The organism is Methylococcus sp. S1M, assembly GCF_051295855.1.
GTDB classification, from domain to species: domain Bacteria; phylum Pseudomonadota; class Gammaproteobacteria; order Methylococcales; family Methylococcaceae; genus Methylococcus; species Methylococcus capsulatus.
Genome location: NZ_JBPDXO010000006.1, coordinates 113456 through 170433, shown reverse-complemented (window position 1 = coordinate 170433; position 56978 = coordinate 113456). Strand labels below are relative to the sequence as shown.

At 63.5% G+C, this 56978-nt stretch carries 48 protein-coding genes, 2 tRNA genes and 1 CRISPR repeat array (2 of these 51 running past the window's edge); of the genes, 30 read left to right on the top strand and 20 right to left on the bottom strand.

Annotated features, from left to right (window positions below; all coding sequences use genetic code 11):
• Both ACSHWJ_RS12015 and ACSHWJ_RS12010 read left to right on the top strand, forming a co-directional pair.
• Positions 1-611 carry the 3' portion of a potassium channel family protein gene (locus ACSHWJ_RS12015; RefSeq protein ID WP_282213557.1) on the top strand. It extends 136 nt beyond the left edge of the window, so the window shows 611 of its 747 coding nt (coding positions 137-747); the start codon falls outside the window, past its left edge; its stop codon occupies positions 609-611.
• Positions 612-1218: 607 nt separating this feature from the next.
• A complete protein-coding gene (locus ACSHWJ_RS12010; protein WP_425607733.1) occupies positions 1219-1488 on the top strand; it encodes a hypothetical protein in 270 nt (89 codons plus the stop codon).
• A 73-nt stretch (positions 1489-1561) separates the two neighbouring features.
• On the opposite strand, the gene ACSHWJ_RS12005 is transcribed toward ACSHWJ_RS12010, so the two are convergent.
• The 11 genes from ACSHWJ_RS12005 to ACSHWJ_RS11955 form a co-directional block, all read right to left on the bottom strand.
• Positions 1562-2203 (bottom strand): hypothetical protein, encoded by a 642-nt coding sequence (locus tag ACSHWJ_RS12005; protein ID WP_041360760.1) that lies wholly within the window; start codon positions 2201-2203, stop codon positions 1562-1564.
• A 104-nt stretch (positions 2204-2307) separates the two neighbouring features.
• Positions 2308-5005: a CRISPR direct-repeat array (repeat unit 37 nt; unit sequence GTTTCAATCCACTCCCGGCTATTTAGCCGGGAGATAC).
• Positions 5006-5185: 180 nt separating this feature from the next.
• Positions 5186-5476, bottom strand: coding sequence for a CRISPR-associated endonuclease Cas2 (gene cas2, locus ACSHWJ_RS12000; protein WP_010959992.1), 291 nt, complete (start codon positions 5474-5476; stop codon positions 5186-5188).
• Between the two features lie 94 nt (positions 5477-5570).
• A complete protein-coding gene (cas1c, locus tag ACSHWJ_RS11995; RefSeq protein WP_282213556.1) occupies positions 5571-6605 on the bottom strand; it encodes a type I-C CRISPR-associated endonuclease Cas1c in 1035 nt (344 codons plus the stop codon).
• Positions 6602-7234: a CRISPR-associated protein Cas4 gene (gene cas4 / locus ACSHWJ_RS11990; protein WP_282213555.1), complete on the bottom strand. Its 633-nt coding sequence runs from the start codon at positions 7232-7234 to the stop codon at positions 6602-6604. Before cas4 ends, cas1c begins: the two co-directional genes overlap by 4 nt.
• 19 nt (positions 7235-7253) lie before the next feature.
• The gene (gene cas7c, locus ACSHWJ_RS11985) at positions 7254-8243 is read right to left on the bottom strand and encodes a type I-C CRISPR-associated protein Cas7/Csd2 (protein WP_282213554.1); all 990 of its coding nucleotides are present in this window, start codon (positions 8241-8243) and stop codon (positions 7254-7256) included.
• Positions 8244-8269: 26 nt separating this feature from the next.
• Positions 8270-10012, bottom strand: a complete 1743-nt coding sequence (gene cas8c / locus ACSHWJ_RS11980; RefSeq protein ID WP_282213553.1) for a type I-C CRISPR-associated protein Cas8c/Csd1 — start codon at positions 10010-10012, stop codon at positions 8270-8272.
• A complete protein-coding gene (cas5c, locus tag ACSHWJ_RS11975) occupies positions 10005-10745 on the bottom strand; it encodes a type I-C CRISPR-associated protein Cas5c (RefSeq protein ID WP_282213552.1) in 741 nt (246 codons plus the stop codon). The genes cas8c and cas5c overlap by 8 nt, the downstream gene beginning before the upstream one ends.
• A 13-nt stretch (positions 10746-10758) precedes the next feature.
• Positions 10759-13065 carry a CRISPR-associated helicase Cas3' gene (gene cas3, locus ACSHWJ_RS11970; RefSeq protein WP_282213551.1) on the bottom strand — a complete coding sequence of 769 codons (2307 nt, stop codon included), beginning with the start codon at positions 13063-13065 and terminating at the stop codon, positions 10759-10761.
• Between the two features lie 292 nt (positions 13066-13357).
• Entirely contained in the window at positions 13358-13633 is a 276-nt protein-coding gene (locus ACSHWJ_RS11965) for a cupin domain-containing protein (RefSeq protein WP_010960001.1), read from the bottom strand.
• Positions 13634-13705: 72 nt separating this feature from the next.
• Positions 13706-14350, bottom strand: a complete 645-nt coding sequence (locus ACSHWJ_RS11960) for an MBL fold metallo-hydrolase (protein ID WP_026045788.1) — start codon at positions 14348-14350, stop codon at positions 13706-13708.
• Positions 14351-14508: 158 nt separating this feature from the next.
• A complete protein-coding gene (locus ACSHWJ_RS11955) occupies positions 14509-15411 on the bottom strand; it encodes an ROK family protein (protein ID WP_017364198.1) in 903 nt (300 codons plus the stop codon).
• A gap of 160 nt (positions 15412-15571) precedes the next feature.
• On the opposite strand from ACSHWJ_RS11955, the gene ACSHWJ_RS11950 reads away from it, so the two are divergent.
• Entirely contained in the window at positions 15572-16660 is a 1089-nt protein-coding gene (locus ACSHWJ_RS11950) for an AI-2E family transporter (RefSeq protein ID WP_010960004.1), read from the top strand.
• Positions 16661-16669: 9 nt separating this feature from the next.
• Here ACSHWJ_RS11950 and ACSHWJ_RS11945 read toward each other — a convergent pair whose 3' ends face one another.
• The 5 genes from ACSHWJ_RS11945 to ACSHWJ_RS11925 all read right to left on the bottom strand — a co-directional run bounded on the left by ACSHWJ_RS11945 (position 16670) and on the right by ACSHWJ_RS11925 (position 20734).
• Positions 16670-18079: a PhoH family protein gene (locus tag ACSHWJ_RS11945; RefSeq protein WP_017364199.1), complete on the bottom strand. Its 1410-nt coding sequence runs from the start codon at positions 18077-18079 to the stop codon at positions 16670-16672.
• Between the two features lie 26 nt (positions 18080-18105).
• On the bottom strand, positions 18106-18591 hold the full coding sequence (locus tag ACSHWJ_RS11940; protein WP_432539825.1) for a peroxiredoxin: 486 nt from the start codon (positions 18589-18591) through the stop codon (positions 18106-18108).
• Positions 18592-18616: 25 nt separating this feature from the next.
• The gene (locus ACSHWJ_RS11935; protein WP_010960007.1) at positions 18617-19144 is read right to left on the bottom strand and encodes a glycine cleavage system protein R; all 528 of its coding nucleotides are present in this window, start codon (positions 19142-19144) and stop codon (positions 18617-18619) included.
• Between the two features lie 64 nt (positions 19145-19208).
• Positions 19209-20030 carry an undecaprenyl-diphosphate phosphatase gene (locus ACSHWJ_RS11930; RefSeq protein WP_010960008.1) on the bottom strand — a complete coding sequence of 274 codons (822 nt, stop codon included), beginning with the start codon at positions 20028-20030 and terminating at the stop codon, positions 19209-19211.
• A gap of 20 nt (positions 20031-20050) precedes the next feature.
• Positions 20051-20734 carry a VTT domain-containing protein gene (locus ACSHWJ_RS11925; protein WP_218797364.1) on the bottom strand — a complete coding sequence of 228 codons (684 nt, stop codon included), beginning with the start codon at positions 20732-20734 and terminating at the stop codon, positions 20051-20053.
• A 191-nt stretch (positions 20735-20925) separates the two neighbouring features.
• On the opposite strand from ACSHWJ_RS11925, the gene ACSHWJ_RS11920 reads away from it, so the two are divergent.
• The 13 genes from ACSHWJ_RS11920 (at position 20926) to secF (ending at position 34029) form a co-directional block, all read left to right on the top strand.
• Positions 20926-21585, top strand: coding sequence for an energy transducer TonB (locus ACSHWJ_RS11920; RefSeq protein WP_432539826.1), 660 nt, complete (start codon positions 20926-20928; stop codon positions 21583-21585).
• 17 nt (positions 21586-21602) lie between these two features.
• On the top strand, positions 21603-22259 hold the full coding sequence (locus ACSHWJ_RS11915; RefSeq protein ID WP_026597639.1) for a MotA/TolQ/ExbB proton channel family protein: 657 nt from the start codon (positions 21603-21605) through the stop codon (positions 22257-22259).
• A 12-nt stretch (positions 22260-22271) separates the two neighbouring features.
• Complete coding sequence (locus ACSHWJ_RS11910; RefSeq protein ID WP_010959802.1) at positions 22272-22682, top strand: ExbD/TolR family protein; 411 nt, start codon at positions 22272-22274, stop codon at positions 22680-22682.
• A gap of 110 nt (positions 22683-22792) precedes the next feature.
• Positions 22793-23668: a 4-hydroxy-tetrahydrodipicolinate synthase gene (gene dapA / locus ACSHWJ_RS11905; RefSeq protein WP_010960012.1), complete on the top strand. Its 876-nt coding sequence runs from the start codon at positions 22793-22795 to the stop codon at positions 23666-23668.
• 10 nt (positions 23669-23678) lie between these two features.
• Complete coding sequence (bamC, locus tag ACSHWJ_RS11900) at positions 23679-24386, top strand: outer membrane protein assembly factor BamC (protein ID WP_017364903.1); 708 nt, start codon at positions 23679-23681, stop codon at positions 24384-24386.
• Positions 24387-24426: 40 nt separating this feature from the next.
• Entirely contained in the window at positions 24427-28293 is a 3867-nt protein-coding gene (purL, locus tag ACSHWJ_RS11895; protein WP_010960014.1) for a phosphoribosylformylglycinamidine synthase, read from the top strand.
• Between the two features lie 78 nt (positions 28294-28371).
• The gene (tpiA, locus tag ACSHWJ_RS11890; protein WP_010960015.1) at positions 28372-29124 is read left to right on the top strand and encodes a triose-phosphate isomerase; all 753 of its coding nucleotides are present in this window, start codon (positions 28372-28374) and stop codon (positions 29122-29124) included.
• Positions 29125-29133: 9 nt separating this feature from the next.
• Entirely contained in the window at positions 29134-29487 is a 354-nt protein-coding gene (gene secG, locus ACSHWJ_RS11885) for a preprotein translocase subunit SecG (RefSeq protein ID WP_432539827.1), read from the top strand.
• A gap of 19 nt (positions 29488-29506) precedes the next feature.
• A tRNA-Leu gene (locus ACSHWJ_RS11880) sits at positions 29507-29591 on the top strand.
• A gap of 74 nt (positions 29592-29665) precedes the next feature.
• On the top strand, positions 29666-30778 hold the full coding sequence (gene tgt, locus ACSHWJ_RS11875) for a tRNA guanosine(34) transglycosylase Tgt (protein ID WP_432539828.1): 1113 nt from the start codon (positions 29666-29668) through the stop codon (positions 30776-30778).
• A 45-nt stretch (positions 30779-30823) separates the two neighbouring features.
• Positions 30824-31174 (top strand): preprotein translocase subunit YajC, encoded by a 351-nt coding sequence (gene yajC / locus ACSHWJ_RS11870; protein ID WP_432539829.1) that lies wholly within the window; start codon positions 30824-30826, stop codon positions 31172-31174.
• Between the two features lie 63 nt (positions 31175-31237).
• Positions 31238-33088 carry a protein translocase subunit SecD gene (gene secD / locus ACSHWJ_RS11865; RefSeq protein ID WP_017364900.1) on the top strand — a complete coding sequence of 617 codons (1851 nt, stop codon included), beginning with the start codon at positions 31238-31240 and terminating at the stop codon, positions 33086-33088.
• Between the two features lie 11 nt (positions 33089-33099).
• A complete protein-coding gene (gene secF, locus ACSHWJ_RS11860) occupies positions 33100-34029 on the top strand; it encodes a protein translocase subunit SecF (RefSeq protein WP_218797377.1) in 930 nt (309 codons plus the stop codon).
• Between the two features lie 50 nt (positions 34030-34079).
• Here secF and ACSHWJ_RS11855 read toward each other — a convergent pair whose 3' ends face one another.
• The 4 genes from ACSHWJ_RS11855 to queA all read right to left on the bottom strand — a co-directional run bounded on the left by ACSHWJ_RS11855 (position 34080) and on the right by queA (position 36787).
• Positions 34080-34961, bottom strand: a complete 882-nt coding sequence (locus tag ACSHWJ_RS11855) for a L,D-transpeptidase (protein WP_432539830.1) — start codon at positions 34959-34961, stop codon at positions 34080-34082.
• 61 nt (positions 34962-35022) lie between these two features.
• Positions 35023-35406, bottom strand: a complete 384-nt coding sequence (locus ACSHWJ_RS11850; RefSeq protein WP_432539831.1) for a YkgJ family cysteine cluster protein — start codon at positions 35404-35406, stop codon at positions 35023-35025.
• Positions 35304-35747: an HIT domain-containing protein gene (locus ACSHWJ_RS11845; protein ID WP_432539832.1), complete on the bottom strand. Its 444-nt coding sequence runs from the start codon at positions 35745-35747 to the stop codon at positions 35304-35306. The genes ACSHWJ_RS11850 and ACSHWJ_RS11845 overlap by 103 nt, the downstream gene beginning before the upstream one ends.
• Positions 35744-36787: a tRNA preQ1(34) S-adenosylmethionine ribosyltransferase-isomerase QueA gene (gene queA, locus ACSHWJ_RS11840; protein ID WP_432539833.1), complete on the bottom strand. Its 1044-nt coding sequence runs from the start codon at positions 36785-36787 to the stop codon at positions 35744-35746. Before queA ends, ACSHWJ_RS11845 begins: the two co-directional genes overlap by 4 nt.
• A gap of 609 nt (positions 36788-37396) precedes the next feature.
• Between queA and recC the strand changes: the two genes are divergently transcribed.
• The 14 genes from recC to aroC all read left to right on the top strand — a co-directional run.
• Entirely contained in the window at positions 37397-40813 is a 3417-nt protein-coding gene (gene recC / locus ACSHWJ_RS11835; RefSeq protein ID WP_432539834.1) for an exodeoxyribonuclease V subunit gamma, read from the top strand.
• Positions 40810-44412 carry an exodeoxyribonuclease V subunit beta gene (gene recB / locus ACSHWJ_RS11830; RefSeq protein WP_432539835.1) on the top strand — a complete coding sequence of 1201 codons (3603 nt, stop codon included), beginning with the start codon at positions 40810-40812 and terminating at the stop codon, positions 44410-44412. Before recC ends, recB begins: the two co-directional genes overlap by 4 nt.
• Entirely contained in the window at positions 44409-46220 is a 1812-nt protein-coding gene (gene recD / locus ACSHWJ_RS11825; RefSeq protein ID WP_432539836.1) for an exodeoxyribonuclease V subunit alpha, read from the top strand. Before recB ends, recD begins: the two co-directional genes overlap by 4 nt.
• A gap of 374 nt (positions 46221-46594) precedes the next feature.
• Positions 46595-46671, top strand: a tRNA-Val gene (locus ACSHWJ_RS11820).
• A 73-nt stretch (positions 46672-46744) separates the two neighbouring features.
• The gene (gene thrS / locus ACSHWJ_RS11815) at positions 46745-48661 is read left to right on the top strand and encodes a threonine--tRNA ligase (protein WP_218797385.1); all 1917 of its coding nucleotides are present in this window, start codon (positions 46745-46747) and stop codon (positions 48659-48661) included.
• A 20-nt stretch (positions 48662-48681) separates the two neighbouring features.
• Positions 48682-49212, top strand: a complete 531-nt coding sequence (gene infC, locus ACSHWJ_RS11810; RefSeq protein WP_081423394.1) for a translation initiation factor IF-3 — start codon at positions 48682-48684, stop codon at positions 49210-49212.
• Positions 49213-49233: 21 nt separating this feature from the next.
• Complete coding sequence (gene rpmI, locus ACSHWJ_RS11805; protein WP_010960033.1) at positions 49234-49431, top strand: 50S ribosomal protein L35; 198 nt, start codon at positions 49234-49236, stop codon at positions 49429-49431.
• A 38-nt stretch (positions 49432-49469) separates the two neighbouring features.
• Entirely contained in the window at positions 49470-49817 is a 348-nt protein-coding gene (rplT, locus tag ACSHWJ_RS11800) for a 50S ribosomal protein L20 (protein WP_010960034.1), read from the top strand.
• A gap of 77 nt (positions 49818-49894) precedes the next feature.
• On the top strand, positions 49895-50920 hold the full coding sequence (pheS, locus tag ACSHWJ_RS11795; RefSeq protein ID WP_010960035.1) for a phenylalanine--tRNA ligase subunit alpha: 1026 nt from the start codon (positions 49895-49897) through the stop codon (positions 50918-50920).
• 27 nt (positions 50921-50947) lie between these two features.
• The gene (gene pheT, locus ACSHWJ_RS11790) at positions 50948-53323 is read left to right on the top strand and encodes a phenylalanine--tRNA ligase subunit beta (protein WP_432539837.1); all 2376 of its coding nucleotides are present in this window, start codon (positions 50948-50950) and stop codon (positions 53321-53323) included.
• A 4-nt stretch (positions 53324-53327) separates the two neighbouring features.
• A complete protein-coding gene (locus tag ACSHWJ_RS11785) occupies positions 53328-53660 on the top strand; it encodes an integration host factor subunit alpha (protein WP_218797387.1) in 333 nt (110 codons plus the stop codon).
• 203 nt (positions 53661-53863) lie between these two features.
• A complete protein-coding gene (argC, locus tag ACSHWJ_RS11780; protein ID WP_432539838.1) occupies positions 53864-54910 on the top strand; it encodes an N-acetyl-gamma-glutamyl-phosphate reductase in 1047 nt (348 codons plus the stop codon).
• On the top strand, positions 54907-55872 hold the full coding sequence (prmB, locus tag ACSHWJ_RS11775; RefSeq protein ID WP_017364889.1) for a 50S ribosomal protein L3 N(5)-glutamine methyltransferase: 966 nt from the start codon (positions 54907-54909) through the stop codon (positions 55870-55872). The genes argC and prmB overlap by 4 nt, the downstream gene beginning before the upstream one ends.
• Before the next feature lie 15 nt (positions 55873-55887).
• Positions 55888-56978, top strand: the 5' portion of a protein-coding gene (aroC, locus tag ACSHWJ_RS11770) for a chorismate synthase (protein ID WP_010960040.1). Its footprint extends 10 nt past the window's final position; only the first 1091 of its 1101 coding nucleotides appear in the window; it begins with the start codon at positions 55888-55890; its stop codon lies beyond the right edge, outside the window.

Below are 56978 nucleotides of genomic sequence, written 5' to 3'. Positions count from 1 at the left end.
GGCCTTTGTTGCGGGAATTTTCGGTCCTGGCAAAGGACCAGGAATTTCTGGTCTGGCTGATGGAGTCGGTGTTCAGCCTGATGGTTCTGATCGGCGTCTGGAGTCTTCAGGAAAACAGGCGGGTCTTTCGCTTGGGGCTGCTGCTCGGCATGCTCAGTCTGTTGTTTCCGGTGCTCGCCTGGGATTCCCGTTCCGTCCTGCTGGGCGTCCTGGAGGTGTTGGTCTTCTTGCTGTTCTGTGTGCTGAGCTGCTATCTGGCGGCCCAACACGTGTTTCGCGGGAAAGAGGCCGACATCAACCGGTTGTCCGGTTCCGTATGTGTTTTCCTGCTGATCGGGTTCATCTGGGGTTTCCTTTACATCCTCTTGACCATGCTGCGGCCCGGAGCTTTCCAGGGGCTCGACGCCGGCGAGTCCATGCACGTGCGGGCTGACGAGTTGCTGTATTTCAGCTTTGCCACTCTGACCACGCTGGGTTATGGCGACATCACACCAGTAACCCCGCTGGCCCGGACTCTGAGCATCCTCGAAGTCGTCTGCGGGCAGTTTTACCTGACGATTCTGGTGGCCAGTCTCGTCGGGAATTTTCTTGCCGGAAGGATGCAGCGTTAGCCGGGCTCGGGTCCGGTGTCGGGCCAGACTTTCAGCTGGGTATGGCTCACGGCCAGGAGAGTCGAACCGGCGAAGATGCCGATGAAGCCCCAGGCCAGCATCATGCCCATTCGCATAGACGGCGAATACCCGCGGCGGCGCCCGATGACGCCGGCAGGGGAACAAAATCCGGTCCAGGTCGAGCAATCGCTCGACGACGCCTAGCCGTCGATCGGGGGCCGCGCCAAGGCAGCGGGTGCCGTCATGCACCGGGGTGACGGAACGGCGGTTCTGGCGCGTGGCCTGTCGATGGTTTCGGCGATCAGCAACCAAGGACTGTGCGCTTCGAGTGCGCCGAATCCTCGACAGCCTGAAGGTGCACCATCCCAAACGCGTGACCGCTGGGTTGGCCGAGCATAGGGAGCAGATCGAAGTCTTCCATCTCCCGCGTAACTGCCCCGGATCGATCCCGACGAACGTCCGAACCGGGACTTCCAAACCGAACCGCGATCATCTGACCCCGCCACCGGCGTTGGTGCGTAAATCCGCGGATGGAGCCATTCCGTGCGGTCCCTCCAGCAGGAAGAGAGAGTAGCGCCTGTCGAAGCCGGGTTGCCGGCGAGGCGATGTGACGGTGTGGTTCGCGGAAGACTTCTTGCGTCATCACTGGCACGGGAAAGCCACTGGCGACCGAGGGGAGCCGTTGGAATATCCGGATGCGGCGGTTCAAACCCTGCTGATGCGCCTGACGGGCATGGCTTTGCCGGTTCAGGATCATTCCAAATGTCGCGGCGCGCGAAGCGCCTGGAGGTGGTCGTTCCGCGGCGGGAACGGCCGGTGCCTTGGGTGGTGTCTTCCTGGGGAAAGCAGGGATAGGGAAGGTATTGCCATTGATTGATTCATGCACCAATGCCCGGGAGACACTCTCCTATTTTGGGAGATCCTGGATGCCGCGATCAAGGATGCCAGCCTCATTTCAACGCCTTTGCCACGTCTCCGCTCACCAATACCCCGATCTTGCTTTTGAACGCATCCTCGACGGCATAGTAGGCGTGTCCGCGTGGGTTGATGAAGCTGAAGCCGAGATCGTCTTCACCCTTGATCTTGTTGGAGGCCGTGATCTTTCCGTCTGCGTCGAACACGTCCACCGCCACGTCGTAGACGAGATTCGTGCTCATGTAGGTGTCCGTCTGCCAGTCGCGCAGGGTGAATACCATGCACGTTCCTGCGCCTCTAACCTTGGCATCGCGGACGATTTCCGCCATCGACGCAGTCGGCGCAATGGATAGAGCAATCGCCTTGCCTCCGTCCCGCTCGATCGCTCCCGCCACGGCGGTCGCCATGTCGTCCGCCATCGGTCTCTCCGACTCCGTGGTGACACTGTAGGGGATGCCGAGCGAGGACCGAAGAACCCCCACGTAATCGGGAGGCTTCTTTTGGCTCACGATCGCAGGGCGTCGATCTTGGAAGCCGACCGCCACCACGATCTTGGGGTTCGTCCGAATGGTAGGCTCGGCTTCGGCGTAGTTGAATTGGTACCCGATCGCGCAGCCGTGCAGGGCGACTGCCGAGATCAGAATCACAGGAATGACCCTGGCCGCATTCCGCATCATTCATTTCCTCCTGTTTCGCAAGCGTATCCGTGTTTCAACCCAGAGTCCCGGCTATTTAGCCGGGAGATACCCGTCCCCGACCTCGAGGCGATGAGGGAGCACGAGTTTCAATCCACTCCCGGCTATTTAGCCGGGAGATACCTCGATCAGGTGAGCGCATCCACGAAATCCCTAGAGTTTCAATCCACTCCCGGCTATTTAGCCGGGAGATACGTGAGATCACGGCAGCGGCGCTCGATCAGGTGAGGTTTCAATCCACTCCCGGCTATTTAGCCGGGAGATACCGACGAGCTGCGACTGCCCAGCGGCGACAACCGAGAGTTTCAATCCACTCCCGGCTATTTAGCCGGGAGATACGCGATCGGCTTCATTTTGAGTGCGAACGCGACCTGTTTCAATCCACTCCCGGCTATTTAGCCGGGAGATACGCGGATCTACGACCGGATCAACGCCGTCAGCGGTGTTTCAATCCACTCCCGGCTATTTAGCCGGGAGATACTTATAAACAAGGAGACAACGCGGGCCAGGAATATGGTTTCAATCCACTCCCGGCTATTTAGCCGGGAGATACCAACGACCGCGCCGATGATCGTGCCGATGACCGGGTTTCAATCCACTCCCGGCTATTTAGCCGGGAGATACGAATGGCGTCCTTATTCGCTTGGTGGATTTTTCAGTTTCAATCCACTCCCGGCTATTTAGCCGGGAGATACGCGAGGCGACGCTGGAGTTCAGCGAAGGCGAGGAGTTTCAATCCACTCCCGGCTATTTAGCCGGGAGATACATTTGGCAGCATCCGATTCAAGTTTTGCAAAAAGGTTTCAATCCACTCCCGGCTATTTAGCCGGGAGATACGCCACCGACATATCATTACCCGGCGAGCCGCCGAGGTTTCAATCCACTCCCGGCTATTTAGCCGGGAGATACCTGCTTTCCCGGTCCGCGGATTTCGTGCTCCAGGAAAAGTTTCAATCCACTCCCGGCTATTTAGCCGGGAGATACGCAACTGATCGAGGAAGCGCTGTGCCGGCGGCACAAAGTTTCAATCCACTCCCGGCTATTTAGCCGGGAGATACGCATGCGGGAATGGATCGGCCAGCGCGTCATCCACGTTTCAATCCACTCCCGGCTATTTAGCCGGGAGATACACCTCGGCGGTGAAATTCGTCAACCAGTCCAACGAGTTTCAATCCACTCCCGGCTATTTAGCCGGGAGATACCAGATCACGCCCCAAACCCTTAAAGCCCTGCAGGTTTCAATCCACTCCCGGCTATTTAGCCGGGAGATACGAACCCACCGATTATCCCTTCGACCGGTTCGACGAAGTTTCAATCCACTCCCGGCTATTTAGCCGGGAGATACGTTGCGGTACGTCCGGGCGCTGCGTAGCCGGCATCGTTTCAATCCACTCCCGGCTATTTAGCCGGGAGATACGTCCCCCAGGCCGAAGCGCCGGACCGGGTGTTCAGCGTTTCAATCCACTCCCGGCTATTTAGCCGGGAGATACCGTTCCGGTCGTCATCGTGACCGTCGGAGTTTGTCCAGTTTCAATCCACTCCCGGCTATTTAGCCGGGAGATACAAATTCACTCCGGAATTATCGCCAAGTTTATCTATGTTTCAATCCACTCCCGGCTATTTAGCCGGGAGATACGCATATCCTGCGTCATTCGGATGCACACCGCTAGAGTTTCAATCCACTCCCGGCTATTTAGCCGGGAGATACGCCCTGAGTTCAGCCGTGACCGCTGCCGGTATCGGGTTTCAATCCACTCCCGGCTATTTAGCCGGGAGATACGACGTGCGCCATTGAATCTTGTGACACCAGAATTGTTTCAATCCACTCCCGGCTATTTAGCCGGGAGATACCCGACGCCGCTGGCGTGTATCGCATCCGCATGACGTTTCAATCCACTCCCGGCTATTTAGCCGGGAGATACATACCGCGAATGGTCCGGCTGGAACACCAAAAGGGTTTCAATCCACTCCCGGCTATTTAGCCGGGAGATACGATAGAGGCTGCAGTGCGCCACAATTACCACCACTGTTTCAATCCACTCCCGGCTATTTAGCCGGGAGATACCCCCCTGCGTATGTGTCTGAGCTGTGATCTCCATGTTTCAATCCACTCCCGGCTATTTAGCCGGGAGATACAAACACAGGTTCGCACTCGCCATCGGTTCGATATAGTTTCAATCCACTCCCGGCTATTTAGCCGGGAGATACCAGCTGCCACGGTGAACGAAGACGACAAAACCGAGTTTCAATCCACTCCCGGCTATTTAGCCGGGAGATACGCACCAGTTGTCGCCCCCTGCCCCCACGTTATGCTATGTTTCAATCCACTCCCGGCTATTTAGCCGGGAGATACGGAATACTGGATTAAGCGGTTTGGTGAGCAGTTGGTTTCAATCCACTCCCGGCTATTTAGCCGGGAGATACGAGGTTGGATGACGAGTAATTCGGAGTCGATTGTGTTTCAATCCACTCCCGGCTATTTAGCCGGGAGATACGCCCGGACGGCACGGTGTTGCCGATCCATCCAACTGTTTCAATCCACTCCCGGCTATTTAGCCGGGAGATACAGCAGCCCGGCGGCGTCTGGGTGGCGACTTTGACCGTTTCAATCCACTCCCGGCTATTTAGCCGGGAGATACTGTGCGGGTGACGTACAGCGCCTGCCGGGTGTCGCGGGTTTCAATCCACTCCCGGCTATTTAGCCGGGAGATACGCACGTCACCGACATCTATCAGGCCGTGGCGGACGTTTCAATCCACTCCCGGCTATTTAGCCGGGAGATACTGCGTTGCCGCAGCTTGATGATAAGCTAGGATTTTTTTCGAGGGAAGAGCGGACGGGTGGTCGAGCCAGTCCGCCGGCGTGATGCGGATCGGGGATGACTCCGCTATCGACTGGTTTTTCAACCAGTTGGAAGTTGCGCGAACCCCCGGCCAAATTCGCATCGCTTGAGGTTCGCGCATTTCAAACGATGAGCGTGTCTTCAAAGTCAACCGCCTTGAACTTGCCGAACTCCATGAGGTTTTTCTCCAACGGTTCGGTGATGCGGTAAATGCGCAGGCTGTCCTCTTTCTCGTCGATCTCATCCAGCAATTCTGCCTTGAGTGTTTCCATCTGGGCGAGGTTGACCTTGCATTCGAACACGGACTTTTGCACGCGCTGGCCGTAATTCAGACATACCTTGGCCACATGGCGCAGACGTCTGCGGCCGGCGGCGGTTTCGGTGGAGACATCGTAGGAAACCAAAATCAACATGACGAAAAGCCCATGGGTTCAATTTCATGCAAAAACAATAGGTTGCCGAGGCGGCTCTGGGTGGAAAATGGGCTGTGCATCGTTTTCTGACGGGTCAGCGGTGGAGATAAGGCACGTAATGCGCGAGGTCCTGGCGCAGATAGCGGGCCAGCAAGCGCGCTTGCCAATGAGGCAGCAGGCCGATCGGCAGGGTTTGTTTGAGCAGCGGATGCGTGATTGCTTCCTGCTTGCGGGTTTGATAGGCGGCGATGACGGTCTTGCGGCCCTTGTCGTTGAGCAGCACGGCACCGCCTTCCCGTTCGTCGAAGTCGCTGGCCTGCAATTGTCCGCGGTTGACGAGGGTCAAGGCCAGCCGGTCCGCCAGCGGGGCGCGGAATTCTTCCAACAGATCCAGCGCCAAGGCCGGACGACCGGGACGTACGGCATGGAGAAAGCCCAATTGCGGATCGAGCCCGACGGTTTCCAGGGCAGCCCGGCAGTCGCTCAACACCAGGGCATACAGGAAAGAGAGCAATGCGTTGAAACGGTCGCGCGGCGGGCGCCGGTTGCGGCAGTCGAAAGGGAACTCGGCCCGCGCCTTCGCCCTCATGACTTTGGGCAGAGCCTCGAAATAAAGCCTGGCCACATCGCCTTCCAAGCCCCGTAGGGTGTCGAGATCTTGCGCCAAAGGGAGCTTGCGCACTTGATTGGCGATGAGCTTGGCGGCGCGCACCAAAGCTTCTCTTTCGTCCGCGTCGTCCGTTTCCCGCGCGCCCCGCATCAACAACTGCCGGCTGTTACGCAGCTTGCCGGCCAATACCGCGCGAGCCAGGCACAGGGTTTGCGCACCGTCTTCCGCCGCGCGGAATTGCGCCTGGCGCAGGAAGATGTTGCCGTTCACCGGCCCTTCCAGCCGCGCCCTGAACCGGCCCGCCCGATCGAGCCATACGACCGATCGGCCATCCTCGGCGCAGCGCCCAAGCAACGCAGGGCTGAGCATGACGTGATCGAACAGCACGAAGGCGGATAGATGATGCAGCGGGACCTGCAGGCGTTTTTGCTCCTCGATCATCACGCACACGGTCTCGCCCTCCAGGCGTAGATAAGCCTCGGGCGTGGTGACGTAGAGGGTGTTTTGCAGCACGGTCATGGAAGGTCCTCTTCCGGTTCGAACAGGGTTTTGGCGATGTCGCTCAAGACTGGCGCCGCTCCGACCATTTCCGGCTCGCAGATCGTTCGCAGCGAGCATTCACCACAACGCCCGGAGTGGGGTGTCTGAAGTGGCGGCGGACATTTGGCCCCGTTCAGGGTGATGCGAATGCTCTTGGCCGCTTCCCGCACCGCCTGTTTCAGGGTTTCGGTAATGACGACTTCACGGCGTCGTTTCGATTGCTGATGAAATATCGCACCCCGTGCAACCGGCTTGCCGGTCATTTCCTCCAGGCACAATGCCTGCGCGGCAAGCTGCAGGTCGTCATTGATCCACCGTTTGCGCTTGCCGTGCTTGTATTCGACCGGGTAAATCGCGCCATCCGGATGAAACTCCACGACATCGCAACGACCACTCAAGCCCAGAGTGTCCGACCAAACGGGCAAAGCGTATTCGATACGAATATTGCCCTGCCCTCGGCTGTGGCTTCGATCCACCCGTTCATGCTCCAACGTTCCCCTGATAGTGTGGACGTTGTCCTTGAACTCGCCTTCGGCATGGATCAGGTAACAACGACGGGGACAGTAGGCGTATTGGTTGAGAGCAGAGAGCGGTAGGGTTTCTTCCATGACCGTCACTTCATAGGCATCACGATTGAATACGGGACAGCCCATTATCGCCCCAGGCCCAAAGCTCCACACCGGACGGCAAACGCTCGGGAAAAGTTTTGACCTTGTAGTCGTGAAAACTGCGCGGCGGGGTTTCGAGTGGGTGAATTTCGATGATGGCTTGCGCCCGATCATCTACGCCACGCGTGAAGTCGAGCAAGCGGTGAGCCGGTGCGCAGCCGAGTTTGGCTTGGCGCTCGCGTTGCGAAGGATCGGTGTCGGTTCCGACATGCTTGAACACATATAGCCCCCTGCAAGACATCATGCCCTTGCTGGCTGAACGGTCATGGTCGTACATATTGGCCAGAGCTTCCCAAAACAGAGAAAGATCGTCTTCGCCGAAGCCGGTTTCCAAGGCGAGGTTGGCGCTGATGAAGCCCTTGGCGGCGTAGAGTCCGTAGGGAATCAGATTTTTGCGGCCCATGGTGCGGAGTTTGTCCTCGGGCTGCTCGTCTTCCCATTTTTGGAAATCCACCGAGCTTTTCGCACCTTTCACGTCCTCTGCCACCGCCATGCGGGTTATGGAAATATCCAGCGGTAAGACAGGATCAAGTGAACGCGCGAAAGCGAATTGCACCGGACCGCGCACCTGGCCGGCATTCGCACCGGTCGCCATCACGGCACCGAAGCAGCGAACATCGTAGAAGTTTTGGCACATCCAATCCTTCGCGGCCCTAACCTTGGATTTGGATGCGCCTTTTTCCGGCACTCCGCCGGTCTCCTCGTGAGCACGAATGATTGGTCGATTCAGGTTGCTGGCGTGTTCGACGAAAATGGCGTGGGGCATCTGGTTACCCTTGGCAATCTGCACATAGTTGCGGACCCGCCGCTTCAAGGCTACGTCGGAGACGAGTCCGTGCATGTCTTCAGGGTCGATGCGCGGGGCGTTGCCCGCATCCGGGTCGCCGTTGGGGTTGCCGTTTTCACAGTCGAACAGGAACAGGAATTCGTAGCGGTTATCGATAGCCATGACAAGACCTCCTTGATGGGTTGGCGTTAGGAATTTGCGGCAAACAAATCGGGTTGCGAATCGACTTTTTTCTCGGGCGCGGCATTCTTGTCCTTGGTGCCTGGGTTAAGGGCGGCGAGCTGCTGGTAATAGCCGAGAGCGAACAGGCTTTGCTGCTCCAGCGTGATGACTCGTGGTATGTCAGCCAAGCAGGCCATGACGTCGGCGATCTGGTTTTCGTACCAATAGGCCAAGCCGCCGTCGAGTTTGTTCAGGTGGTTCTTGGCGTTGGCGGCAAGACGACCGACGACTAAACCAGGGGTTTGGCTGGCGGCGATGTAATAGCGCTGTACCACACCAGCGCCGACGTCGCCCATGGCTGCTCGCTGCAACCGGGCTAGCACGGCGAGCAGTCTGCCGCAGTGGTAGGCGGGGCTGGGGTGTTCAGGATTTACATGGGGCTGCATGTGGGAGTCTCCTTTTCTCTGGTGGTAGGCTTTGATCAGTCCCATGCGGGCATGGGAGGCGGGGGTGTCGTTAATCACGTCGATGCGGGCGCGCAGTGTGGCTTGCGCGAGGGCAGCATAAGGGATGTCGCCGCCAGTGATGGCGGCCCGCCACAGGTGTTGCACCATCGGAGGGGGCAAGTCTTTCAGATCACGCACCAGACTGCCCGCCACGGCGAGGAATTTGGGCGGCGGTACCAATGCCTTGCCGTCCCTGCCGATGATAGCCAGATCTATAAACCATTGTTCGATATTGGCGACCAGCGTTTCGAACGCGCCTTGCATGACTTCGCGTACCATCACCCGGCCCGATGCACCGGATAGCAGCAGGGCGTAATAGACGTTGTTACTCAAGTCCGGACGCTGACCGGTCTGGATGGCCTGTAGGAGTTTTCGGGCTTTCAATTCGGCCCCAGCGGCGGTTTGCTCTTCCGGCTCCTTCAACCAGGGCAGCGGGTCGTCTTCGAGCGGGATACTCTGCTCGAACCAGTACACCGAAAGGACATTGCCGAGTTTGATACTTTTCTCCGCAATCAGGCAATTGAGTGTTTCCGCGTAGGCGACGGCGGTTTCCTCGGACATCGCCGCGTTGGCTGCTTGTTCCAGGCCGTAGGATTGGAACGCCTGTTTATCGAAACCCGCCAGCACATCGCCGGTACCCAATCCTCCCACTCCCGCCAATCCTTTGATTTTCGGATGGGTCGCCACGGGTTCTACGGCATCGCCGGTCAGCAGGCAGCGCATTTTTCCGGCGGCTTTGGCTTTCGGCACTTTCAGCGTGGCGCGGAAGCCGCGCCACCAATCGTGCCAGTCGGTTCTTTCCAACGGGTTTATGCCGTCAATGCGGAAGCAGGCGGATTCTGTAGGCTTGGCTTTTAGCCGGATCAATTCGTCCCGCACCGCCCGCATCGCGGCCTCGTCTTTCAGCAGCGCGGCGGCGCCGCTCAAATATGGAGCGGCTTCCGCCGCCTGTTCGAGCAAGCCACAAAAAAAGGCATGTTTGGCGCGGAATTTTTCCTGCTCCTTCTCGTCGAGGTCGTCTTTCCAAAACAAGGCGACGGTAGGCAATCCGTCCGATAGGAAATGGGCGCGCGCGCCTTCGCCACCGACCAATTCCGGTTGGCTAAGAGTGGGGCAGCACGCGAAGATTTGGCCCTTGTCCTCGCCCAAGGGTACGACGCCGGTATAGCGTCCGTCCGCAGTGCAGGTAATGGCCCATTTGACGGTCTTGCGGGTGAAGCCGGGTTCGGACGAGCCGGCCTGTTTAAGGATGGCATCAAGCATGGCCGTTTTCCTCCACTGCCTTCCTGACGGCGGGATCGTCATAACCGGGTATCTCCATCACCCCCTTGGTCAATTGGGCATGAAACACGCTGATACTGGGCGGCGCATGGCTGTCGTTGTCCCGGCTCAGGTCGAACACGTCGTAGAGCATGAACCCTAAGTCGAGACTAAGGCGAACGGGTTCTGGACCTGATTTTTCAGCATCTGCCAAGGTGAAAAAGGCGGGGAATTCACGGCAACCGAAAAACGGTTGGTAGTAACATTGCCCACCACGGGCGCGACGCTCGAATTGAGCATCGAAAGCTCGGGTATCCTGTCCCTCGCTACGAAAGCGCAGGTGGGCGTGGAGGCGGTAATGCACATTTTTCAACGCCGTGGTCTGGCGCTGGGTGCGGCCTTTCTGGTCGGTTCCCAGCTGCTCGCGGTCGCCGTCGGCCCACAAAGGCTCTGGCTCTGCCCTGCCGTCTCTCCAGCGGAGAATGACATTATCGCCCGGTGCTTTGTCCTTAACCTCGTTGCGGCGCAGCGCGATGTAACTGGGCGGTTTGAGCATTTCGATTTTTTCCACCTGCCAATAAAAGCCGTAAGACTTCTTCCAATAGATGGCATCGAAGATGCCCCGTGCGGCGGAAGGCGTGATGATGGGATAGCTGTAACGCTCGACCTTTAGCTCCGGGCGGGTGAAGCAGGCGAAATCGCCCCAGACTTCCAGGCAATGCGTTTTGCCTCGCATAACAATTTCTCCTTTAAGCAATCCAAATATTGAGTTCGCCCGGCGGGTTCAGTCCGAGCATGCCGTGGTAATGCTCTTTCACCGCATAGATAAACCAGTCTTCTTGCATATCCCGCCGTCCGCGTCGGAATTGCTGGACCGCAAGCAGGCTGTCCCAGATCGGATCCTCCGGTTTGGGGCGAAACCGGCTTACCGTCAGCGGGCGTGCCTGCCGGATCCAATCGCGGGTCAGGCCAGATTTATCCGCCAGCTCGCAGAGCCTTTGGTATTCATCGAGATATGGTTCATAGGGGACCAAGATATTGACGGTGTCCCGTTCGATCAGGCGATATTCCCTGGCGATTTCGGGAAAGGCCCCGGCTTTCACGTGCTCCAACAACGCCTTGGTTTTCGGGTGCTCGTCGATCCCGGCGATGCTGTAGAGCTCACGGTAATAGGCAATGATGAATTCGGGGTCATCCAGCGCCATGTGTGCCTTGCCAAGGCGTTTGAGCAGCATTTGGGTGACTTGCGCCGCCTGTTCATAGCCGCCGCCGGGCGGATAGCGCTCGTCTTCGGGCATAAAGACATGAGTCCGCCCCAGTTCTTTGCGCTTGCCTTCCCGGTTGCAGCGCCCCGCCGCCTGGATGATGGCGTCGAGCGGCGCATAAGCGCGGTAGACCACGGGGAAATCCACATCCACGCCGGCTTCGATGCATTGGGTGGCGACGAGGCGGACGGGTTTCCCCTGATCGAGCCGCTGGCGGACGGTCGCAAGCACGTCTTGGCGATGGGCCGGGCAGAGGTGGGTGGAAAGGTGCAGGGCGTCTCTTTCTTGCAGCAGTGTCCACAGATCCGTCGCATGCCGTTTGAGATTTACGATGCACAAAGTTTGCGGATGCTGCTCCAGTCGCTCGGCGAGGGTTGGCCAGCTCAGGGGGTGGTCGGGGTCGCCCCAATCCACCGTGACCCGTTTCAACGGTGTGAACAATGCGCCCGGCTGCGGAACGATCTCGCGTGGCTGCCAGCCGGCCGGGCAGTGTCGTCTAACCGCCTCATGCAAATGGGAGAAGGCCGGTTGGGTGGCGGTGGCGAATACGATGCTGGAGGCATGGGCTTTGGCCAGATGGGAAAGCGCGGCCAGGGTCGGCACGGCGAGTGCGGCGGGCAGGGTCTGCACTTCGTCGAACAGGATGACCGAACGCGCCAGCCGGTGCAGTTTGCGACAGGTCGAAGGCCGGTTGGAAAATAGCGATTCCAGCATTTGCACGCTGGTGGTCACGATGAGCGGCGCATCCCAGTTTTCCGCCAGCAGGCGCCGCCGGCGTTCGGGGTCTTCTGCCTGATTGCCTTCGTTGTCGGCTCGATTTCGTTCCGCGCCCGTCCCGGCCAGTGAGTGATGTTCCAGCACGTACTCCTCGCCGAAGTGGGGAACGAAAATCTCGCGGTAAATTTGGGCCGTCTGCTCGATGATGGAAAGATGAGGGATCACCATGATCACCCGCCGGAGGCCATGCTTTCGGGCATGGGCCAGGGCAAAGGCGAGCATGGCGAGCGTTTTGCCGCTGCCGGTGGGGGCGGTGAGGGTGAAAAGGCCGGTCGATGACTCCGCCGCATCGAGACAGGCTTTACGCAAGGCGACACGCACCTCGGCCACCCGTGAGTTCGCCTGGGTTTCGGTTTGCAACCGCTCGATATGGGACAAGAGGAGCGCTGCTGCGCGTTCGGGCTGCAGATCAGGCCCCGGTTTCCGGTAGCGCTTACCGGTATCCTCACCCTCGAAATGTGCCTCGGTGTCGAGGAAATCGGCATCCACCAGAGCCGAGAACAACAGGCGGATGTCCAGCATCCGGTCGATGCGGCTGGACAGTTCCATTCCGCAGACGGTGCCTGGTGGTTGAGTCGCCGTCAGGCCGTCGGCGGCGAGCCGGGTTTTCAATTCGTCCAGACAGTGGCTGCTGAGCGAGAGCTGCAATGGATGGTTCAGGGTGAGTGTTTTCAGGTTGAGTCCCGAGCACCCGTCTTTGCTGAGATATTGCAGACCGATGTGATGGCCCTGGATCGCCAGGGCTGCTGCGATGGCTTTGTGCTCCATCAACGCGAGCCAAGCGCCCTGCGACCAGTGGTCCAAGCCTTGGTCCTCGCCGCGCAGCCGTGCCTGAAACCGATCCCCATATTTGCCCAAATCGTGCAACAGGCCGGCCAGGCGAGCCTCGTCCGCCCAGGGCTCGTTTCCAGCGAACTCCCCGGCAAGCCGACTGACGCTCGATAAATGGTCGCGCAGCCGGTGCTGAATCCCTGCCCGGTTGGCGCTGTGCGCGTAACGACCGTCGTTCCGCACGGTGTTTCTACCTCCCGAAGTCCATGTGCGAACCGTCTTGCCGATCCCACGGCCTCAAAACCTGAGCCACCCCATCAAAAAAACGCAAGCGATACCGCATCGATGCTGCCGCAGCCGTTCCCCGACGGCCCAGCGAAGCCCCTGATGCCCCACCATTTTAGCCTCCAGCCCGTGTTTGGGGATGTCCATGAACGGTTCAGCGGGGGCGTTGCGCCAGTCGCGCTGCATCCTTTCGATCCGGTAGAAGCATCCAGTGCGGTCCATGCGCCGGAACCCGGGTCCGCCGGGCCGGTCAGCCGAAGGTGTAGTGCTTCTTCACCGGCACATGCACGTCCCAGGTGCAGGACATGCCGGGGGGAAAGGTGACAAGGTCGCCCTTGCCGATACGGACCGGCTCACCTCCCTGGGGCGTGACGGTGACCTCACCTTCGAGGATGTAGCAGGTTTCGCTTTCGTCGTAGGTCCAGGGGAAGGACGAGACACCGCAGCTCCAGGTCGGCCAGCGCCGAACGCCCAGTTCGCCGAGGCGGGTTTCCGGGGGATTGTTTTCGATCTTGATCGAGGGCATGGCATCGGCTCCTGTCATCGAGTGGGAAAGGGAGCGGAAAATCTAGCCCAGTGCCGCGGGCGCGTCGAGATTTCAGGCCGTAGGGCCGTTTCGCAAGAAAGGGTTGCTGCGTCGCTCGTCACCGAAGGTCGAAGTCGGACCGTGGCCGGGGATGAAGGTCACGTCGTCGCCCAGTGGAAACAGCCGTTCGCGGATCGAGCGGATGAGAATGTCGTAATCGCCGCGGGGGAAATCGGTGCGGCCGATCGAGCCTTTGAACAGCACGTCGCCGACCAGCGCCAGTCGCTGGCCGCGATGGAAGAACACCACATGGCCGGGCGTGTGGCCGGGGCAGTGCAGCACTTCCAGGGTCTCCGCGCCGAAGCTCACGGTGTCGCCGTGTTCCAGCCAGCGGTCGGGGGTGAAGACGGTGGTCCCCGGCAGGCCGAACATCCGGCATTGCTGCGGAAGGGTTTCGATCCAGAATGCATCGTCCCGCTGCGGGCCTTCGATGGGGATGCCGAGCTGTGCTGCCAGGCCGGCGGCGCCGGCCGCATGGTCGGCATGGGCGTGAGTCAGCAGAATCTTGCTCAGGGTGAAGCCGGCGTCCCCGGCCGCGGCCATGATTCGGTCCAACTCACCGCCGGGATCGACGACGGCGCCCAGGCCGGTGGTTTCGCAGCCGAGGATCGTGCAGTTCTGCTGGAAGGCGGTGACGGGGATGATGATGGATTTCACGGAGGCTGGATCGATCTGACTTACCTGAAGGACCATGGTACTTGAAAACGCCGTCGACATGGTTTTTCAGTCCTTCGGCGCACGCGTGATCCGCCGTTTCCCGGTCCTTGGGAGGCTGCGCATGATCCTGAAGCACGTGCCGCTTACCGTCGGCTGGCTCAGCGCTTCCATAGCCAGGCCGCGCCGCGCACCCCGCTGGAATCTCCGTAGCGCGGCGGCACCAGGCGGGTGTCGACCCGGTCGGAGAACACGTATCGTCCCCACAGCCGCGGTACATTGGCATACAGCCGCGCGCAGTTGGAAAGCCCGCCGCCCAGCACGATGACGTGCGGGTCCACGATGTTGATGACGTGGGCCAGCGCGCGGGCCAGCCGGTCCTCGTAGAGCGCCATGCTGCCGCGGCAGCTCGCATGGCCCAGTTCCGCGCGCTCGGCGATGCTCTTGGCGTCCAGGGATTCGCCGGTGCGGCGTTCGTGGTCGCGGGCAAGTCCCGGCCCGGACAGGAAGGTCTCGATGCAGCCACTCTTTCCGCAGTAGCAGGGCGGGCCGGGGCGCTCGATGCCTTGCGGCCAGGGCAGCGGATTGTGGCCCCATTCCCCGGCGATGGCGTTGGCGCCGTTGAGGAGCCTGCCCCGTATCACGATTCCGCCGCCGACGCCTGTGCCCAGGATCACCCCGAACACGCTTTCCGCCCGCGCCGCGGCGCCATCCACGGCTTCCGACAGAGCGAAGCAGTCGGCGTCGTTCGCCAGCCGCACCGGCCGGCCCAGCGCCCGCGCCAGGTCTTCCCGCAGGGGCATGCCGTTCAGACACACCGAATTGGAGTTCTTCAGCCGCCCCGTCGCCGCCGACACCGCGCCCGGCGTGCCGATCCCCACCGTGCCCCGCTCGGCCAGCTCGTATTCGGCCTCCTCGACCAGTCTTACGATGGTCCGGATCGTTTCCGGGTAATTGCCCTGAGGCGTATCGGTGCGGCGGCGGAGCAGTTCCCGGCCGTGGGAGGTCATGGCGATCAGTTCGACCTTCGTTCCCCCCAGGTCGATGCCCAGCAGCAGGCTCATGAAGTCAATGTGTCTGTCGAAAACCGTGAGGGTAGCGATTCCCCGCGTTGGTGTGCAAGCGATGGAGAGGAAAGACTCGGCGGGCGTGTAGTACCATGCAGGGAAAAAAGCCCGTCTGGGCGTTCAAGTTCGATAATTAGAAAAATGTGAGGGAGGGGATATGCAGCATTTGCGCGAATGGCTCAGCGACTGGTTCAGGCGGATTCTTCCCAACGCACAGGCCGTCTCGTTCGCGATCCTGCTGGTAGTCGGTTTCATCGTCGTGGTCAGCCTGGCCAAGATGCTGATGCCGGTATTCGCCGCCGGCATCATCGCCTATCTGCTGGACGGCCTGGTGGAGATCGGCGAGCGCAGAAAGCTGCCGCGGCTGGTTTCCGTGATCGTCGTCTACCTCCTGTTCCTCGCGCTGCTGCTGGTCGTGTTCATCGGCCTGCTGCCGCTCCTCTATCAGCAGACCCTGCAGCTGATCGAGCAGGCGCCGAGCTGGGTGAATCGCGGGCAGGTGCTGATCATGGAATTGCCGGAGCGCTATCCGGACTACATCACCCAGGAACAGGTGAACGATCTGATCGGCGCGATCCGGGCGGAGCTGATCTCCTACGGTCAGTCCATGCTGACCTATTCCTACGCCTCCTTGGTCAGCCTCATCACCGTGGTGGTCTATTTCATCCTGGTGCCGCTCCTGGTGTTCTTCTTCCTGAAGGACAGGGACCGCATCCTGGGCTGGTTCACCCAATACCTGCCGCGCGACCGCAACCTGTCCAACCGCGTATGGAAAGAGGTGGACATGCAGATCGGCAACTACGTGCGGGGCAAGTTCGTCGAGATCGTCATCCTATTCGCGGCCAGTTTCGTGACCTTTTCCCTGATGGGCCTGAACTACGCCTTGCTGCTGGCGGTGCTGATGGGGATTTCGGTCATCATCCCCTACGTCGGCGCGACCTTGGTCACCTTTCCGGTCATGATCGTCGCGTTCTTTCAATGGGGCGTGTCGGATGATTTCTGGTACCTGATGCTGGCCTACGCCATCATCCAGGCGCTGGATGGGGTGATGCTGGTGCCCTTGCTGTTTTCCGAGGTGGTCAATCTCCACCCCGTGGCCATCATCGTGGCGATCCTCTTCTTCGGCGGCTGGTGGGGATTCTGGGGCGTGTTCTTCGCCATCCCGCTGGCGACGCTGGTGAAAGCCGTACTCAGCGCCTGGCCGCGGTTGGGGGAAGGCGAAATGCCCGCGGCCGGCGGCCCATAGCCGCGCGGCTCAGAGTGCGTCCGAAGCGAAATCCGCCAGCCGCGAGCGCTCGCCCCGGCGCAGGGTGATGTGGGCCGCGTGCGGCCATTGCTTGAAGCGATCGACGACGTAGGTGAGGCCGGAGGTGGTGCCGGTGAGGTAGGGCGTGTCGATCTGGCCGATGTTGCCGAGGCAGACGATCTTGGTGCCGGGGCCGGCGCGGGTGATCAGGGTCTTCATCTGCTTCGAGGTCAGGTTCTGCGCCTCGTCGAGGATGATGTACCGGTTGAGGAAGGTGCGGCCGCGCATGAAGTTGAGCGATCTGACCTTGACCCGGTTGAGCAGCAGGGTGTTGGTCGCCGCCCGTTCCCAGGCGCCGGCGTTCTCATGGCTGCTGAGCAGTTCCAGGTTGTCGAGCAGCGCGCCCATCCAGGGCGTCATCTTCTCTTCCTCCGTGCCGGGCAGGAAGCCGATGTCCTCGCCCAGCGGGATCGTTTCCCGGCTCATGATGATCTCGCGGTACAGCTTCTGGTCCAGCGTCATGACCAGGCCGGCGGCCAGGGCCAGCAGGGTCTTGCCGGTGCCGGCGCTGCCGAGCAGGGTGACGAAGTCGATGTCCGGGTCGAGCAGGACGTTGAGCGCGAAATTCTGTTCGCGGTTCCTGGCCTGGATGCCCCAGACGGCATGTTGCGGGGTGCGGAAGTCGCGGGCGAGTTCGATCACGGCGCTGCCGTTCTCACGCCGGCGGACGATGGCTTCGAACTGGGATTCGTCGGCCAGATAGAGGTACTGGTTGGGGAAGAAGTCCTTCACCAGCGGACCCTGAACCCGGTAGAAGGTACGGCCGCGCTCCTGCCAGGATTCCATCTTGCCGCCGTGGGTATCCCAGAAGTCGGGCGGAAGCTCGATGGCGCCGCTGTAGAGCAGGTTGACGTCGTCCAGCACCTGGTCGTTGTGGTAGTCCTCGGCCCGAAGCCCCAGCACCGTGGCCTTGATGCGCATGTTGATGTCTTTCGACACCAGCACCACCTGCCGGTTGGGGCATTCCTCGGACAGCGCCAGGAGGGTCGCCAGGATCGAATTGTCCGGAATGTCCCCGGGTAGGCTCACGGGGAGGGAGGCGGCGAGCCGGCGGGTCTGGAAGAACAGCCGGCCTTGACAGCGTTCGTCGATGCGGCCGGCGTAATCCGTCCGCGTCAGCGGGATGCCCTGGTCGATGTCGTCCAGGGCGGTCAGGTGGACCAGTTCGTCGAGGAAGCGGCTGGCCTGGCGGGCGTTCCGCGCGACGTCGGACAGGCCTTTCTTGCCGTGATCGAGCTCCTCCAGAACGATCATCGGGATGAAGATGTCGTGTTCCTGGAAGCGGAACAGGGAGGCCGGATCGTGCATCAGCACATTGGTATCGAGCACGAACAGCTTGCGGTCGGCGGCGGACGTCATGGGGCGGATTTCCGTTTGAAAAGCGATCAAGCGGAGGTCTTCGCGGCGAGCCCTGCGACGGCCCGGAGCACCTCCTCGGCATGTCCTTTGACGCCGACTTTGCGCCATTCGGCGGCGAGCCGTCCTTCGGCGTCGATCAGGAAAGTGCTGCGCTCTATGCCTCGCACCTGTTTACCGTACATGTTTTTCAGGCGGATGACGTCGAACAGCCGGCACAGTGCCTCGTCGCCGTCGGAGAGCAGCTCGAACGGAAATCCGTACTTGCAGCGGAAGCGTTCGTGCGACTTCAGGCTGTCGCGCGAAACTCCCACGATGTCCGCCCCGAGCTTCTGGAATTCGGGGTAAAGGTCGCGGAAGTCCTGGCCCTCCTGGGTGCATCCCGGGGTGCTGTCCTTGGGATAGAAATAGAGGACCAGCGGGCGCCCATGCCGCTGGGACAGCCGGAACGTCCCGCCGCTGGTCGATTCGGCCTGGAAGTCCGGCACGGCTTGTCCGAGGGTCGGTGTGTTCATCGGAAGGCTCCTGTGAAAGAACGGCTCAGCGCTTGACCGGCTCCAGGATGGCATCGAGGTTCTGGCGGTCGCAGAATTCGACGAATTCGTCCCGCAACGGGATGATCTTCATGGCCGGCGGAATCATCACCGTCAGGTGCGCGATGAACATCGGCGTGCCGGTATAGGGCGCGGGTGGACGGCTGGTGCTGACGTCCAGGATCTTGATGTGGCGGGCGGCGAAGAAATCGGCCAGCTCGTAGAGATGGCTGCCGCTCTCCCCGGCCACCACATCCACGGCATAAGGGATCGCATCCTCCTCGCGCGGTTTGTCCTCGGGCAGCCGTCGCATGTGGATCTTGAGCGCGTAGCGGGCGGCCAGGTTTTCCAGCGCGCTTTCGAACCGGGCGATGTGGTTCCAGTTGCCTTCCACCATGAGATGGCCGGCGAATTCGGTGCCGAGTTCGGTCAAGCGGCTTTCGAGCAGGGTGCACCGGCACTCGCTCACCACCTGGCCGATGTCGGCGATCAGGTTCAGGCGGTCGGCGCCCAATATGGTTGCGACGATTTGCATTCGGTGAGGATTTGGATGGTTGTGCGGGAGTCTTGCGGGAAGTTTACCACGTGATGCCGGCCGTTCAGCCGGTCCAGGCGACCAGGCCGTAATGGGCGGTGCTCAGCACGACCAGGCCGAAGGCGATCCGGTACCAGGCGAAGGCGGTGAAATCGTGTCCGCCGATGTAGCGCAGCAGCCCGCGCACGGCGAGGAAGGCGCTGACGAAGGCCGCGGCGAAGCCGATCCCGAAGGCGGAGAGATCTTCCGCGTGAAGGATGCCCCCCGTTTTGTAGAGATCGTAGGCGGTGGCGATGAAAAGGGTCGGGATGGCCAGGAAGAACGAGAATTCGGTGGCGGCCCGGCGCGAGAGCCCCAGCAGCAGGCCGCCGATGATGGTGGCGCCGGAGCGCGACGTGCCGGGGATCATCGCCAGGGTCTGGAACAGACCCAGCTTGAGCGCGAGGCGCCAGTCGACGTCGTCGATGGATTCCACCCGTGGAGGGCGTTGGCGCCGCTCTACCCAAAGGATGATCAGACCGCCCAGGATGAACGTGGTCGTCACCGTGGTGGAATTGAAAAGATGGGCCTTGATGGCCTTGCCGGCCAGGAATCCCACGATGCCGGCGGGCAGGAAAGCGATGATGAGGTTCAGGACGAAGCGGCGGGCCTGTCGGCTGTGGCCGAGGCCGAACAGCAGCTCGACGAGCTTGCGTCGGTATTCCCAGCACACGGCGAGGATCGCCCCGGACTGGATGACGACCTCGAACAACTTGCCGCGGTCGTCGTTGAACTTCAGCAACTCACCCACGAGGATGAGATGGCCGGTGCTGGACACCGGCAGGAATTCGGTCAGTCCTTCGACGAGGCCGAGGATCAGGGCGTTGAGCCAATCGGGAAGCAGCATGGCGGAAGCGGATGGGTAGGTCAGGGATCTGGAATGGGCCGGGATCGGTTCTTCGGGGTGGCCGAGGTCTGGGCCGAGCGTTCCCGCAGGTAGCCGATCACGAGGGGCAGCACAGAGACGGCGATGATCGACAGGACCACGGTGCTGAAATGGTCCTTGACCCAGGGAATGTTGCCAAAGCCGTAACCCGCTCCGACCAGGAGAGCCACCCAGAGCAGGCCGCCGATGACGTTGAAGGTGGCGAATTCTACGTACCGCATGCTGCCCACGCCGGCCAGGAAAGGAGCGAAAGTCCGCACGATGGGCACGAAGCGGGCGATGATGATGGTCATCTTGCCGTAGTGCTCGAAATAGCTGTGCGTGCGCTCGATGTGCTTCCGGTCGATGATGCGCAGGAAGTCGCGGTCGTGGAGCTTGTATCCGAAGAAATAGCCCACGAGGTAGTTGACGGCATCGCCCACGATCGCCGCCGTCGCGAGGACGAGGCCCACGGTCGAAACATCCATGGCACCGGTGGCCGCCACCGCGCCGGCGGCGAACAGCAGCGAATCGCCGGGCAGGAAGGGGAGGATGATGAGGCCGGTTTCGCAGAACACGACCAGGAACAGGCTCAGGTATATCTGGCTGCCGTGAGCCGCAGCCAGCTCCGGCAGATGCCGGTTGAGATGGAGGACATAGTCCAGATAACTGGTCAATTCAGGCATGATGGTCCGGATATGGGCAGGGTCTCGGAAATACGCTTGAAACGGTGGAATTGGGGTGGAGTCGCGACTAGGAATCGGTATCGGAGACCCTGTATGATAATCCATCTCGTGTGGTTCCGATCCTTCCCTTGTCCGCCCTTAGCCCCTTGCCGCCGCCGACCGAATCCTTTTATCGACCGGGCGCAGCAATCTTGCTGCTGGTTTCCGCGGCACACCTCGGCCTGTGGCTGGGCTGGCGCGAAATGAAGCGGCTGGAGCCGGTGCGCGTGCCGCAGCAGGCCATCGAGGTATCGCTGGAAATGATCGCCCCGGCGCCGAAGCCGGCGGAGCCCGCCGCCCAGCCCGCCCCGGCGCCGCCCAAGCCGGTCACCCCGCCCAAACCCAAGCCCGTCGCCAAGCCCAAGCCGTTGACGAAGACCCTGCCCAGGCCGCTCCCGGTCCAGCCCGAGCGGACGCTAGGGGACGCCGCGCCACGGAGCGAGCCGGCCGCGCCCCCTCCCGAAGCGTCGTCCGCCGCGGGCGGAGAAGGCGTGCCAGGCGGGAGGAGCGGTAGTTCAGTCCCCGCATCGACTCCCGCGAGTTTCAACGCCAATTATCTGCACAATCCCGTGCCGGAATACCCCGCGTTTGCCAAGAAGCAGCGCTGGCAGGGCAAGGTCATGCTCAAGGTCCACGTGCTGCCGACGGGTCTGCCGGCCGAAGTCGAGCTGCAAGCCAGCAGCGGCCACGACATCCTCGACGAGTCCGCGCTGGAAACCGTCCGCCGCTGGCGCTTCGTCCCGGCCACCAAGGGCGGCAAGGCCGTGGCGAGCTGGGTCGTGGTGCCGCTCGAATTCTCTCTGACTCATTGACAGCACTGGCAGGAATCATGGTCACCGATACTTCCACCCTCATCATCAATGCCACCCTCTGGGTCCTCATCGCCTTTTCGGTGCTCACCTGGACGCTCATCGTGCTCAAGGTCTGGCAGTATTGGCGGCAGAGCCTCGCCAACCGGAGCTTCGAAGAACGGTTCTGGGGTGCCTCCAGCCTCGACGAGGCCCGAGGGGAGATCGCGTCCGGCAAGACCGCTCCCGTCGTCCGGCTCGCCGGCGCAGGCTTCGAGGTGCTCGACAACGCCCGTCAGAGTCACCCGCCTGCCCTCAAATACCGGGGTGACCTGCTCGCCACCCTGGAGCGCAAACTCAAGCGCCAGCTGGAGCGCGAATCCCGGCTGTCGGATATCGGGCTCACGGTCCTGGCCAGTATCGGTTCCACCGCGCCTTTCGTCGGTCTGTTCGGGACCGTCTGGGGCATCATGCACGCCCTGCAGGACATCAGCCGAAGCGGCAAGGCCAGCCTGGAAGTGGTGGCCGGCCCGATCGGCGAGGCGCTGATCGCCACCGCCATCGGCATCGCCGTCGCGGTGCCGGCCGTGCTGGCCTACAACTTCCTGATGCGGCAATCGCGCCGCAAGCAGCAGGCGCTGGAAATCTTCGCCGAAGACTTCCTGCACCTGGTCGCCGCCGAGACCGCCCACCGCTGAAGGAGAGACGCCATGGCCATGAAAACCGGGGGCGACAGCGACGAAGTGATGAGCGAGATCAACGTCACCCCGCTGGTGGACGTCATGCTGGTGCTGGTGATCGTGTTCCTGGTGACGGCGCCGCTGCTGACCCAGAGCATGAACGTCAACCTGCCCAAGACCGGCGCGGTGGCCGCCTCGGACGACAGCCAATCGACCCCGATCGGCATCGACGCCCAGGGGCGCATCGTGCTGGACAAGACCGAGATCGCCGGTCTGGCGGAGCTGGAGGCGAAGCTCCGGGAACGGGTGCAGCAGAATCCGGAAGGCCTGTACATCGTCCACGCCGACCAGGCGGTGTCCTATGCCGTCGTCGCCAAGGTGCTGGCCGCCGCCCACAAGGCCGGAGTCAACCGGCTGTCCCTGGCGACGGTGCAGGAGTAGTCTCCGGTGGGGCAGCGTCCTGGCCCCGGCGATTCCCCGGGCATCTTTCCCCGTGTTGTCAGTGGCAGGGGCGACACGCTACCATCGGCACTTTTTAGCGGATGCATCGAATGATTCAAGGCAGTATCGTTGCCCTGGCAACGCCCATGGAACCCGATGGGAGGCTGGATGTTCCCGGTCTCAGGCGACTGGTCGAGTTCCACATCGAACAGGGGACGGATGCCATCGTGGCGGTGGGGACGACCGGCGAATCGGCGACGCTGGACGAGGAAGAACACACGGAAGTCATCCGTCTGGTGGTGGAGCAGGCCGCCGGCAGAATCCCGGTCATCGCCGGTACCGGTGCGAACGCGACCACCGAAGCCATCCGTTTGACCGCCAGGGCCAAGGCCGTCGGCGCCGACGCGTGTCTTCTCGTCACGCCGTATTACAACAAGCCGACCCAGGAGGGCCTCTACCGCCATTACCTGGCGGTCGCCGAGGCAGTGGACATTCCGCAGATCCTTTACAACGTGCCCGGCCGTACCGGCTGCGACATGCTGCCGGCCACCGTCGGGCGGCTGGCGCAGGTTCCCGGCATCGTCGGAATCAAGGAAGCGACCGGCAAGCTCGAGCGGCTGGCCGAGATCCGGGCGCTGTGTCCCGAGGGGTTCGCCCTGTATTCCGGCGACGACGCAACGGCGTGCGAATTCTGCCTGTCGGGCGGCAACGGCGTGATCTCGGTCACGGCCAACGTGGCGCCGCGTCTCATGCAGGAGATGTGCCGAGCGGCCATCGCCGGTGACCGGGCGACGGCCGAGGCGATCAACCGCCGGCTCGAGGCCCTGCACCATGATCTGTTCATCGAGTCCAATCCCATACCCGTGAAATGGGCACTGCACGAAATGGGACTGATCCAGGAGGGAATCCGTCTGCCGCTGACCTGGCTGGCCGCGTCCTGCCGGGAGGCGGTGCGCCAGGCCATGCGTCAGGCCGGCGTGCTCTGAGGACCATTCCATGGGCAATGGATTCAGATGGGCGGCTCTCGGCAGTGCGCTCTGGCTGCTGGGCGGCTGTACCTATATCGCCAGCCTGTTTCCGGACAAGCAGAAGCAGTACCGCTATCATTCGGAAATACCCCCGCTGGAAATACCGCCGGATTTGAGTTCGTCGACCATCGAGGGCGCGGTGACTTCGGCGGCCCAGGCGGAAGCCCTCCGGCCGAAGGAGGAGCCGACGCCCCGAGCTACGGCCGAAACCGAGCCCGTGGAGCCGGATCCGAAGACCACGCTGGCGCAGGACATGAGCGACGTTCCCCTCATCGAGGTCGAGGCGCCGTTCGAGGATGCCTGGCGCTCGGTCAACCGCGCCCTTGGCCGGGCCAAGCTCGAAGTGGTCGGGGAAGACCAGGCGAAAGGCATATTCGAGGTCTATTACAACGGTACCGGGCAGCGCGCGCCGGAAGACGTGGGACTGTTCTCCGGCCTGTTCGGCGGTGGCGGCGACAGCACGGCCTCGGCCTTCCGTGTCCATGTCGAGCAGAAGGGCAAGGTCACCCAGGTTTTCGTCACCGATGGACGGGACGACCCGCAACAATCGGGATTGGGGCTCGAACTGCTGAAGACCATACACGCACAGTTCCAGAAATCCGCGAGCGCTTCGCCGGCAGCCGGCGGCGAGGACGATGCCGGCACGGCGGAAGAGTCTCCCAAACCCGCCGAATAAGGCGGCCTTCGATTTTTTCTACACTCTGCGAGCCATAGCCATGGTTGTCTGCATTCCGGGCCCATCGGCCTTGTCCATGTTCCGCGCCAGCCGCCTGCTGGCATCCCTGCGGGGAGTCGCGCCGGCCGTTCGCAAGGTCGATGCCCGATTCGTCCATTTCGCGGCGCTGGCGCGCGGTCTGGACGATGTGGAGCACCGGCTGCTGCGGCAGGTCCTGAACCATGGTCCGGTCGAGAGCGAGACGGAAGCCAGCGAAACTTTGCTGGTGACGCCGCGGCTCGGGACGATTTCGCCCTGGTCCAGCAAGGCCACCGAGATCGTCCGCCGCTGTGGCCTGGATGCGGTCTGCCGGGTCGAGCGCGGCATTGCCTACGCGCTGCAGCTCGACGGCGAGCTGTCCGCGGCGCAGCGTGAAGCTGTCAGGGCGCTGCTGCACGATCGCATGACGCAGACCGTCCTCAGCCGCGGGCAGGAAGAGATGCTGTTCCGCCAACGCGAGCCGGAGCCGCTGCAATACGTCCCGCTCATGCAGGAAGGCCGTTGGGCGCTGGTCAAGGCCAACGCCGCTCTGGGGCTGGCGCTGTCGGAAGACGAGCTGGATTACCTGGAGCAAAGCTATCGGGCGATGTCGCGCAACCCCAGTGACATCGAGCTGATGATGTTCGCCCAGGCGAATTCGGAGCATTGCCGCCACAAGATATTCAACGCCCAATGGCGGATCGACGGCGAGGCGCAGGATCAGACCCTGTTCGGCATGATCCGCCACACCAGCCAGGCGAGTCCCGAGGGCATCATCTCCGCCTACAGCGACAACGCCGCCGTGATCCGGGGCGCGCGGGCCGAAGTGCTGCTGCGGGATCCCGGCGGTTTCGCCTACGGCTACCGGGAAGAACCGGCCCATCTGGTGATGAAGGTGGAGACCCACAATCACCCGACTGCGATCTCTCCCTTCCCCGGCGCCGCCACCGGTGTCGGCGGCGAAATCCGCGATGAGGGCGCCACCGGGCGCGGTTCGCACAGCAAGGCGGGCCTGTGCGGCTTCGCCGTCTCGCACCTGCGCATTCCCGACTTCATACAGCCTTGGGAGACCGGCAGCGGCAGGCCGGGGCGCATCGCCTCACCGCTCCAGATCATGCTGGAGGGGCCGATCGGCGGCGCGGCGTTCAACAACGAATTCGGCCGTCCCAACCTGTGCGGCTACTTCCGGACCTTCCAGCAGTTGGCACCGGATGGCGCGAGCCTGTACGGCTACCACAAGCCGATCATGCTCGCTGGCGGCATGGGCAACATCCGCGAAGTCAATCTGGGCAAGTCGGAAATCCCGCCAGGCGCTCCCATCGTGGTACTGGGCGGGCCGGCCATGCTGATCGGGCTGGGCGGCGGCGCCGCCTCCTCGGTGGCCTCCGGCGAAAGCGCCGAAGACCTCGATTTCGCCTCGGTGCAGCGCGACAATCCGGAGATGGAGCGGCGCTGCCAGGAAGTCATCGATCATTGCGTCGCCCTTGGCGAGGACAACCCGATTCTGTCGATCCACGACGTCGGTGCCGGGGGACTGTCCAATGCCGTGCCGGAACTCATCCACGACAGCGGGCGGGGCGGGCGTTTCGAGCTGCGCGACATTCCGAGCGCGGAGCCGGGCCTCTCGCCGATGCAGCTCTGGTGCAACGAGTCCCAGGAGCGCTACGTGCTCGCGCTGCGACCGGAGCGGCTGGAACGCTTCCAGGCGCTGTGCGAACGCGAGCGCTGTCCGTTCGCGGTGATCGGCCACGCGACGGCGGACGAAGACCTGGTGGTCAACGACCTCCGGTTCGCCAACCATCCGGTGGCGATCCCGATGTCCCTGCTGTTCGGCAAACCTCCCCGGATGCTGCGCGACGTCGCCCGGCTTCCGGCTGCGACCAAGCCGCTGGATTTCGCCGGCTTCGACTGGCGCGACGCCGTCAAGCGGGTACTGAGTCTGCCGGCGGTGGCCGACAAGAGTTTCCTGATCCACATCGGCGACCGCTCCGTGGGCGGATTGGTGGCGCGGGATCAGCTGGTCGGCCCGTGGCAGGTGCCGGTGGCGGACGTGGCAGTGACGGTATCGGGTTTCCGCGCCGTCACCGGTGAGGCCATGGCCCTGGGCGAACGCTCACCCATCGCCGTGATCGACGCGCCGGCATCCGGGCGCATGGCGGTGGGAGAGGCGTTGACCAACATTCTGGCGGCCCCGATTGCCTCGCTGGGCGACGTCAAGCTGTCGGCGAACTGGATGGCTGCGGCCGGCGCACCCGGCGAAGACGCCCGCCTGTTCGATACCGTGCGCGCGGTAAGTCTGGAGCTGTGTCCGGCGCTGGGTGTCGCCATACCGGTCGGAAAGGATTCGCTGTCGATGCGTACCGTGTGGCGCGAGAGCGGCAAGGAGATGGCCATGATTTCGCCGCTGTCACTGATCGTTTCGGCATTCGCGCCGGTGACCGACGTGCGGCGGACATTGACGCCGGAACTGCGGCTCGATGGCGGCGCTTCGGTGCTGGTCCTGATCGATCTCGGCCAGGGCCGCAACCGTCTCGGCGGCTCGGCCCTGGCCCAAGTGTACGGCCAGATGGGGGAGACCTGCCCGGACCTCGACGATCCGGCCTTGTTCCGGGCGTTCTTCGGGGCAGTGCAGTCGCTCAGCAGCGATGGCTTGATCCTCGCTTATCACGACCGCTCCGACGGCGGTCTGTTCGTCACGGCGGTGGAAATGGCCTTCGCCGCGAGGACTGGCATCGATCTGCACCTCGATCACCTGGGTGATCCGGTGGCGGCGGCATTCGCCGAAGAGCTGGGCGCGGTCATCCAGGTGGCCAGCGACGACCTGCCCGCGGTGATGGTGAGGCTCGAGGATGCCGGCCTGGGTGCCTGCAGCCGGGTGGTCGGAGCACCGCGTTCCGACAGCAGGATCGTGGTGCACCATGGGGGCATGCCGATATTCGGCGCCAGCCGTGCCGAACTGCAAGGGATATGGTCCGAGACCAGCTACCGTATGCAGGCATTGCGGGACAATCCGGATTGCGCCCGGCAGCAGTTCGAATCCCTGTTCGACGACGGCGACCCGGGTTTGCATGCCAAACTGAGTTTCGATCCGAACACCGATGTTGCGGCTCCCTATCTCAATCTGTCGCGGCCCCGGATGGCCATACTGCGCGAACAGGGTGTCAACGGTCACATGGAGATGGCGGCGGCGTTCGACGCGGCGGGTTTCGCTTGCGTCGACGTGCACATGAGCGATCTGGCGGAAGGCCGCATCGGTCTAGCAGACTTCCGGGGACTGGCGGCCTGCGGCGGATTTTCTTACGGTGACGTACTCGGCGCGGGCGGCGGTTGGGCCAAGTCGATCCTTTACAACGCCCGGTTGCGCGATGAATTCGTGGCCTTTTTCCGGCGGGAGGACACCTTCGGACTCGGGGTGTGTAACGGCTGTCAGATGCTTTCGCAATTGCACGAACTGATCCCGGGGGCCGAGAATTGGCCGCGCTTCGTGCGCAACCGTTCCGAACAGTACGAGGCGCGGGTCGCCATGGTGGAAATCCAGCCGTCCCGGTCGATCTTCTTCGATGGCATGACGGGATCGCGGCTGCCGGTCGTGGTCTCGCACGGCGAGGGTCGGGTCGAATACCGCCCCGGAACCGGTAATGGGGGACAGCTCGTGGCGGTCGCCTTCGTCGACAACTATGACCGGATTACCGAAGCCTATCCCTTCAATCCCAACGGTTCGCCTCGTGGCATCACCGGTCTGACCACGCCGGACGGGCGTTTCACCATCATGATGCCGCACCCGGAGCGCTGTTTCCGTACCGTGCAGAATTCCTGGCGGCCCAGGGATTGGGGCGAATATGGTCCGTGGATGCGAATGTTCCGCAACGCCAGGCGGTGGGTCGGATAATTGACTTGGGTTGGACCGGCATTGAAAAGGTCTTGAGCGAAGGTATAATCGATCGATTTTTCCGAGGAGTCCGGATCGATGCGTCGTCCTCTGGTGGTTGGAAACTGGAAGATGAACGGCAGGAGCGCGAGCGTGGCTCGCCTGCTGAACGACATCCTGGCCGGCATCGGAGACTGTAAGGCAGAAGTCGGGGTGTGCGTGCCGTTCGTTTACATCCCCCAGGCATCCGAGATACTGAAGGGCACCAAGGTGATGCTGGGTGCGCAGAACGTCGCGGACCACAACTCCGGCGCGTTCACCGGCGAGATTTCAGCCGGCATGCTGCGCGAGTTCGGCTGTGAGCTGGCCATCGTCGGGCACTCGGAACGGCGTCTGCTCTATGGCGAGTCGAACGAACTCGTGGCGTCCCGCTACGAACAGGCGATCCAGGGACATCTCAAACCGATCCTCTGCGTCGGCGAAACGCTGGAGCAGAGGGAGCAGGGCAGGACCCTTGCGGTGATCGGGGCGCAGATCGACACCGTGTTCGAATTCGCCGGCGTCCAGTCCCTGGAGCATGCGGTGATCGCTTACGAGCCGGTTTGGGCCGTCGGGACCGGGCGCAGCGCGACCACCGGCCAGGCCCAGGAGGTGCACTATCACATCCGGAGTTTGATCGCCCGGTGGAATCCGGAAGTGGCTCAGGCGGTGCAGATTATCTATGGCGGAAGCGTGAAGCCGGAGAATTCCGCTGAATTGTTTGCGATGCCCGACATCGATGGCGGCCTGATCGGCGGTGCCTCGCTCGATGCGCGGGCGTTTCTGTCGATCTGTCATTCAGTTTCAGTTTAGGGGCTTTTTATGATTCAAGCGTTGACTGTCTTTCATGTTTTGCTCGCCTTGAGCATCGTCGGACTGGTGCTGCTGCAGCAGGGGCGCGGAGCGGATGCCGGCGCGGGCTTCGGCGGCGGTTCGTCCGGCAGCCTGTTCGGCGCGCGGGGCGCGGCGTCCTTTCTGTCGCGGACCACGGCCATTCTGGCCACCCTGTTCTTCGGCACGAGCCTGACTCTTGCTTATCTGTCCGGTCATGTGGATAATAGGCGGCTCGATATCATGGACGTTCCTGCTGTCCAGCAGTCACAACCGGACATGCCTGCGGTGGCCCCGGAGCCCGCCAAGAGTGGATCCGATGTGCCGGCGCAGCCTGCGCAATGACGTCCTTCCTGAACAGCCAGCCGATGTGGTGGAATTGGTAGACACGCCATCTTGAGGGGGTGGTGACGCAAGTCGTGTCGGTTCAAGTCCGACCATCGGCACCAATTCGAAGATCCCTAAAGCCGGTCTTGACGCGTTGGCGTTCAGACCGGCTTTTTTCATTTTGGCGATAGAGTCCATGGAATTCGCTGTCAAATGCTGCGATGGTCCGGCCCGCCGGGGCGAGCTCTCGTTTCCTCGCGGTCGTGTGCAGACGCCGGCTTTCATGCCGGTGGGTACCTATGGCACTGTCAAGGCCATGACGCCTGAGGAATTGCGCGACAGTGGCGCGGAGATCATTCTCGGCAATACCTTCCATCTGATGCTGCGTCCGGGCGTGGATATCATCCGGGCCCACGGTGACCTGCACGGGTTCATGCACTGGGACGGGCCGATCCTTACCGACTCGGGTGGCTTCCAGGTGTTCAGCCTGGGCGCGATGCGCAAGATCGGCGAGCAGGGGGTGCTGTTTCGCTCGCCCATCGACGGGAGTCCCGTCTTCATGGGGCCGGAAGAGTCCATGGCCGTCCAGCGCGCGCTGGGCTCGGACATCGTGATGGTGTTCGATGAATGTACGCCATACCCGGCGGAATACGGCGAGGCGCGCGCCTCGATGGAACTCTCCCTGCGCTGGGCGGAGCGCAGCAAGGCGGCGCACGCCGATAACCCTTCCGCGCTGTTCGGCATCGTCCAGGGCGGTATGTACGAAGACCTGCGGGCCCGTTCGATCGCGGGTTTGCAGGAGATCGGCTTCGACGGCTACGCGATCGGCGGCCTCTCGGTTGGAGAGCCCAAGGAGGACCGCCACCGGGTACTGGAAGCGCTGATGCCGCAGATGCCCGCCGAACGTCCCCGCTATCTGATGGGAGTGGGCACGCCGGAAGACATCGTCGATGCGGTGACGCGCGGCATCGACATGTTCGACTGCGTGCTGCCGACCCGCAATGCACGCAACGGCCATCTTTTCACCCGCTTCGGGGCGGTCCGTATCCGCAACGCCCGGTACCGGGACGATCTGCGGCCGATCGACGAGGAGTGCGGCTGCTACACCTGCCGTCACTATTCCCGTGCCTATCTGCGCCATCTCGACCGTTGCGGCGAGATCCTCGGGGCGCGTCTGAACACCATCCACAACCTGTTCTATTACCAGGAACTGATGGCAGGTCTGCGGGCTGCCATCGAGGAAGGAACCCTCGAGCGGTTCGTCGAGCGATTCCATGCCCTCCGCTCCACCGGTAACGCATTTATGTGATAATGCGCGACTTTGAATTCGTCGAATAAGAACTAGAGGTTGACCATGAGTTTCTTTATTGCCGACGCCTTGGCGGAGGCCGCCCCCGCTGCGCAGGAACCCGGGGCCGCGGGTTTGATTCTGCCCATGGCCGTTCTTGCCGTGTTCTTCCTGCTGTTCGTGCTGCCGCAGAACCGCCGCCAGAGGGAGCACAAGAAGCTGCTGCAGTCGCTCGTCAAGGGGGTTGAAGTGGTCACGACGGGGGGGATTCTGGGCCGGGTGGTGGAGGTCGACGACAATTTCGTCACGCTGGAAGTGGCCGAAAACGTCCAGATCTGCGTACAGCGCAGCGCCGTGGCCTCGCTCATGCCCAAGGGCACTTACAAAGCGGCCAAGCGCAAACCCGAATCCAAGTAAACCCGCCTCTCCGGCGGCTTTGCCGAGCCGCCGGATACTCCCGTTTCCAAATAGGTTCCGAGCATGCGAAACCGTTTTCCCTTATGGAAAAACCTGATGGTCGCAGCCGTGCTGATCCTCGGGATCATTTACGCGCTGCCCAATTTCTTCGGTGAAGACCCATCCGTTCAATTGTCGGCGGTTCGTGCGGCGAAGGTCGATGACAGCCTCAAGGTCCAGGTGCAGGGGCTGCTGGATGCGGCCGGTCTCAAGGCGAAGGCCGTGGAGATGGCTGACAAGCGCATGCTGATCCGGTTCAGTGATACCGATTCGCAGCTCAAGGCGTCCGACGTTCTGAACGAGAAGCTGGGGGATGCCTACACGGTGGCCTTGAATCTGGCGCCGTCGACGCCTTCCTGGCTGCGCGCGTTTGGTGCCAAGCCCATGTATCTGGGACTGGACTTGCGGGGCGGTGTGCATTTCCTGCTTCAGGTCGACATGGATGCTGCCATCAAGCAGGCGGAAGACCGTTACGCGGAAGACGCCCGCAGCCTGCTGCGCGAAAACAAGATTCGTTACCAGTCGGTGGAAAAACAGAACGGCGTGATCCAGGTCCGGCTGCCGGATCCCAACGCCCTGTCGCAGGCGCAGGTGCTGCTGAAGCGCGAGCTGCGCGGGCTACAGATCGACGTCAAGGAAGGCGAAAACCTGCTCGAAGGACGCTTGTCCGAAGTCGAGCGGCGTGAGATCAAGCGCTTCGCCGTAGCCCAGAACACGACGACGCTGCGCAACCGCGTCAACGAGCTCGGTGTGGCCGAACCCGTGATCCAGCAGCAGGGCGAGGATCGCATCGTCGTCCAGTTGCCCGGCGTTCAGGATACCGCGCGGGCCAAGGAAATCCTCGGCGCCACCGCGACTCTGGAGTTCCGGCTCGTCGACAACGAACACCCGGTGCCGGCCGAGGGGGAGAAAGCGCCGTTGGGCTCGCATCTCTACCGCGACCGCCAGAACCGTCCGGTTCTGTTGGAGCGCAAGATCATCGTCACCGGCGACCAGGTCGTCGACGCGGCTTCCGGCATCGACCAGCAGAGTGGCCAGCCGGCGGTCTACGTCACGCTCAACAGCGTGGGCGCCAAGAAGATGGGCGACACCACCCGCGAAAACGTCGGCCGAGCCATGGCGGTGGTCTACATCGAGAACAAGTCCGAGACCAAGGAGATCAATGGCCAGAAGGTGACGACCAAGAAAAAGGTCGAGGAGGTCATCAACATCGCCACCATCCGCGACCGTTTCAGCAAACGTTTCCAGATCACCGGCCTGGACAGCACCGAGGAGGCGCGGAACCTGGCTCTCCTGCTGCGGGCGGGGGCGCTGGCGGCACCGGTGGACATCGTCGAGGAGCGCACCGTCGGCCCCAGCATGGGCAAGGAAAACATCGACCGCGGCGTCAAGTCCAACGGCTACGGCTTCATCGCCATCGCGGTGTTCATGATCCTCTATTACCGGATGTTCGGCCTGTTCTCCATTCTGGCGCTGGCGGCGAATGTCCTCCTGCTGGTTGCCGTGCTGTCGCTGCTGCAAGCGACCCTGACGCTGCCGGGTTTGGCGGGTATCGCTCTGACCGTGGGTATGGCCATCGACGCCAACGTGCTCATCAACGAACGCATCCGCGAGGAACTGCGGGCGGGCAGTACGCCCCATGCCGCCATCCATGCAGGCTATGAGCGCGCATTCGCTACGATTCTGGACTCCAACGTCACGACCTTCGTCGCCGGCGTGGCCCTGTTCCTGCTTGGGGCAGGCCCCGTACGGGGCTTCGCGCTGGTGTTGTGCATCGGCATCCTGACCTCCATGTTCAGCGCCGTCCTGGTGTCCAGGGCGCTGGTCAATTTCACCTATGGCCGGCAGCGCAAGCTGGTCAAGATCGCAGTCTGAGGATAGCAGCCATGGAATTCTTCAAGATCAAGCGTGACATCCCGTTCATGCGTTACGGGAGGCTCACGACGACCATCTCCCTGGTGACCTTCATCCTCGCCATCCTGGCTTTGGGGTTCAAGGGCCTCAATCTGGGCATCGACTTCACCGGCGGCATCCTGATGGAGGTCCGTTATGCCCAGACCGCCGACCTCGAAGCGATACGCAAGACGTTGGAGGAGCAACGGATCGCCGAAGCCGCCGTGCAGAATTTCGGCACTTCCCGCGACGTCCTGATTCGCCTCCCGCTGCGAGAGGATACCGGCGCCAGGCAGAGCGACCAGATCTTCTCGGCGCTCAAGGCCCAGGACGGGACGGCCGAACTCAAGCGCGTCGAGTTCGTCGGGCCGCAGGTCGGCAAGGAAATGTATGAAAGCGGTGGACTGGCGCTCATGCTCGTGGCCGCCGGCATCATGGCCTATCTGGCGATGCGGTTCGCCTGGCGGTTCGCCGTCGCGGCGATGATCGCCAACATGCACGACATCGTCATCATCCTGGGGATGTTCGCCTTCTTCGAGTGGGAGTTCACGCTCAGCGTGCTCGCCGGCGTGCTCGCCATCCTGGGCTACTCGGTGAACGAGTCCGTGGTGGTGTTCGACCGGGTGCGTGAGAACTTCCGCAAGATGCGCAAGGCGGCGGTGACGGACGTCATCGACAACGCCATCACCGCCACCATGTCCCGCACCATCATCACCCATTCCATGACGCAGCTGATGGTGCTGGCGATGTTCTTCTTCGGCGGTGACGCCCTGCACAACTTCGCCCTGGCGCTGACCATCGGCATCGTGTTCGGCATCTATTCCTCGGTGCTGGTCGCCTGCCCCGTCGTGCTGGCGCTGGGCGTAAGCCGGGCCGATCTGCTGCTGCCCGAGAAGGAAGGGCTGGTCGATAACCGGCCCTGAGCCGGGGCCGTCCCGCTCCCCGGAGGCCGCCTTGCGCGGCCTCTCATGCGTCAGAAGAGGTCGAGATAGTTTGCCGGCGGCTCGGGCGTGTCCCGCGTGCCGGTTTCGGGCGGCGCCTGCACGGCGCCGGCGGGTTCTGCGGGCTCCCCGGGCTGGCTGGAATCGGAAGTTTCGCCGGCCTGTGAATAGTGCGCCGTCGGTGCGACGATGATGAGCGTCCGGTAGCCACTGATTTTCTTCGGGGCGTTTCCCGCTCGCACGGGGCGCCCGGTATGACGCCCGATCTGGTCGATCAGGCCGTATCCGCTTTGGCCGATCAGGTGATAAAGCTCCTCCGCCCGGTGGTCCTCGATGTGGACGCAGCCGTGCGAGTCGGCCGCCCGCCCCAGCTTGTAGAGCGCATCACGGTCCAGCGAGGAATGCAGGGAAACACCGCCGTTGAAGAAGACCGACCAGAGCATCGGCGCATCGTAGGGGCCGGACCAGTGCCGGGAGGAGAAGCCCTGGGGGATGAAATAGCCGGAGGGCGTTTCGAATCCGGGAAGCCCCGTGGATATCAGCCAGTAATAGAGGAGCCCTTCTCCCCGCCGGTAGACCCGCAGGGTCTGGCCTTTGCCCCAGAACGCGCTGTCGGTTTTGTTGACGATGACGATCAGCCGGTAGCTGGCAAAGGCTGGATCACGTAAGGGATCGGGCAATGACTCGGCCTCGCTCCTGTCCGGGTCGCGGTAGGGTGTGAAGGCTTCCCGCACACCGAATCGATGGTTCGGGTTGGCTCCCTCATCCTGTTCATAGCGCGGTCGGGGGACGCTGCGGCCATAGCCTTCCCATGCACCGGCCCAGACGCCCGAGGATGAGGCCAGCTCCACCCAGGTCAACAGGAGTGATACCGCGCCTTGACGTATAGCCGGGCCGAACGGCCTCGTTTTCATGCTTGGCTCCCTGGCCGGGGAACTTCCAGGGGGTATGGTAGCTCATCTGCGGAGATGCTGCTCAGGGCGGCCGGTGGGGCGTGTTCTCCGCCGCCGGCAGGGTGGCCTGTTCGAGTCGGGCCAGCCAGGTCATCGCATGTGAGCGGTCTCCGCCACACATTTCGTCGGAAGGCCGAAGGCTGGAACAGCAGGCCGGGCGCTCCGGTCTTCCGAAGATGGCGCATTCCATATTGTCGCGGAGCTGGATGCAGGGAACCCCCGCAGGCTTGCCCCGGGGCATGCCTGGAATCGGGCTGGAAATCGAGATGGCGATGCAGCAGGCGCCGCAGCCCGGCCGGCAGTTCACGGCAGCGGATTCGCCTCGAACCGGGGCAGACGCTCCAGCAGCTCCCGCAGTCTGCCATCGAAGGGATCGGCGTAGGGCACGGGATCGAAACGGCCCCATACCACGCCCGGCCAGGCGCGGTCGTCCCGGTACCGCACGATGTGATGAAGGTGCAGCTGCGGAACCAGATTGCCGATTGCGGCGACGTTGAGTTTGTCCGCCCGGTAAATGTCGGCCAGCAGGGTGGACAGTCCGGCCGATTCCTCCCAGAGTTGGGCACGGTCCGGCGCGGTGAGCTGGTGAATTTCCCGGACTCCGGCGCGCTCTGGCACCAGGATGAACCAGGGATGGCTGCTGTCATTCATCAGCAAGAGGCGGCAGAGCGGGAAGCGGCCGAGGGGAAAGCAGTCCTGGACCAGCCGTTGGTGCAGGATGAAATCCGGTGTGGATTCGGGCTTCATCGATTCGCCGCCGGCTCATTCGGCGTCACGAACATCGCATCGCCGTAGCTGAAAAAACGGTATGCCTGTGCGATCGCGTGGCGGTAAGCGGCGAGCGTTTCGCGATGGCCTGCGAAGGCGCAGACCAGGACGAGCAGGGTCGATTCCGGGAGGTGGAAGTTGGTGACGAGCGCGTCGACGCAGTTGAACCGGAACCCCGGTTTGATGAACAGGCGGGTCTCACCGGAAAAGGTCCGAAGGCTCCCGCCGCTCGCCGCCGTTTCCAGAGTGCGCATCGAGGTGGTACCGACTGCGACTACCCGTCCGCCTCGGCCGCGGGCGCGCTCCACGGCTTTCACCACCTCGGGCCCGACTTCGCAATACTCGGCGTGCATGCGGTGATCCTCGAGATTTTCGGTGCGCACGGGCTGGAAGGTACCGGCGCCGACATGGAGAGTCACTCGAGCCATGTCTATCCCGGCCCCTCGGAGCCTTTCCAGCAGTTCCGTATCGAAATGCAGACCGGCCGTAGGGGCGGCCACTGCCCCCGGTCTTGTCGCATACACCGTCTGGTAGCGCTCCAGGTCGGCGGAGGTGTCGGGGCGAGTGATATAGGGCGGGAGCGGCATGTGACCGATCTGTTCGAGCACGGTCTGGAGCGGTTCCTCGCCCGCCAGCTCGAGAAGGAACAGATCGCCATCACGCTCGACCACCCTGAGCCGATGCTCTGCTTCCAAGGCGAGCCAGGTTCCTGGCCTGGGCGCTTTGCTGGCCCGCACATGGGCGAGCATGAGCCGTTCCCCGAGGAGCCGTTCCAGCAGTATCTCCACGGCACCGCCGGTTTCCTTGCGGCCGAAAAGGCGCGCGGGGAGCACACGGGTATCGTTGAATACGAGAAGGTCGCCCGGGCGCAGGAGCTTCTCGATGTCACGGAAGGATTTGTCTTCCAGAGCGCCGGTTGCGCCATCGAGACAAAGCAGACGGCTGGCGGAGCGCTCCGGCAGCGGCGACTGGGCGATCAGATTTTGAGGCAGATCGTAATGGAACTCGCTTTTCAACATCGGTCCATGTTAGCAGAATTCCCCGGGGTCAGACGTGGGCAGGCCGTCGCTTTCGACTCCGGCGTTCGTCGACCGCGAGAACGGCACGTTCGCAGAATTCGGGGGAGAACTTCGTTGATTCTTCACATCGCCTCATTTTCTCGAGCGTTCGAGTCTCCCCGAAAGCCGGGGATTCACGCCGGGCTGCCGGAGCATGGCGATGTCGAGTGTTGGCGTATCGTTTCTGCGATAAGCTCGATGGAACGCCTCCCGGTAGGGAGCCTCTGAACGAACGCGGTGCGGGTGAGCCGATCCTGTCCGGACCCCATGAACGCGGTGCCGCCGTGAAACAGACCCCTTCGCCATCTTGGTGTTCGACGGGAAGAAGACGTAGACCCGGCGGGAGAAGTTCCGGGCCGAGAGGGCGCAGGCGGCGTCGTCGTAGGGGCTGCTGGCGGTGATCGAACCGTATTCGCCACGGTAGGCACGGATTTTCGGTATCCTTCACCCATTTTCAAAGCCCGATTGCCTGCGGGATGTGTTTTTGCCGGCCGATTCGGCTTTGTTCAGAGGATCCTTTGCATTGCTTTTGGCAGAGCCCGAGTTTTCGTGGATTTCGAGGAGCCATCCTTGCCATCCCCCCTCAACATCTTTTTCTCCAACCGCTTCGAAATCCTGACCCAGCGCCTGTTCGACGATCTGGCGCAAGGACCGGCCGATCCGTTCGTGGCGGAGCAAGTCATCGTCCCCAGCCTGGCGGTCCGGCGCCGGCTGGAGCTGGATCATGCGGATCGCTTCGGGGTGTGCGCAAACGTGGAGTTCAGTTATCTGGCGCACTGGCTGTGGGTGCAGATCGGGCAGGTGATCGAGGTGGGGGCATCCTCGCCGTTCGCGCCGGCCACCCTGACTTGGCGGGTGTTCCGGATGTTGGGCGAGGAAGCCCTGGTGTCGGCGCATCCGCGGCTGAAGTCTTATCTGGCGCGGGCCGACGGGGCGATGCGCTTCGATCTGGCGCGGCGGGTGGCGCATTTGCTGGAACAGTACCTCACCTACCGCCCGGACTGGCTGGCGGCCTGGCTGGAAGGCAGGCCGGCTTCCGGATTGCCGGAGGCGAGCCGGGAAGACGAGGCATGGCAGGCGGCGCTTTGGCGTACGCTGGTAGATGAGCTGGAGGTGCGGCGTGAACACCCCTCGGCGGCATTCTTCCGGGCGGTAGAAGCCATGGGGCCGGAGGCGACACGGCGGGCCGGGCTGCCGGCGCGGGCCCATCTGTTCTGCCTGCCGACCATCCCCCCGTTGTATCTGGACATCCTCGGCAAGCTGGCGCGCTGGACCGAGCTACATTTGTACGTGCTGAACCCTTGCCGGGAATATTGGTTCGACATCGTCGATCCCAGGCGGCTGAACTATCTGGAGGTTCGGGGTGATGCGCTGTACCGCGAGACCGGTAACCGCCTGCTGGCGAACTGGGGACAGCAGACCCAGGCGCACATCGACCTGCTGTTCGACAAGGCGGAAGGGGCGGTGATCGATGATGCCCAGTTCGAGCCGCCGGCCCGGATCAGCCTGCTGGCGGCGGTGCAGGAGGCCATCCTCGATCTGCGCGATCCCGAGCCGGGCTGTTGCGCGTCTGTGGCGGGGGACCGCAGCATCGAGGTTCATGTCTGCCATTCGCTGGTGCGGGAGCTGGAGGTGTTGCATGACCAGTTGCTGGCGCTGCTGGCCCGGCCCGATGCACCCAAGGTCTCGGATATCCTGGTCGTGATGCCCCGCCTGGAAGAGGCTGCGCCTTTGATCGACGCGGTGTTCGGCATGGCGCCGGCGGCGCGGCGGATTCCTTATGCCATCACCGGTTTGCGCAGGACGGTGGCGAATCCGGCGGCCGCCGCATTGCTGACCCTGCTCGGACTGTTTGCGTCCCGCTGCAAGGCCAGCGCGGTGTATGAGTTTTTGCAGCGCCCGTTGGTGCATGCCCGCTTCGGTCTGGGGCTGGACGATCTGGAGTGCATCCACGATTGGTTCCAGGCGGCAGGGATCCGGTGGGGGCTGAATGGCGCGCACCGGAAGGCGGTGGGGCTGCCGGAGGTGGAGCGGCATAGCTTCTGCGACGGCCTCGACCGGCTGTTTCTGGGCTATGCACTGGGGGACGTTCCGGTGCAGTTCGACGGTCGCCTGCCGGCGGGCAGCCCTGAGGGTTCGGAAGCGCTGGCACTGGGCGGATTCGCCCATTTCGTCGATCTGCTGACTCATTGGCATCGCGTCTGGAGCACGCCGGCGACGGCCCAGACCTGGGGCGAGCGGCTGAATGCGGTGGTCGGGGCCTTCCTGATGGAGACGCCCGAAACCGTTCCTGATCTCCAGGAGGTCCGCGAAGCCATCGCCGCGCTGAGCCGGCATTGGGGCGAGGCCGGCGTAACCGGGACGATCGAGCCTGAAGTGGTGCGGGTTGCTCTGGAATCGCTGCTGGACGATCCAGCCCGGGGTGGGACTCCTTCCGGTCGGCTGACCTTTACCGCCATGGCCAGTCTGCGCAGCCTGCCTTACCGGGTGGTGTGTGTCATCGGCCTGAATGACGGCGAGTTTCCCCATCCGGACCGGCCTGCGGAATTCGATTTGATCGCCCAGGCCCCGCGTCGCGGTGACCGCCAGCGACGGTACGACGAGCGCAACCTGTTTCTCGACCTGCTGCTGGCGGCCCGCGAGCGGCTGTATCTGAGCTATACCGGCCGTAGCGTGCGCGACAACGCCCCCCTGCCGCCGTCGACACTGCTGTCGGAATTGCTGGACTACCTGCTTCCGTTGGTGGCCGCTGCGGGAGAGAGTCCGGAGGAGGCGCGGCGCCGGCTGGTGGTGGAACATCCGCTGCAGGCGTTCTCGCCCGTGTATTTCGATGCCGCCGTGGCAAAGGATCCGCGACTGGTCAGTTTCAATTCGGAATATTGCGAAGCTTTGCGGGCCGCTCGTTCCCGTCGTCCTTCGGGGGAGGGGGTGAGGGCTTGTGAATCCCACTCGCGAGAGCCTGAAGAATGTTCCGCCACCCTTGCCGAGAGGGAGCGGGCGGACCACGGTCCAGCGGGGCCAATCGCCGAGGAGGAGCAGAATGATCCGGACTTCGAACATGCCCCTTTCTTCCCCGCCCCAATGGCCGCACCGGAGCCGGAATGGCGTGAGCCGAACCTGGACGTCTTGAAGCGCTTCTTCCGCAACCCCTGCCGCTATCTGCTGGAGCAACGCCTGGGGTTGACCCTGGCCGAGGGCGAGGCGGAGCTGGCCGACGACGAGCCGTTCCTTCCCGCTTACTTCGCCCGGAGCGAGGTCGCCGAGCGGCTGCTGCCGCTGATGCTGTCCGCTGCCACGGAGGAGGCGGTCGAGGCCGTGGCGCGGGCGGGGATCGAGTTTCCGCAGGGGCAGCTCGGTGAACTGCTGCTCAAAGGGGAGTTGACGCGGATACGGGAGTACGCGGAGCGGATCGCCGGACAGACGCAGGAGGAGCCGCTGCAGCCGCTGCCGGGTAGGCTGGTTTTCCAGATCGAGGGCGAAACCTGGACTTTGAGCGGCACGCTCGGTCAGGTGTGGCGGCGTGGGCTGGTGCGCTGGCGCTACGACGACACCCGGCCGGTGGATTATATGTCCGGCTGGCTGGATCATCTGTTCCTGAATGCATTGGCGGTCCGCGGGGTGGAGCCGACCACGACCTGGATCTCACGGGACGGCGAATACCGGTTCCGGCCGGTGGCCGCAGCCCAGGAACGATTGCGCGAACTGGTGGCGCTGTACCGGGAGGGACTCCGCTTGCCGCTGCATTTCTTCCCCAGGAGCGCCTGGGCCTGTGCCTTGGGGCTGAAACAGGGCGGATCCCAGGCTGCCGAGCGGCAGGCGCGGAAGCGCTGGGAGGGCTCCGGTGACCGCCGCGGCGAATCCGAAGACCTCGCCTACCGCCAGGCGCTGAGGGGGCAGGCCGATCCACTGGACGGTGCGTTCTTCCGCACGGTCCGAACGGTGTTCGGTCCGCTACTGGATCATCTGGAAGACGGGCGCATCGCATGAGTGCGGTACGACCCCTGGACGTATTCCGCTGTCCGCTGGCGGGCGTCAACCTGATCGAGGCCTCCGCCGGCACTGGCAAGACCTGGAACATCTGCGGTCTGTACCTGCGACTGCTGTTGGAGCAGGAGCGGGAGGTCCAGAACATCCTGGTCGTGACCTTCACCAATGCGGCGACGGCCGAGTTGCGCGAGCGTATCCGCAGCCGGATCGTCGAGACCCTCGTGTACTTGCGGGGAGGAGGCGGGGCCGCCGATCCTTTCGTTACCGGCCTGGTGGCGGCGCTCGAAGGCGGGTTCGACCGGGCGCTGCTGCGGCAGCGGCTGGAGCGGGCGCTGCTGGCTTTCGACGAGGCGGCGATCTTCACCATCCACGGCTTCTGCCAGCGCGCCCTGGCTGGTATCCCTTTCGCCGCCGGTCTTCCGTTCGCCCTGGAACTGGTGCAGGACGACGCGATGCTGGCACAGGAAGTCGCCAACGATTTCTGGCGCCGGCGCGTCGCGGCCGGAGGTTTGAGCCGGGCCATGATCGCCCATCTGCTGGAGGCCGGCGACGATCCGGAGGAATACGCCAGTCTGCTCGGACACGCGCTGGCCAAGCCGCTCTCGGACTGGCGTTGGCCCGAGCCGGTGGAGCCGCCGGATGAGCGGGACGAGCAGGCTTTGCTGGCCGCGTTCGGTGAGGCACGGCGGCTGTGGCAGGCCGATGCGTTCGGCATCGTCCGGCTGTTGGAAGAGGCGATCGATCAGCTCAACGGCGTATCCTACAAAGCGGTCGCCCTCGAGACGGCACGGAAGGGCTGGGATGCGTGGTTCGCTACGAACGATCCGCTGGCGCCCGTGGAGGACAAGGTCCAGCTGTTCCGGGCAGCGATGCTGAAGGGGGGAACGAAAAAGGGCAACACGACGCCCTACCATCCGTTTTTCGATGCGGCCGAAAATTTGCTGGCGCTCAAAGACGGCATCCAGGGGCGCCTGGCGGTCGCGCGTGTGGGTCTGCTCCGGGAGCTCGTCGAACATGGCGCGGAGGCGCTGCGGGCGGAGAAACGCCGGCGGCGGGTCATCGGTTTCGACGACATGCTGTGGAACGTCCACGAGGCCCTGACTTCGGGGTGCTATCCCTGGCTGGCTCCTGCCCTGCGTAGCCGTTATCCGGTGGCGCTGATCGACGAGTTCCAGGACACCGATCCACTGCAGTTCGCCATCTTCCGGGCGCTCTACCTGGCCGAAGGCGCGGTGTCCGGGCCGGTGTTCTTTGTCGGCGACCCCAAGCAGGCGATCTACGGCTTCCGCAACGCCGATCTCTACACCTATCTCGGCGCACGCCACCAGGCCGACCGCGAATACACCCTGGTGGAAAACCAGCGTTCGGTGACGGAAGTGATCGATGCCTGCAACGCCTTGTTCAGCGCCAACCCCCGTGCTTTCCTCCTCGAGGGCCTCGAGTACCGCCCGGTCAGGCCAGGAGCGAAGCCGCGCCCGGTTTTCACCGACGTCACCGAGCCGCGCTCGCCGTTCCAGGTCTGGCTGCTGCCGAGAGACGAGGCGGGCGGCTGGTTGCCGCGGACGGAGGCCGTGCGGCGCTGTACCGACACCACGGCGGCCGAGATCGCCCGCCTGATCCAGGAAGGCATGGCGGGGCGTATCCGGCTCGGCGAGCGGGCCCTGCGCGCATCGGACATCGCGGTGCTGGTGCGCCGTCATGCCCAGGGCCGGCTTATCCGCCAGGCGCTGGCAAGGCTGGGGGTGGGCAGTGTCGAGCTGTCGCAGGCCAGTGTGTTCCACACGCTCGAGGCGGAGGAAATCGAGCGCATCCTGCTGGCGGTGCTCGAGCCCGGCCGAGACCGCCTGCTGCGGGCCGCGCTGGCGACGGAGATCATGGGCTGCGATGCGCTGACGATCGCCGGGATTTCGGCGGACGAGGACCGTTTGCTGGAAATCATGCTGCGCTTCGGCGAATATCGCGAGCTGTGGCAGCTGCGCGGCTTCGGGCCGATGTACCGGCGGCTTCTGCACGACGAGGGCGTGGCCCGCCGGGTGCTGGCCCAGCCCGATGGCGAGCGCCGTCTGACCAATCTGTTGCACCTGGGGGAGCTGCTGCACCAGGCTCAGGCCGGACTGACTTCGCCCGATGCCCTGCTGCGCTGGCTGCAGAGCCGGAGGCGGGACAGCGCGGCGCAGGAAGACGCCCAGCTGCGACTGGAGTCCGACCAGAATCTGGTGCAGATCGTCACCATCCACAAGTCCAAGGGCTTGGAGTATCCGGTGGTGTTCTGCCCCTATTTGTGGGACGGGAACCGCGGCGCACGGGGTAAGCAGGAGGGCATCGAATATCATGATGAATCCGGTGTCCCGGTGCTGGATTTTCGTCCGGAAGCCAAAAATGATCCCGGGATCAAGTGGCAGCGCCGGCAGGAAGAGGACGCCGAGATCCTACGCCTGATCTATGTGGCCCTGACCCGCGCGGTGCAGCGCTGTTATCTATTTGCCGGCGTTTACCGGACCAAGAGGGACGCTTCGGCGTCTTGTGGTGAAAGCACCCGCAGCATGCTCAACTGGCTCGCCTGCGGGAAGGATCACAGTCCCGAGCAATGGCAGGACGCCAAGACCCGCCTCGATCCGGCGGATATCGAGGCCGGCTGGCGCGCTTTGCCGGACGCGATCGGCGTCGCGCCGATGCCGGCCATCGTCGTACCGGCGATGGCCGGACCTTCGTCCGGCCTCGAGCGGCTGGCGGCGCAGACGCCGCCTGCCTGGATTCCTCCGGGCTGGTCCACGGGCAGCTTTACCTCCTTGGTCCGGGCCATGGAGGCCGGGGGGGAGGGGCGCGACCACGATGCCCTCAGCCTGGCGCCGGCCCTGGGGCCGCCGCCGGCAGCGCTGCCCGAGAACGACATCCTGCGTTTTCCGCGGGGCGCTGCGGCCGGCACCTGCATCCATCATCTGTTCGAGCAGGCCGATTTCACCGATCCCGCCGGCTGGGACGATGCCATCGGCCGCGCCCTGGCGCTGCGGCCGCAGGGCTCGGAAACGGCGGCTCCCGCCATGCTGAAGAGCCTCCTGGCCGACGTGTTGGCCACCGATCTGGGCGACGGCTTGAGGCTGGGCGACATAGGCCGGGGGCAGCGGCTGAGCGAGCTCGCCTTCCGCCTGCCGGCCGAGGGGCTGGACCCGGTGCGGCTGAATGCGTTGCTGCGCGATCATGGCTATGCCATGGGCAAGCTGGATTTCCGGTTGCTGAGTGGCTATCTGGAGGGCGCCATCGATCTGGTGTTTCGCCACCGGGGCCGCTATTACCTGTTGGACTGGAAATCCAACCATCTCGGCTACACGCGCGAGGACTACGGTCCGCCAGCGCTGGCGGAAACCATGGCCGCGGAGGGTTATCACCTGCAATACCTGCTCTATACGGTCGCGCTCGACCGGTACCTCGCCCGCCGCCTGCCGGGCTATGCTTACACGAGCCACTTCGGCGGCGTGTATTACCTGTTCGTACGCGGTGTGCGGCCGGCCTGGCGGGGGGCCGGTGTCTATTTCCAACGGCCTGCTGAGGACTGCATCGCCGCGCTGGATGCTTTGATCGGCGGGAGGCGAGGCGCATGAGCGCCGGCGAATCCGGCTACTCTTCCGAGCATCTGCTGGCCGCCGGCTTCGCCCGTCGCTGTCTGCGCTGGGCGAAGGACCCGGCGGCGCCCGGGGTGTTGGAGCGGGCCGCTTTCCTGGCCAGTTTCGCCACCACCGACGGTCATGTCTGCACCGATCTGGCCGAATTGGCCGAAGACTTCCCGCAGCACGGCCCGGACTTGTTGCGGACGCTGCTGCTTGGTTCCGGCGTGGTCGGCACGCCGGGGGGCGAACCCCGCCCGCTGGTCCTGGATGACGAAGGGCGGCTCTATCTTTACCGCTATTTCGACTATGAGCGTCGCCTGGCATCTGCTTTGCAGCGGCTGGCGCGCGGCCGTGACAGTCTGACGCCACCGTCGGAAGCGGTGCGGGAGCAGTTGAACGCTTTGTTTCCTCCCGCATCCGGCGGCCCCGACTGGCAGAAGCTCGCCGCCGCCCTGGCCCTGCTGGGCCGGCTCACCGTCATCAGCGGCGGGCCGGGCACCGGCAAGACCACCACGGTGGTGAACCTGCTGGCCTGTCTGCTCGTCCAGAATCCGGACTGCCGCATCGCCCTGGCCGCGCCCACTGGCAAGGCCGCGGCCCGCATGCTGGATGCGTTGCGTGAGCGGGCGGCGCATCTGCCCGGGTCTCTCAGGGAGAAACTTCCGGCCGCCGCCAGTACCGTTCACCGTCTGCTGGGCGTGATTCCGGGCAGCGGAAATTTTCGCCATCATGCCGGGAATCCCTTGGCCGTCGACGTGCTGGTGGTCGACGAGGCGTCGATGCTCGACCTGGGACTGGCCACCCGGCTGGTCGAAGCGGTGCCCGTCGACGGCCGGCTGATCCTGCTGGGCGACAAGGACCAGCTCGCCGCCGTGGAGGCGGGGGCGGTGTTCGCCGAACTCAGCGCCGACCCACGGCTGTCACCGCCGGTCATCGAGCGTCTGGCAGCCCTGACCCAGACCGATCCGGCGGCCATCGTCACTGCCGCGCCCGTCCGTTCCACTCCGCTCGAGGATTGTGTGGTCTGGTTCAGCCGCAACTACCGTTTCCGCAGCGATTCCGGTATTGGACGGCTGGCGGCGCGGGTCAACTCGGGCGAAGCGGATGCAGTGATCGCGGCATTGCGGGCCGGCGGAGAGAGCGGCGTGATCTGGCAGGAGGACGGGGCCGCCGCGCCCGGCGCCGGCCTGATCGAGACCCTGCTGGCGGGCTATGCGGATTACCTGGATGTCATGCGATCCGGCCAGGCTGCGCCGGCAGCCGTGTTCGCCGCCTACAACCGTTTCCGCATCCTGTGCGCGGTGCGGGAATCCCCGCGCGGGGTGGAGGCGATCAACCGGCTGATCGCCCGGGAATTTCGCCGCCGCCTCGGTCTGGGAGCGGACGAACGGGCCGAATGGTATCCCGGTCGGCCAGTGATGGTTCTGCGCAACGACTACGTGCTGAAGCTGTTCAACGGCGACACCGGCATCGTTCTGGCGGACCCCTCCGGAGAACTGCGGGTGCATTTTCCCGATGCCGGCGGCGGATTCCGCGCCATCCCCCCGGCCAGGCTGCCCGAGCACGAGACCGCATTCGCCCTGACCGTGCACAAATCGCAGGGATCGGAGTTCGACGAGGTGGCGCTGCTGTTGCCGGACCGTATCTCGCCGGTCCTCACCCGAGAGCTGGTTTACACCGGTATTACCCGCGCCAGGCGCGCGGTATCCCTCGTCGGCGCCGCGCCGGTGCTGGCGGAGGCCATCCGCCGCCGCACCCGCCGCCATTCCGGGCTGATCGCCCGTCTGGAAGAGATTGGGTGAAGGATGAAAGCAGAGGTGTCATGAGCCGGGTCATGCATGTCCGGCGGCGGATCGCCTTTCTCGCGGCGGTCGTGGCTTTGGCAGTACCATCGCCCGCCGAATCGGTAAGGGGGCTGCCGTGGCCGGCTGGCCGTGGCGGGACGAACCGGGCCGCCTGCCCGGTTTCCGGCCGGGCTGGTCCTTCCCGCGGGATTGTTCGAGTACCATGCCGTGCCGTACACGCGCGACAATCCGCCGTAATCCGAAGTGCACGAGGTCCATCATAGGGATTTGCCCGGTGTCTGCCATGAGCGAGGGCCGCGGGGAGGGAGGAAAAAACTGTTGGCAAGAATCGAATGCCTCATTATAATGCCTCCTTCTTGTCGAATTACGACAGGCGCGTAGCTCAGTTGGTTAGAGCACCACCTTGACATGGTGGGGGTCGTTGGTTCGAGTCCAATCGCGCCTACCAGATATCCCAGGAAGCATCGCCAGGCGATGCTTTTTTGTTTGGGGGATTCGAGTCAGACCACGAGCGCCATATCATGCCCGTCGTTACCTTGCCCGACGGTTCCCGCCGGGAATTCGATCATCCCGTCACCCTCCTGCAGGTGGCCGAGGCCATCGGGCCGGGACTTGCCAAGGCCGCGCTGGCCGGCCGGGTGGATGGGCGGCTCGTCGATCTCTCCCATCGCATCGAGGCCGATGCCGAGGTCGCGCTGGTCACCGCGCGCGATGCCGACGGCGTCGAAGTCATCCGCCATTCCACCGCCCATCTGCTGGCCCAGGCCGTCAAGGCGCTCTATCCCAAGGCCCAGGTGACCATCGGCCCGGTCATCCAGGACGGTTTCTATTACGATTTCTCCTACGAACGTCCGTTCACGCCGGAGGATCTGGAGGCGATCGAGGCCAAAATGCATGAACTGGCGGCTCAGGCGCTGCCGGTCGAGCGCAGGACCATGCCCCGCGAGGAAGCCATCGCATATTTCCGGAGTCTGGGCGAAGCCTACAAGGCCGAGATCATCGAGGCGATTCCGAGGGGCGAGGTGATTTCGCTGTATTCCCAGGGTGATTTCACCGATCTGTGCCGCGGCCCGCACGTGCCGGACACCGGCCGGCTCAAGGCCTTCAAGCTGATGAAGATCGCCGGCGCCTACTGGCGCGGCGACTCGCGCAACGAAATGCTGCAGCGCATCTACGGCACCGCCTGGGGTGACAGGAAAGACCTCGCCGCCTACCTGCAGCGGCTGGAAGAAGCCGAGCGGCGGGACCATCGCAAGCTCGGCAAGGCGCTGGATCTGTTCCATATGCAGGAGGAAGCTCCTGGCATGGTGTTCTGGCATCCCAAGGGCTGGATCCTGTGGCAGGAGATCGAGCAGTACATGCGGCGGGTCTTCCGTGACAACGGCTACCAGGAAATCCGCACGCCGCTGGTGGTGGCCCGGACTTTGTGGGAGCGCTCCGGCCACTGGGAAAAATTCTCGGACGAGATGTTCACGACTGCGTCGGAAGAGCGCGACTATGCCATCAAGCCGATGAATTGTCCCTGCCACGTGCAGGTGTACAACCAGGGCTTGAAGAGCTATCGCGATCTGCCGCTGCGGCTGGCCGAGTTCGGTTCCTGTCATCGCAACGAACTTTCCGGCGCCCTGCATGGCCTCATGCGGGTGCGGGGTTTCACCCAGGACGACGCGCACATCTTCTGTACCGAGGAGCAGATCCAGGACGAGGTGTCACGCTTCATCGACCTGTTGTTCAAGGTCTATGCCGATTTCGGTTTCAGCGAGGTCCAGATCAAGCTTTCCACCCGGCCGGAAAAGCGGGTCGGTTCGGACGAGGTCTGGGACAAGGCCGAGCATGCGCTGGAAACGGCACTGAACGCCAAGGGGCTGGCCTGGGATCTGCAGCCCGGCGAGGGCGCGTTCTACGGCCCCAAGATCGAGTTTTCGCTGAAGGACTGCCTGGACCGCGTCTGGCAGTGCGGCACCATTCAGGTCGACTTTTCCATGCCGGACCGGCTCGGAGCGACCTACGTCGCCGAGGACGGCGCCCGTCATGTGCCGGTCATGCTGCACCGTGCGATCCTTGGTTCCCTGGAGCGGTTTGTCGGAATCCTGACAGAACACTACGCCGGACAGTACCCCTTGTGGCTGGCGCCGGTGCAGGCGGTGGTGCTCAACATCACCGACCGGCAGGCCGATTACGCCCGGGAAGTGGCGCAAGAGTTTGTCTCTAAAGGATTTAGAGTCATCGCCGACTTGAGAAATGAAAAGGTCGGCTTTAAAATCCGCGAACATTCCATGCAGCGGGTACCTTATTTGCTTATCGTCGGCGATAAGGAAGTCGAAGCGGGAAGCGTCAGCTTGCGGACGCGAGACGGTAAGGATCACGGCAGTTTCGGGATAGGCGATCTGGTGGCCAAGTTCACCGAGGAAACGATGAAGCGCGCCGTGAGTCATTAACACATCGGAGGACTGGGGTTATCACTGCCAACGACAAGAAAGAGCCGCGACTCAACGAGGAGATCACGGCCCCCGCCGTCAGACTGATAGGCGCGGATGGACAACAGCTCGGGATAGTTTCTTCGCGAGAGGCCAGACAGATCGCCTACGATGCCGATCTGGACCTGGTCGAGATCTCGCCCGGTTCGGATCCACCGGTGTGCCGGATCATGAACTACGGCAAGTATCGGTTCGAACAGAACAAGAAGCTTCAGGCTTCCAAGAAGAAGCAGAAGCTGATCCAGATCAAGGAAATCAAATTCCGTCCGGGTACGGACGAAGGCGACTACCAGGTCAAGCTGCGCAGTCTCATTCGCTTCCTGAATGACGGCGACAAGGCCAAGATCACCGTGCGGTTCCGCGGGCGCGAACTGGCGCACCGCGAACTCGGCATGGATCTCCTGAAGCGGATCGAAACGGATCTGGAAGAATACGCGTCGGTGGAACAGTTCCCGAAACTGGAGGGGCGTCAGATGAGCATGACGCTGGCCCCCAAAAAGAAAAAGGCTTAGAGACTCTGGAGAATCACAGAAATGCCCAAGATCAAGACCAATCGCGGCGCAGCCAAGCGCTTCAAACGGACCGGTTCCGGTGGCTTCAAGTGCGTGCAGTCGCATCGCCGCCACATCCTGACCAAGAAGTCCACCAAGCGCAAGCGCCAGCTGCGCAGCCCCGACATGGTGCATCCGTCCGACGTGCGTGCAGTGGCGCGCATGTTGCCGTACACCTGACCAGTCCCGTTACAGAGTCACCGCAAGAGGAATAAGTCATGGCACGAGTCAAGCGCGGAGTGATAGCGCGCGCCCGTCACAAGAAGGTCCTGAAGCAGGCCAAAGGTTATTACGGCGCCCGCAGCCGGGTTTACCGCGTCGCCAAACAGGCGGTCATCAAGGCGGGACAGTATGCCTACCGAGACCGTCGTCAGAGGAAGCGTCAGTTCCGCGCCCTGTGGATCACCCGCATCAATGCCGGCGCCCGCGAATTCGGCCTGTCCTATAGCCGTTTCATCAGCGGTCTGAAGAAGGCTTCCATCGAGATCGACCGCAAGGTGCTGGCCGACCTGGCCGTCCGCGACAAGGATGCCTTCGCGGAGCTGGCCCGCATCGCGCAGGGCTGAGCATCCACGCCGTATTCGGCGGAAGTCCCGGACTTTCGCCGGATTTCTTTCATGCCGTCATTCAAGATCAGTCCATCGTGAATTCCTCGCCCGAGTCCACCCTGGAACAAGCCTCGCGCCTGTTGGCCGCGGCCGGGAGCGTCGCCGAACTGGATCAGGTCCGGGTGCGTTATCTGGGCAAGAAGGGCGAGTTCACCGAGCAGATGAAGACGCTCGGGACGCTTTCGCCGGAAGAGCGAAAGGAATTCGGGCAGCGCGTCAATCAGGCGCGCGATGAGTTCCAACGGTTGCTGGAACGGCGCAAGGCGGCTCTGGAGGCCGAAGCGCTGGCTCGACGCCTGTCCAGCGAAACCATCGACGTTACGCTCCCCGGCCGCGGCCAACGGCTCGGCGGGTTGCATCCCGTCACCCTGACCTTGCGCCGCATCACCCGGTTGTTCCGCAGTGTGGGTTTTTCGGTGGTCGAGGGCCCGGAGATCGAGGACGATTTCCACAATTTCGAGGCGCTCAACATTCCGGCCCATCATCCGGCCCGCGCCATGCATGACACCTTCTATTTCAGCGAGCACCTGCTGCTGCGCACCCATACCTCGCCCGTGCAAATCCGGGTGATGGAATCGGGGCAGCCGCCGCTGCGGGTCATCGCACCCGGCCGGGTCTACCGCTGCGATTCCGATCTCACCCACACTCCGATGTTCCACCAGGTCGAAGGTTTCTGGGTGGACGAGCAGGTCAGCTTCGCCGATCTCAAGGGCACGCTGTACGAATTCCTGACGGGTTTTTTCGAGAAAGACTGCGCGGTGCGGTTCCGTCCGTCGTATTTCCCTTTCACCGAACCTTCCGCCGAGGTCGACATCGAATGCGTGATCTGCGACGGCCGTGGCTGCCGGGTGTGCAAGCATAGTGGCTGGCTCGAAGTGATGGGCTGCGGCATGATTCACCCCCGCGTGTTCGAGGCGGTCGGCATCGATCCGGAGCGCTACAGCGGCTTCGCGTTCGGGCTGGGAGTCGAGCGCCTGACCATGCTGCGCTATGGCATCAACGATCTGCGCCTGTTCTTCGAAAACGACCTTAGATTCCTGCGGCAGTTCAAGCCGTTCTGATCCCGAAAGTTCCCGCGAACGACCGACATGCGCCTGAGCGAAGCCTGGTTACGTCAATACGTCAATCCCATGGTCGACACGGCCGGGCTGGTCCGCCAGCTGACCATGGCGGGCCTCGAAGTCGACGGCGCCGAACCCGCGGCGGCCGATTTCAGCGGAGTGGTGGTGGCGCGAATCCTGGAAGCGGCCCCGCATCCCGAAGCCGACCGCCTGCAGATCTGCCGGGTCGATACCGGCGGCGGCGAGCCGCTGCAGATCGTCTGCGGTGCAGCCAATGCTCGTGCCGGCCTGGTGGCGCCCTTGGCGATGGAAGGCGCGGTATTGCCCGGCCCCCTGAAGATCAAGCGTTCCCGTCTGCGTGGCGTTGAATCTTTCGGTATGCTGTGCTCGGCCAAGGAACTCGGTCTCGAAGACGACGCATCCGGTTTGCTGGAGCTGCCCGCCGATGCACCGGTCGGTGCCGACATCCGCGATTATCTGCAGCTCGATGACCGGATTCTGGAAATCGATCTGACTCCCAACCGCGCCGACTGCCTGAGCGTGGAGGGCATCGCCCGTGAGGTGGCGCTCATCAACCGGTTGCCGTTCCGGGGTGTCGACGCGGGAACCGTTGCCGTCGGCAGCCAGCGGCGGTTGGTCGTCCATCTGGACGCGCCCGAAGCCTGTCCGCGCTATCTCGGCCGGGTCATCACCGGCATCGACGCCCGGGCCCAGACCCCACGGTGGATGAAGGAGCGGCTGCGGCGCAGTGGGCTACGGAGCCTGGGGCCGGCGGTCGACGTCACCAATTACGTGTTGCTCGAGCTGGGCCAGCCCCTGCATGCCTTCGATCTGGAGAGGCTCTCCGGCGACGTCCACGTGCGGCAGGCCCGCGACGGCGAGCTTTTGAGATTGCTGAACGGGGAGGAAATCACCCTGTCTTCCGACGTACTGGTCATCGCCGACGAAGAAAAAGCCTTGGCGCTGGCCGGTATCATGGGGGGGGAGCAGAGCGCGGTGGGGGGCGCCACGAGCGACGTCTTTCTGGAATGTGCGTTCTTTGCGCCCGCCCTCATCATGGGCAAGGCGCGCCGGTACGGTTTGGCGACCGATTCCTCCCACCGCTTCGAACGGGGCGTCGATCCATCGCTGCAGCGGCGGGCGATCGAGCGGGCGACCGCGCTGTTGCTGGAGATCGCCGGCGGCGAAGCCGGCCCCGTCACCGAGGCTGTGCGTGAGGATCTTTTGCCGCTCAGGGCGCCGGTCCGCCTGCGCGAGCAGCGCATCGGGCAACTGCTCGGTCTGAACCTGCCGCGGGACGAGGTCGCCGATATCCTCGCTCGCCTCGGTATGAGCGTCGAAGAGGACGAGCCAGGCTGGACGGTCACGCCGCCGAGCTTCCGCTTCGACATCGCGCTGGAGGCCGATCTCATCGAGGAGATCGGCCGCGTCTACGGTTACGACGCCATTCCCCGGCGCCGCCCCGCCGTGGCATCGGCGATGCAGCCGGCGTCGGAAACGGTGCTCGGCCTCGATCGGGTGAAGGATCTGCTGGCCGACCGCGGTTACCAGGAAGTCATCACCTACAGTTTCGTGTCCGCCGAGATGCAGCGGCGGATCGATCCGGAAGCCGAGCCCGAAGCCCTGCTGAATCCGATTTCCGCCGATCTGGCGGTGATGCGGGTCAGTCTCTGGACGGGCTTGCTGGATTGCGCGCAGAAAAATCTGAGCCGCCAGCAGGACCGGGTGCGTATCTTCGAGACCGGGCTGAAATTCGTAAGGCGGGACGGGTCGCTCGAGCAGCGCAACACTCTGGCCGGCCTCGTCCTGGGTTCCATCCTCGACGAGCAATGGGGGGAGAAGTCACGGCGGGTGGACTTTTTCGACGTGAAATCGGACGTCGAGGCTATACTGGGCCTGACTGGCAAGAGCTCGGTTCGCTTCGGTCCGGCGATCCATCATGCCCTGCATCCCGGCCAGAGCGCCGAAATCCTGATCGGCGATGGCGGCGCCGGCTGGCTGGGCATGCTGCATCCGCAAATCGAGCGCGAGCTTGGTTTCGAACAACCCGTGTTTATGTTCGAACTCGACGCTGGGGCGCTGCTGCAACGCGATCTGCCGCGGTTCGCGCCCTTGTCCCGCTTTCCCCTGGTGCGGCGCGATCTGGCTCTGGTGGTGGCCCGGGATCTGCCGGCAGCGGATCTGCTGGAAGCCGTCGCCGCGAGCGGCGGGCCCCTGGTTCGCGACACGGTGCTGTTCGATGTTTACTCGGGAGCAGGGGTGGAGGCCGGCAAGAAGAGCGTGGCGCTCGGTGTCACCCTGCAGGATGCAGAGGAGACGTTGACCGACGACCGGGTGGACGAGGTCATGAGCCGGATCGTGGCTCGGTTGGCGGCAGATTTTGGTGCGAAATTGAGAGAATGAGGCAATGGCGCTAACCAAAGCGGACATGGTCGAAAGGTTGTTTTCGGAACTCGGTCTGAACAAGCGGGATGCCAAGGAACTGGTCGACCAGTTTTTCGAAGTCATCAAGGCTTCGCTGGAAAGTGGGCGTTCGGTGAAACTCTCCGGTTTCGGCAATTTCGATCTGCGCGACAAGCGCCAGCGGCCGGGCCGGAATCCGAAGACCGGCGAAGAGATCCCGATCACCGCGCGCCGCGTGGTGACCTTCAAAGCGGGCCAGAAACTCAAAGCCACGGTCGAGGCTCTTCAGGAACCGGAACTGGGCAAATTGGACGCCGAGCGGACCGGGGAGGCTTGAGGCGGGTTCCGCGCCTCCCTGGCCGGCTCCGTTTTCCTCCGGAGGTCACCGGGTCGCCGGCCGACTGCCATTCCTGAAATCGGGGCCCGGGATCCCGGGTCTCGAGGTTCTGACGAAGCCTGTATTTCGACGCGCGGGACGGGGTCGTCTCTCGCCGTCTGATAGAATGACCGTCATTGAACTTTTCGAATCCACAAACAGACATGAGGTCAGGCAAGCCGGTCGAAGTCGGCATCGTAGGCGGGACCGGTTACACCGGTGTGGAATTGCTGCGCCTACTGGCGCTGCACCCGGGCGTGCGCATCCGCGCCGTCACCTCCCGCGCAGACGCCGGCAAGGCCGTCGCCGATCTCTATCCGAATCTCCGGGGCCACGTGGATGTCGTCTTCACCGGGCCCGAGGTGGAGAATCTCGGCGGCTGCGACGTGGTGTTCTTCGCTACCCCCCATGGCATCGCCATGCAATCGGCGCCGGCCTTGCTCGAACAAGGCATCGTCGTCATCGACCTGTCGGCGGATTTCCGCCTCAAGGATGCGGACGAATGGGCGCATTGGTATGGGCAGGAGCACGCCTGTCCCGGGCTGCTGAGCGAAGCCGTCTACGGCCTGCCGGAGGTCCGTCGCGAGGCGATCCGTTCGGCACGGCTGATCGCCAATCCGGGCTGTTATCCCACCGCCGTCCAGCTCGGCCTGCTGCCCTTGCTGGAAAACCGGCTGGTGGCGGCGGACCGGCTCATCGCCGACGTGAAGTCGGGCGTCAGCGGCGCCGGCCGTAAGGCCGAGGTTCCACTGCTGATGAGTGAAACCGGCGAGAGCTTCAAGGCCTATGCGGTGGCGGGCCACCGGCATTGGCCGGAAATCGTGCAGGGTCTGGTGGAATTGGCGGGGGAGCCGGTCGGGCTGACCTTCGTGCCGCATCTCCTGCCGATGATCCGTGGCATTCATGCAACCCTCTATGCCGTGCCGGTCGGCGAGCCCGGCGACATCCAGCGGCTCTACGAGGAGCGCTACTGCGACGAGCCGTTCGTCGACGTGCTGCCGCCCGGCAGCCATCCGGACACGCGCGACGTGCGCGGTTCCAACCGCTGCCAGATCGCGGTGTTCGAACTCCGGAGGAGCGGCCAGATCGTGGTGCTGTCGGTGATCGACAACCTGGTCAAGGGTGCTGCCGGCCAGGCGGTGCAGAACATGAACCTCCGATTCGGTTTCGCGGAAACCACCGGTCTCCAAGCCATCGGCCTGTATCCATGAACACGAACCCTCGGTCCGTCCTCGAGACCTTGACCACGGTGCGCGATTACATCCGCTGGGGTGCGACGCGTTTTTCCGAAGCCGGCGTGTTTTTCGGCCATGGCACGGGGACCGCGCTGGATGAGGCGGCCGCGCTGGTCATGCACGTGATCCGCCAGCCGCACGACATGCCTTCGGGGTATTTCTCCGCGGTGCTGACGTTCGAGGAGCGCGAGCGCATCCTGCACTTGGTCGAGCGGCGGATCGAGGCGCGTGTGCCTTTGCCCTATCTGACCCACGAGGCATGGTTCGCGGGTCTCAAGTTCTACGTGGACGAGCGGGTGCTGGTGCCGCGCTCTCCCATCGCCGAGCTGATCGAAAACCAGTTCCAGCCCTGGCTGGTGCCCGATGCGGTCGGCGACGTGCTGGATCTGTGCACCGGCAGCGGCTGCATCGCCATCGCCTGCGCCGATGCCTTTCCCCAGGCGCGGGTGGATGCCGTGGACATTTCCGGCGGCGCGCTGGAAGTCGCGGGGATGAATGTCCGCGCCCACGGGCTCGAAGAGACCGTCCGGCTGGTGCATTCGGATCTGTATCAGCAGCTCGACGGCAGCCGCTACGACCTGATCGTGAGCAATCCGCCTTACGTGAATCTGCAGGAATGGCGCGCACTGCCTCCGGAATACCATGCCGAACCCCGGCTCGGGCTGGAATCGGGGGAAGATGGCCTGGATTGCATCCGTCGCATTCTCGCCGGCGCGGCGGACCGGCTCAAGCCTGGCGGTGTCCTGGTCGTCGAAGTCGGCTCCAGTGCCGAAGCGCTGGCGGCGGCGTTTCCGGAGGTCGAATTCCTCTGGCTGGATTTCGAGCACGGTGGCGAAGGGGTGTTCCTGTTGACTGCGGCCCAGGTGGAAAGGCACAGGAAGCTGTTCGAGCATTCGCCCGGCCCGGAAACCGCAGCGGCCGGCCACAGTCCCCCCTAAACCCAGCGAGAGACCATGTCCGGAAACACCATCGGCAAACTGTTTACCGTCACGACCTTCGGCGAAAGCCACGGGCCTGCGCTCGGCTGCATCGTCGACGGCTGCCCGCCGGGACTTGCGTTGTCCGAGGCCGATCTGCAGCACGATCTGTATCGCCGCCGGCCGGGCCAGTCCCGCCACACCACCCAGCGGCGTGAGTCGGACACCGTCAAGATCCTGTCCGGGGTGTTCGAGGGACTCACCACCGGGACGCCGATCGGTCTCCTGATCGAGAACGAGGACCAGCGGTCCAAGGATTACGCCAGCATCGCCGACCGCTTCCGCCCCGGCCATGCCGACTACACCTACCACATGAAATACGGCTTCCGCGACTACCGTGGCGGCGGTCGCTCGTCGGCGCGTGAAACCGCGATGCGGGTGGCGGCGGGAGGCATCGCCAAGAAATACCTGCGTGAGCGGTTGGGTGTCGAAATCCGCGGCTACCTGGCCCAGCTCGGGCCGATCCGGATCGACCCGGTGGACTGGAACGCCATCGACGACAACCCCTTCTTCTGTCCCGATCCCGCCAGGGTTCCCGAGCTTGAAGCTTACATGGATGCCCTGCGCAAGGAAGGTGATTCGAGCGGCGCCCGGGTCAACGTGGTGGCCAGGGGCGTGCCGCCGGGCTTGGGCGAGCCGGTCTTCGACCGGCTCGACGCCGAGCTGGCGTATGCGCTGATGAGCATCAACGCCGTCAAGGGTGTGGAAATCGGCGCCGGTTTCGGCTGTGTCGAAGCCAAGGGTTCGGTGTTCCGCGATGAGATGAGTCCGGAAGGTTTCCTGGGGAATTCGGCGGGCGGTATTCTGGGTGGGATATCCACCGGCCAGGACATCGTTGCCAGCATCGCGCTGAAGCCTACCTCCAGTCTGCGTCTCCCGGGCCGGTCGGTGAACATCCGCGGGGAATCGGTGGAAGTCGTGACCACCGGACGCCATGATCCCTGTGTCGGCATCCGGGCCACGCCGATCGCCGAGGCGATGATGGCCATCGTGCTGATGGATCATTATCTGCGCCACCGGGGTCAGAACCAGGACGTCGTGCGCACGCTCGATCCCATCCCGCCCAG

Bases quoted from the DNA above. Each gene is read 5' to 3' on its own strand.
- ACSHWJ_RS12005 (WP_041360760.1), bottom strand. From the start codon at position 2,203: ATGATGCGGAATGCGGCCAGGGTCATTCCTGTGATTCTGATCTCGGCA.
- cas2 (WP_010959992.1), bottom strand. From the start codon at position 5,476: ATGTTGATTTTGGTTTCCTACGATGTCTCCACCGAAACCGCCGCCGGC.
- cas1c (WP_282213556.1), bottom strand. From the start codon at position 6,605: ATGACCGTGCTGCAAAACACCCTCTACGTCACCACGCCCGAGGCTTAT.
- cas4 (WP_282213555.1), bottom strand. From the start codon at position 7,234: ATGGAAGAAACCCTACCGCTCTCTGCTCTCAACCAATACGCCTACTGT.
- cas7c (WP_282213554.1), bottom strand. From the start codon at position 8,243: ATGGCTATCGATAACCGCTACGAATTCCTGTTCCTGTTCGACTGTGAA.
- cas8c (WP_282213553.1), bottom strand. From the start codon at position 10,012: ATGCTTGATGCCATCCTTAAACAGGCCGGCTCGTCCGAACCCGGCTTC.
- cas5c (WP_282213552.1), bottom strand. From the start codon at position 10,745: ATGCGAGGCAAAACGCATTGCCTGGAAGTCTGGGGCGATTTCGCCTGC.
- ACSHWJ_RS11965 (WP_010960001.1), bottom strand. From the start codon at position 13,633: ATGCCCTCGATCAAGATCGAAAACAATCCCCCGGAAACCCGCCTCGGC.
- ACSHWJ_RS11955 (WP_017364198.1), bottom strand. From the start codon at position 15,411: ATGAGCCTGCTGCTGGGCATCGACCTGGGGGGAACGAAGGTCGAACTG.
- ACSHWJ_RS11950 (WP_010960004.1), top strand. From the start codon at position 15,572: ATGCAGCATTTGCGCGAATGGCTCAGCGACTGGTTCAGGCGGATTCTT.
- ACSHWJ_RS11945 (WP_017364199.1), bottom strand. From the start codon at position 18,079: ATGACGTCCGCCGCCGACCGCAAGCTGTTCGTGCTCGATACCAATGTG.
- ACSHWJ_RS11940 (WP_432539825.1), bottom strand. From the start codon at position 18,591: ATGAACACACCGACCCTCGGACAAGCCGTGCCGGACTTCCAGGCCGAA.
- ACSHWJ_RS11935 (WP_010960007.1), bottom strand. From the start codon at position 19,144: ATGCAAATCGTCGCAACCATATTGGGCGCCGACCGCCTGAACCTGATC.
- ACSHWJ_RS11930 (WP_010960008.1), bottom strand. From the start codon at position 20,030: ATGCTGCTTCCCGATTGGCTCAACGCCCTGATCCTCGGCCTCGTCGAA.
- ACSHWJ_RS11925 (WP_218797364.1), bottom strand. From the start codon at position 20,734: ATGCCTGAATTGACCAGTTATCTGGACTATGTCCTCCATCTCAACCGG.
- ACSHWJ_RS11915 (WP_026597639.1), top strand. From the start codon at position 21,603: ATGGTCACCGATACTTCCACCCTCATCATCAATGCCACCCTCTGGGTC.
- ACSHWJ_RS11910 (WP_010959802.1), top strand. From the start codon at position 22,272: ATGGCCATGAAAACCGGGGGCGACAGCGACGAAGTGATGAGCGAGATC.
- dapA (WP_010960012.1), top strand. From the start codon at position 22,793: ATGATTCAAGGCAGTATCGTTGCCCTGGCAACGCCCATGGAACCCGAT.
- bamC (WP_017364903.1), top strand. From the start codon at position 23,679: ATGGGCAATGGATTCAGATGGGCGGCTCTCGGCAGTGCGCTCTGGCTG.
- purL (WP_010960014.1), top strand. From the start codon at position 24,427: ATGGTTGTCTGCATTCCGGGCCCATCGGCCTTGTCCATGTTCCGCGCC.
- tpiA (WP_010960015.1), top strand. From the start codon at position 28,372: ATGCGTCGTCCTCTGGTGGTTGGAAACTGGAAGATGAACGGCAGGAGC.
- secG (WP_432539827.1), top strand. From the start codon at position 29,134: ATGATTCAAGCGTTGACTGTCTTTCATGTTTTGCTCGCCTTGAGCATC.
- tgt (WP_432539828.1), top strand. From the start codon at position 29,666: ATGGAATTCGCTGTCAAATGCTGCGATGGTCCGGCCCGCCGGGGCGAG.
- yajC (WP_432539829.1), top strand. From the start codon at position 30,824: ATGAGTTTCTTTATTGCCGACGCCTTGGCGGAGGCCGCCCCCGCTGCG.
- secD (WP_017364900.1), top strand. From the start codon at position 31,238: ATGCGAAACCGTTTTCCCTTATGGAAAAACCTGATGGTCGCAGCCGTG.
- secF (WP_218797377.1), top strand. From the start codon at position 33,100: ATGGAATTCTTCAAGATCAAGCGTGACATCCCGTTCATGCGTTACGGG.
- ACSHWJ_RS11855 (WP_432539830.1), bottom strand. From the start codon at position 34,961: ATGAAAACGAGGCCGTTCGGCCCGGCTATACGTCAAGGCGCGGTATCA.
- ACSHWJ_RS11850 (WP_432539831.1), bottom strand. From the start codon at position 35,406: ATGGGGCCGTTTCGATCCCGTGCCCTACGCCGATCCCTTCGATGGCAG.
- ACSHWJ_RS11845 (WP_432539832.1), bottom strand. From the start codon at position 35,747: ATGAAGCCCGAATCCACACCGGATTTCATCCTGCACCAACGGCTGGTC.
- queA (WP_432539833.1), bottom strand. From the start codon at position 36,787: ATGTTGAAAAGCGAGTTCCATTACGATCTGCCTCAAAATCTGATCGCC.
- recB (WP_432539835.1), top strand. From the start codon at position 40,810: ATGAGTGCGGTACGACCCCTGGACGTATTCCGCTGTCCGCTGGCGGGC.
- recD (WP_432539836.1), top strand. From the start codon at position 44,409: ATGAGCGCCGGCGAATCCGGCTACTCTTCCGAGCATCTGCTGGCCGCC.
- thrS (WP_218797385.1), top strand. From the start codon at position 46,745: ATGCCCGTCGTTACCTTGCCCGACGGTTCCCGCCGGGAATTCGATCAT.
- rpmI (WP_010960033.1), top strand. From the start codon at position 49,234: ATGCCCAAGATCAAGACCAATCGCGGCGCAGCCAAGCGCTTCAAACGG.
- rplT (WP_010960034.1), top strand. From the start codon at position 49,470: ATGGCACGAGTCAAGCGCGGAGTGATAGCGCGCGCCCGTCACAAGAAG.
- pheT (WP_432539837.1), top strand. From the start codon at position 50,948: ATGCGCCTGAGCGAAGCCTGGTTACGTCAATACGTCAATCCCATGGTC.
- ACSHWJ_RS11785 (WP_218797387.1), top strand. From the start codon at position 53,328: ATGGCGCTAACCAAAGCGGACATGGTCGAAAGGTTGTTTTCGGAACTC.
- argC (WP_432539838.1), top strand. From the start codon at position 53,864: ATGAGGTCAGGCAAGCCGGTCGAAGTCGGCATCGTAGGCGGGACCGGT.
- prmB (WP_017364889.1), top strand. From the start codon at position 54,907: ATGAACACGAACCCTCGGTCCGTCCTCGAGACCTTGACCACGGTGCGC.